60 protein-coding genes and 1 tRNA gene are annotated in these 55539 nt (G+C 39.1%); 27 read left to right on the forward strand and 34 right to left on the reverse strand.

Going from position 1 to position 55539, the window contains the following annotated elements:
• Positions 1–9 precede the first annotated feature (9 nt).
• Complete coding sequence (locus JI65_RS07080; protein WP_191014679.1) at positions 10–909, reverse strand: TP0183 family DNA metabolism protein; 900 nt, start codon at positions 907–909, stop codon at positions 10–12.
• A gap of 73 nt (positions 910–982) precedes the next feature.
• Positions 983–1447 (reverse strand): SsrA-binding protein SmpB, encoded by a 465-nt coding sequence (smpB, locus tag JI65_RS07085; RefSeq protein WP_191014680.1) that lies wholly within the window; start codon positions 1445–1447, stop codon positions 983–985.
• Positions 1448–1589: 142 nt separating this feature from the next.
• Here smpB and lepB point away from each other — a divergent pair, with 142 nt between their 5' ends.
• Positions 1590–2288, forward strand: a complete 699-nt coding sequence (gene lepB, locus JI65_RS07090) for a signal peptidase I (protein WP_191014681.1) — start codon at positions 1590–1592, stop codon at positions 2286–2288.
• A 15-nt stretch (positions 2289–2303) separates the two neighbouring features.
• Positions 2304–3518 (forward strand): radical SAM family heme chaperone HemW, encoded by a 1215-nt coding sequence (hemW, locus tag JI65_RS07095; RefSeq protein WP_191014682.1) that lies wholly within the window; start codon positions 2304–2306, stop codon positions 3516–3518.
• Here the strand turns inward: hemW and JI65_RS07100 are convergent.
• Both JI65_RS07100 and JI65_RS07105 read right to left on the reverse strand, forming a co-directional pair.
• Positions 3511–4887: a HAMP domain-containing sensor histidine kinase gene (locus JI65_RS07100; protein ID WP_191014683.1), complete on the reverse strand. Its 1377-nt coding sequence runs from the start codon at positions 4885–4887 to the stop codon at positions 3511–3513. The two genes, hemW and JI65_RS07100, sit on opposite strands and share 8 nt — an antisense overlap.
• Positions 4888–4904: 17 nt before the next feature.
• Positions 4905–5624: a response regulator transcription factor gene (locus JI65_RS07105; protein ID WP_191014684.1), complete on the reverse strand. Its 720-nt coding sequence runs from the start codon at positions 5622–5624 to the stop codon at positions 4905–4907.
• A 198-nt stretch (positions 5625–5822) separates the two neighbouring features.
• Here JI65_RS07105 and JI65_RS07110 point away from each other — a divergent pair, with 198 nt between their 5' ends.
• The 21 genes from JI65_RS07110 (at position 5823) to JI65_RS07210 (ending at position 23727) form a co-directional block, all read left to right on the forward strand.
• Entirely contained in the window at positions 5823–6020 is a 198-nt protein-coding gene (locus tag JI65_RS07110; protein ID WP_191014685.1) for a flagellar FlbD family protein, read from the forward strand.
• Between the two features lie 130 nt (positions 6021–6150).
• Positions 6151–6933, forward strand: a complete 783-nt coding sequence (locus JI65_RS07115) for a motility protein A (protein WP_191014686.1) — start codon at positions 6151–6153, stop codon at positions 6931–6933.
• A gap of 6 nt (positions 6934–6939) precedes the next feature.
• Complete coding sequence (motB, locus tag JI65_RS07120) at positions 6940–7680, forward strand: flagellar motor protein MotB (RefSeq protein ID WP_191014687.1); 741 nt, start codon at positions 6940–6942, stop codon at positions 7678–7680.
• Between the two features lie 57 nt (positions 7681–7737).
• Entirely contained in the window at positions 7738–8292 is a 555-nt protein-coding gene (locus JI65_RS07125) for a flagellar basal body-associated FliL family protein (protein ID WP_191014688.1), read from the forward strand.
• Between the two features lie 133 nt (positions 8293–8425).
• A complete protein-coding gene (gene fliM, locus JI65_RS07130; protein WP_191014689.1) occupies positions 8426–9460 on the forward strand; it encodes a flagellar motor switch protein FliM in 1035 nt (344 codons plus the stop codon).
• A complete protein-coding gene (fliN, locus tag JI65_RS07135; protein WP_191014690.1) occupies positions 9453–10619 on the forward strand; it encodes a flagellar motor switch protein FliN in 1167 nt (388 codons plus the stop codon). Before fliM ends, fliN begins: the two co-directional genes overlap by 8 nt.
• A 354-nt stretch (positions 10620–10973) precedes the next feature.
• Complete coding sequence (gene fliO / locus JI65_RS07140; RefSeq protein WP_191014691.1) at positions 10974–11489, forward strand: flagellar biosynthetic protein FliO; 516 nt, start codon at positions 10974–10976, stop codon at positions 11487–11489.
• Between the two features lie 2 nt (positions 11490–11491).
• The gene (gene fliP / locus JI65_RS07145; RefSeq protein ID WP_191014692.1) at positions 11492–12343 is read left to right on the forward strand and encodes a flagellar type III secretion system pore protein FliP; all 852 of its coding nucleotides are present in this window, start codon (positions 11492–11494) and stop codon (positions 12341–12343) included.
• Between the two features lie 36 nt (positions 12344–12379).
• A complete protein-coding gene (gene fliQ, locus JI65_RS07150) occupies positions 12380–12649 on the forward strand; it encodes a flagellar biosynthesis protein FliQ (protein WP_191014693.1) in 270 nt (89 codons plus the stop codon).
• 19 nt (positions 12650–12668) lie between these two features.
• Entirely contained in the window at positions 12669–13481 is an 813-nt protein-coding gene (gene fliR, locus JI65_RS07155; RefSeq protein ID WP_191014694.1) for a flagellar biosynthetic protein FliR, read from the forward strand.
• Positions 13478–14575 (forward strand): flagellar biosynthesis protein FlhB, encoded by a 1098-nt coding sequence (gene flhB, locus JI65_RS07160; RefSeq protein ID WP_191014695.1) that lies wholly within the window; start codon positions 13478–13480, stop codon positions 14573–14575. Before fliR ends, flhB begins: the two co-directional genes overlap by 4 nt.
• A 19-nt stretch (positions 14576–14594) precedes the next feature.
• Complete coding sequence (locus JI65_RS07165) at positions 14595–16706, forward strand: flagellar biosynthesis protein FlhA (RefSeq protein ID WP_191014696.1); 2112 nt, start codon at positions 14595–14597, stop codon at positions 16704–16706.
• Positions 16699–17931, forward strand: coding sequence for a GTPase (locus JI65_RS07170; protein WP_191014697.1), 1233 nt, complete (start codon positions 16699–16701; stop codon positions 17929–17931). The genes JI65_RS07165 and JI65_RS07170 overlap by 8 nt, the downstream gene beginning before the upstream one ends.
• A 4-nt stretch (positions 17932–17935) precedes the next feature.
• Complete coding sequence (locus JI65_RS07175; protein WP_191014698.1) at positions 17936–18781, forward strand: MinD/ParA family protein; 846 nt, start codon at positions 17936–17938, stop codon at positions 18779–18781.
• Between the two features lie 201 nt (positions 18782–18982).
• Complete coding sequence (locus tag JI65_RS07180; RefSeq protein ID WP_191014699.1) at positions 18983–19765, forward strand: hypothetical protein; 783 nt, start codon at positions 18983–18985, stop codon at positions 19763–19765.
• A gap of 15 nt (positions 19766–19780) precedes the next feature.
• Positions 19781–20578, forward strand: coding sequence for an RNA polymerase sigma factor WhiG (whiG, locus tag JI65_RS07185; protein ID WP_191014700.1), 798 nt, complete (start codon positions 19781–19783; stop codon positions 20576–20578).
• Positions 20579–20671: 93 nt separating this feature from the next.
• Positions 20672–22552: a FapA family protein gene (locus JI65_RS07190; protein ID WP_340138430.1), complete on the forward strand. Its 1881-nt coding sequence runs from the start codon at positions 20672–20674 to the stop codon at positions 22550–22552.
• Positions 22533–22862, forward strand: a complete 330-nt coding sequence (locus tag JI65_RS07195) for a hypothetical protein (RefSeq protein WP_191014702.1) — start codon at positions 22533–22535, stop codon at positions 22860–22862. Before JI65_RS07190 ends, JI65_RS07195 begins: the two co-directional genes overlap by 20 nt.
• A 17-nt stretch (positions 22863–22879) precedes the next feature.
• Positions 22880–23128, forward strand: a complete 249-nt coding sequence (locus JI65_RS07200) for a hypothetical protein (RefSeq protein WP_191014703.1) — start codon at positions 22880–22882, stop codon at positions 23126–23128.
• Entirely contained in the window at positions 23088–23570 is a 483-nt protein-coding gene (locus tag JI65_RS07205; protein WP_191014704.1) for a hypothetical protein, read from the forward strand. The genes JI65_RS07200 and JI65_RS07205 overlap by 41 nt, the downstream gene beginning before the upstream one ends.
• Positions 23571–23654: 84 nt before the next feature.
• A tRNA-Phe gene (locus tag JI65_RS07210) sits at positions 23655–23727 on the forward strand.
• A gap of 112 nt (positions 23728–23839) precedes the next feature.
• On the opposite strand, the gene JI65_RS07215 is transcribed toward JI65_RS07210, so the two are convergent.
• The 21 genes from JI65_RS07215 to JI65_RS07315 form a co-directional block, all read right to left on the reverse strand.
• Positions 23840–25495: an ABC transporter permease subunit gene (locus JI65_RS07215; protein WP_191014705.1), complete on the reverse strand. Its 1656-nt coding sequence runs from the start codon at positions 25493–25495 to the stop codon at positions 23840–23842.
• Positions 25496–25547: 52 nt separating this feature from the next.
• Positions 25548–27041, reverse strand: coding sequence for a sugar ABC transporter ATP-binding protein (locus tag JI65_RS07220; protein WP_191014706.1), 1494 nt, complete (start codon positions 27039–27041; stop codon positions 25548–25550).
• Positions 27042–27116: 75 nt separating this feature from the next.
• Positions 27117–28343 carry a substrate-binding domain-containing protein gene (locus JI65_RS07225; protein ID WP_191014707.1) on the reverse strand — a complete coding sequence of 409 codons (1227 nt, stop codon included), beginning with the start codon at positions 28341–28343 and terminating at the stop codon, positions 27117–27119.
• 143 nt (positions 28344–28486) lie between these two features.
• Positions 28487–29443, reverse strand: coding sequence for a D-2-hydroxyacid dehydrogenase (locus JI65_RS07230; protein WP_191014708.1), 957 nt, complete (start codon positions 29441–29443; stop codon positions 28487–28489).
• A gap of 112 nt (positions 29444–29555) precedes the next feature.
• Positions 29556–29765: a heavy-metal-associated domain-containing protein gene (locus tag JI65_RS07235; RefSeq protein WP_191014709.1), complete on the reverse strand. Its 210-nt coding sequence runs from the start codon at positions 29763–29765 to the stop codon at positions 29556–29558.
• 108 nt (positions 29766–29873) lie between these two features.
• Positions 29874–30938 carry a dual-specificity RNA methyltransferase RlmN gene (gene rlmN, locus JI65_RS07240; RefSeq protein ID WP_191014710.1) on the reverse strand — a complete coding sequence of 355 codons (1065 nt, stop codon included), beginning with the start codon at positions 30936–30938 and terminating at the stop codon, positions 29874–29876.
• Between the two features lie 84 nt (positions 30939–31022).
• Positions 31023–32180 carry a tetratricopeptide repeat protein gene (locus JI65_RS07245; protein ID WP_191014711.1) on the reverse strand — a complete coding sequence of 386 codons (1158 nt, stop codon included), beginning with the start codon at positions 32178–32180 and terminating at the stop codon, positions 31023–31025.
• Positions 32181–32188: 8 nt separating this feature from the next.
• Positions 32189–32530, reverse strand: coding sequence for a hypothetical protein (locus tag JI65_RS07250; RefSeq protein ID WP_242457191.1), 342 nt, complete (start codon positions 32528–32530; stop codon positions 32189–32191).
• Between the two features lie 126 nt (positions 32531–32656).
• Positions 32657–33208, reverse strand: a complete 552-nt coding sequence (rsmD, locus tag JI65_RS07255) for a 16S rRNA (guanine(966)-N(2))-methyltransferase RsmD (RefSeq protein ID WP_191014712.1) — start codon at positions 33206–33208, stop codon at positions 32657–32659.
• A 102-nt stretch (positions 33209–33310) separates the two neighbouring features.
• Positions 33311–35224 (reverse strand): ankyrin repeat domain-containing protein, encoded by a 1914-nt coding sequence (locus tag JI65_RS07260; RefSeq protein WP_191014713.1) that lies wholly within the window; start codon positions 35222–35224, stop codon positions 33311–33313.
• Positions 35225–35309: 85 nt separating this feature from the next.
• Positions 35310–37202 carry a WD40 repeat domain-containing protein gene (locus JI65_RS07265; protein WP_191014714.1) on the reverse strand — a complete coding sequence of 631 codons (1893 nt, stop codon included), beginning with the start codon at positions 37200–37202 and terminating at the stop codon, positions 35310–35312.
• Between the two features lie 97 nt (positions 37203–37299).
• Complete coding sequence (locus JI65_RS07270; RefSeq protein ID WP_191014715.1) at positions 37300–38421, reverse strand: M50 family metallopeptidase; 1122 nt, start codon at positions 38419–38421, stop codon at positions 37300–37302.
• Entirely contained in the window at positions 38418–39536 is a 1119-nt protein-coding gene (dxr, locus tag JI65_RS07275; protein WP_191014716.1) for a 1-deoxy-D-xylulose-5-phosphate reductoisomerase, read from the reverse strand. Before dxr ends, JI65_RS07270 begins: the two co-directional genes overlap by 4 nt.
• Positions 39537–39554: 18 nt before the next feature.
• A complete protein-coding gene (locus JI65_RS07280) occupies positions 39555–40415 on the reverse strand; it encodes a phosphatidate cytidylyltransferase (RefSeq protein WP_191014717.1) in 861 nt (286 codons plus the stop codon).
• 52 nt (positions 40416–40467) lie between these two features.
• A complete protein-coding gene (locus tag JI65_RS07285; protein ID WP_191014718.1) occupies positions 40468–41193 on the reverse strand; it encodes an isoprenyl transferase in 726 nt (241 codons plus the stop codon).
• Positions 41194–41204: 11 nt separating this feature from the next.
• A complete protein-coding gene (gene frr / locus JI65_RS07290; RefSeq protein ID WP_191014719.1) occupies positions 41205–41747 on the reverse strand; it encodes a ribosome recycling factor in 543 nt (180 codons plus the stop codon).
• Positions 41748–41855: 108 nt separating this feature from the next.
• A complete protein-coding gene (gene tsf / locus JI65_RS07295) occupies positions 41856–42689 on the reverse strand; it encodes a translation elongation factor Ts (RefSeq protein ID WP_191014720.1) in 834 nt (277 codons plus the stop codon).
• Positions 42690–42706: 17 nt separating this feature from the next.
• Entirely contained in the window at positions 42707–43567 is an 861-nt protein-coding gene (gene rpsB, locus JI65_RS07300) for a 30S ribosomal protein S2 (RefSeq protein WP_191014721.1), read from the reverse strand.
• A 121-nt stretch (positions 43568–43688) separates the two neighbouring features.
• Positions 43689–44267, reverse strand: coding sequence for a Maf family protein (locus JI65_RS07305; protein WP_191014722.1), 579 nt, complete (start codon positions 44265–44267; stop codon positions 43689–43691).
• Between the two features lie 94 nt (positions 44268–44361).
• A complete protein-coding gene (locus JI65_RS07310) occupies positions 44362–45093 on the reverse strand; it encodes a HEAT repeat domain-containing protein (RefSeq protein ID WP_191014723.1) in 732 nt (243 codons plus the stop codon).
• Positions 45094–45235: 142 nt separating this feature from the next.
• Positions 45236–45727, reverse strand: coding sequence for a hypothetical protein (locus JI65_RS07315; protein ID WP_191014724.1), 492 nt, complete (start codon positions 45725–45727; stop codon positions 45236–45238).
• Positions 45728–46273: 546 nt separating this feature from the next.
• Here JI65_RS07315 and coaD point away from each other — a divergent pair.
• Positions 46274–46759 (forward strand): pantetheine-phosphate adenylyltransferase, encoded by a 486-nt coding sequence (gene coaD / locus JI65_RS07320; RefSeq protein ID WP_191014725.1) that lies wholly within the window; start codon positions 46274–46276, stop codon positions 46757–46759.
• Between the two features lie 176 nt (positions 46760–46935).
• Here the strand turns inward: coaD and JI65_RS07325 are convergent, their stop codons facing one another.
• From JI65_RS07325 to JI65_RS07345, 5 genes are all read right to left on the reverse strand, one after another.
• Positions 46936–47481: a hypothetical protein gene (locus JI65_RS07325; RefSeq protein ID WP_191014726.1), complete on the reverse strand. Its 546-nt coding sequence runs from the start codon at positions 47479–47481 to the stop codon at positions 46936–46938.
• Positions 47482–47501: 20 nt separating this feature from the next.
• Positions 47502–48350: a metal ABC transporter permease gene (locus tag JI65_RS07330; protein ID WP_191014727.1), complete on the reverse strand. Its 849-nt coding sequence runs from the start codon at positions 48348–48350 to the stop codon at positions 47502–47504.
• Positions 48347–48973 carry a metal ABC transporter ATP-binding protein gene (locus JI65_RS07335; RefSeq protein WP_191014728.1) on the reverse strand — a complete coding sequence of 209 codons (627 nt, stop codon included), beginning with the start codon at positions 48971–48973 and terminating at the stop codon, positions 48347–48349. The genes JI65_RS07330 and JI65_RS07335 overlap by 4 nt, the downstream gene beginning before the upstream one ends.
• A 14-nt stretch (positions 48974–48987) precedes the next feature.
• Positions 48988–49974, reverse strand: coding sequence for a metal ABC transporter substrate-binding protein (locus JI65_RS07340; RefSeq protein WP_191014729.1), 987 nt, complete (start codon positions 49972–49974; stop codon positions 48988–48990).
• Positions 49975–50044: 70 nt separating this feature from the next.
• Positions 50045–50383: a hypothetical protein gene (locus tag JI65_RS07345; protein ID WP_191014730.1), complete on the reverse strand. Its 339-nt coding sequence runs from the start codon at positions 50381–50383 to the stop codon at positions 50045–50047.
• A gap of 297 nt (positions 50384–50680) precedes the next feature.
• On the opposite strand from JI65_RS07345, the gene flgF reads away from it, so the two are divergent.
• Together flgF and flgG are read left to right on the forward strand one after the other, a co-directional pair.
• On the forward strand, positions 50681–51475 hold the full coding sequence (gene flgF / locus JI65_RS07350; RefSeq protein WP_191014731.1) for a flagellar basal-body rod protein FlgF: 795 nt from the start codon (positions 50681–50683) through the stop codon (positions 51473–51475).
• A gap of 29 nt (positions 51476–51504) precedes the next feature.
• Positions 51505–52299 carry a flagellar basal-body rod protein FlgG gene (flgG, locus tag JI65_RS07355; RefSeq protein WP_191014732.1) on the forward strand — a complete coding sequence of 265 codons (795 nt, stop codon included), beginning with the start codon at positions 51505–51507 and terminating at the stop codon, positions 52297–52299.
• Positions 52300–52402: 103 nt separating this feature from the next.
• Here flgG and JI65_RS07360 read toward each other — a convergent pair whose 3' ends face one another.
• Genes JI65_RS07360 through JI65_RS07375 form a run of 4 tightly spaced genes read right to left on the reverse strand, consistent with a single transcriptional unit; the run spans position 52403 to position 54818 of the window.
• On the reverse strand, positions 52403–52921 hold the full coding sequence (locus JI65_RS07360) for a cyclic nucleotide-binding domain-containing protein (protein ID WP_191014733.1): 519 nt from the start codon (positions 52919–52921) through the stop codon (positions 52403–52405).
• Between the two features lie 3 nt (positions 52922–52924).
• On the reverse strand, positions 52925–54112 hold the full coding sequence (locus tag JI65_RS07365; RefSeq protein WP_191014734.1) for a TrkA-related ion transporter: 1188 nt from the start codon (positions 54110–54112) through the stop codon (positions 52925–52927).
• Between the two features lie 20 nt (positions 54113–54132).
• Positions 54133–54498 carry a VanZ family protein gene (locus tag JI65_RS07370; protein WP_191014735.1) on the reverse strand — a complete coding sequence of 122 codons (366 nt, stop codon included), beginning with the start codon at positions 54496–54498 and terminating at the stop codon, positions 54133–54135.
• 56 nt (positions 54499–54554) lie between these two features.
• Entirely contained in the window at positions 54555–54818 is a 264-nt protein-coding gene (locus JI65_RS07375) for a hypothetical protein (protein ID WP_191014736.1), read from the reverse strand.
• An 87-nt stretch (positions 54819–54905) separates the two neighbouring features.
• On the opposite strand from JI65_RS07375, the gene JI65_RS07380 reads away from it, so the two are divergent.
• Positions 54906–55457, forward strand: a complete 552-nt coding sequence (locus tag JI65_RS07380) for a rod-binding protein (RefSeq protein WP_191014737.1) — start codon at positions 54906–54908, stop codon at positions 55455–55457.
• Positions 55458–55539: the final 82 nt, after the last annotated feature.

The raw sequence follows: 55539 nt of genomic DNA on the forward strand, positions 1-55539 counted from the left end.
ATAATTTGTCTATTTTTTTGTCCACACAGAATTTCTTACGCCTTGTTCAACGCCAGAATCATTTGATGCTGACGGAATCATGGTTGTCTTTGTGCCTTCAAGCCTGTCGTGCGAAACAAGTTTGAACGACCAAACGATAGGTTTTGCCTTTGATGCGCTTTGCAACGCAGTTTCTCTTGGAAGCTCCGGAAAATATGATGCATTTGATTTTCCAATCTGTTTTATTTCAACGTCCATATAACCGTCTTTTGAAGAAGACTTTACGTTTACAAGAATGTTCATTGTTGCGCCATTCTTAAAAATTACGAAACCTTTTCCGCCTCTGAGAATGATTATTTTGTCGGTGTAAGGCTCTCCGCTCCAAGTTCCTGCAAGAGATTCTATGTCTCGACCTGAAGCCGGTGCCGAAGCTTGAACAGTATTTTCAATTTCATTTTCGCTGTCATGCAAATTTTTCAAAATATCTTCAATGTCATTTTTTGCGCTCGAAAGAATTTTATAATATGAATCATAAGTTTCATTTTTTGAGTGCGTTATTCCGTCGGCTGTGTTCACCGCGTTGAATTTGCAATTCCATACTGTAAGCCCGGTTTCTTCTGAGCGGCCTTCGTCAATCTCCGCATAAAAGGCTATAAGGTTTTTTGAGTCTCCGTTTATTGCTGGTGCCTGTGTCAAGGCTTTTGAAATGTCTGGCCGCTTGTCATTTACGGTTATGTTGTCGATGGATTTTAGCTGGGAATAAAAAATATCCTGGGCCATTTTGAGCATGTTTGCATCCGATGACTGTGAAACAACGCCATAATAGTCCACTTTTATCGGGGTTGCAAAAACACTGGCCGCCATAATGAGAATCAAGGATGTCAGACTGAGCAATTTGAATTTGAATCCTGCTCCAAAAAGTCTGGTCATAATCATTCCTGTTAGAAAACTCCCGAAACATCAAAAGGTTAAAAATGATGTTTTGAAAAGTTATCAGCTTTTTTTAAGACTGTAAACCATGTCGGAAGTCGCGTGACATTTCTCTGTCCAAGTCTCGCTGTTTTATTGTATCGCGCTTATCGAACAGTTTTTTACCTTTACACACGCCCAACGTTATTTTTACGCGTCCTTTTTTAAGGTAGAAATCCAGCGGAATCAGCGTGTATCCTTTTTCTTCAACTTTTCGCTGCAATCGTTTGATTTCATCTTTATGAAGGAGAAGTCTTTTTTTTCTGTCAGGATTATGGTTAAAAAACGAAGAAAATGCATATTCAGAAATATGAAAATTCCTCATCCAAACTTCTCCATTTTGAATTTCGGCAAAAGAATCGGCAAAGGACACATTTCCACCCTTAACAGATTTAACCTCTGTTCCCTGAAGTTCGATGCCGCATTCAATTTTATCTTCGACAAAATAATTAAATCTAGCCTTTTTATTTTGTGCGATTATTTTTACATTTTCAGACATGCTTAAAGTATACGCAGAAAAGCTGATACTGACAAGGCAAGTAATTTAGTGCAGTTCGCGATAAGTTTGTAATGCTGAATCCCTGGCATGCAATTTATTAGCCATAGACTTTTACGGTTTTGTCTGTTATTCTATTTCAATTATGGATAATAATATTTACGCGATTTCATATAAAATGAGAGTGGAGCTTTACCACAGAATTATTCTGATTATTTCAGTCGTTCTAGCGTGTTTTGTGGCGGTTTCGCTTTTTGTCAACTTTGTTGTTTCACCAGTAAAAAATAAGTCGAATTCAATGGCGCCGGATATTCCTGCCGGAAGTTCTGAATTTGTGATTCCGTTTTTACGAACTCCTGACCGCGGTGACGTGGTTTTGATTCAGACGCATGAGCCTCAGAAAAAATCGCTTCCAAAAAAAGTGATAAACGCGTTGTTCATGTTCATTACGGCACAGCATTGGTATCCTTTTGAAGAAAGTCCACGAACGGGCGTGAATCCTGTTATCCGTCGCGTAGTCGGAATGCCTGGCGACACGATTTATCTTGACCGCTATGTGGTTTACATAAAACCGCGTAATCAGGAGCATTTTCTTTCGGAATTTGAGTTTCCGGGGGCAAAGTATAATGTTTCGATTTCAGCTCCGCCTGCTGGATGGGACACGGAACTTGGCGCAAAAGCTAACACGGATAAAATTGTCCTTGGCGAAAATGAATATTATGTTCTCGGAGACAATCGCATGGAAAGTTCGGATTCAAGACTTTGGGGCGTCGTAAATCAGTCTTCTATCCGTGGAAAAGTCGTTATGCTTTATTTTCCGTTCAGTAAAATAAAGATGTTCTAGCAAAAAGTTTGTTTTATGCAGAATTCAGTTTCGCTTTATATTCATATTCCGTTTTGCAAAAAAAAATGTGATTATTGTGATTTTTACAGCATTTCACAAAAAGAAGGAATTGCAGATGATTATATTTCGGCTGTTCTTGCTGAAACCCGCTTCTATGCGAATTTTTATAAAGTTGATTGTTGGAAGACTGTTTATGTTGGGGGCGGCACGCCGAGTCTTATGTCGCCCCGTCAGCTCGAAATGCTGATTTTGGGCATAAAGAACATTGCGCCTTTTGATTCTGACTGCGAGATTACCGTTGAGATGAATCCCGAAAGCGTTTGCGAGAGTTTTATAGATTCCTGCATGAGCGTCGGTGTTAATCGACTTTCTTTAGGAATTCAGGCTCTAGATGACAAGGCTCTTTCTGCGGTTCATAGAATTTGTGATTCAAAGACCGCTCTCAGAGCCCTTGATTTACTTTCGGAAATGTGGAATGGCCGGCTTTCCGTTGATTTTATTGCAGGTTTACCGAATCACACTTATTCGTCTTTTAAAAATCAGTTTGAAAAAATATTTTTATATGAACTTATCGACCATATTTCTTTGTATACTCTGACAATCGAAGAAAATACTCCGTTGGGACATGCCGTTGAAAATTCAAAGATAAAGTTTTCCTACGAAAAAGCTGATAAAATGTGGCTCATTGGCAGAACTTTGCTCGAAAAAAAGGGTTTTAGAAATTATGAGATTTCGAATTTTGCAAAACCTGGACACGAGAGCCGTCACAATACGACTTATTGGAAACTAAAAAATTATATCGGTTGTGGTGCGGGGGCTACAGGAAGTTGGTACGGTGATTATTCCGGAAAATTGTCTTTGCGCTGGACCAATACGTTGTCCTTAAAAAAATATATCGATTTTTGGATTGGCTCTAAAAACGTTTCTGCCATGGAAGAAAAGTCTCTAGATGCAGAAAAACTTCGTTCCGTTGAAAAATTGGATTTTAAGACGCTGGAATTTGAATTTTTAATGATGGGTTTTCGGATGCTTGATGGAGTTTCGTCTCAAGATTTTAAGAGCCGTTTTAAAATGAAACTTGAAGACCGTCTCGGCGTTTCTGGCGGTGTTTTTGCCGAATGGAAAAAAAATCGGCTTGCCACTGTCAAAAAAAATGCTTCGGATACTTTGTATTCTCTGAACCGACGAGGAATTCTGCTTTTGAACAGATTCCTCGAAGAGCTTATTTAATTTCTTTTTTGAGCGGAATCGTGATTATAAAAGCTGAACCGACTCCTTCTTGGGATTTCACGTCAATCTTCCAGCCGTGATTCGTGATTATTGTTTTTACGACGGAAAGCCCGATTCCCATTCCTTCTTCCTGGCGTGAAGCCGTTGCCCTGTAAAAAAGGTCAAAAATCTTTTCAATGTCCTTTTTGGCAATGCCGATTCCAGTATCTTCAACAATTATCTTTATTTCATCATTTTCTTGATTTGCTTTTATGCGAATCGTGTCGTTTTCTTTTGAGTAACGGACCGCGTTCGTAAAAAGATTTTCAAGTACTCGGTTTACCAGAACTTTATCCAGCGGTATTTTTATGCTTGCAGGAAGATTTATTTCTGCAAAAACTTGCCGCTTAAAAAGTCCGCCCGTAGAAATCGAAGTCTGCGCAAATTCGTCAAGAATCGGTTTTAATTCCTGGCATTTTAAGTTTTGCTGCCATTCTGTTTGGTTCAGTTTTACAAAACTAATGAGCGTGTCAATCATTGATTCAAGCTGCTCTGTTTTGGAACTGATAATATTTAGTGTCTTTTTAAATTCTTCCGGATCGCTGCAAAGTCCGTCTGCCATGGCTTCCGTATAACCTTTGATTACAGCTACTGGAGTTCTGAGATCGTGGCTTATTCCCATAATGAACTTAGAGCGTCTTACGGAGTTTTCCTTGATTGTTAGTCGCATTTTGTTAAAATTTTCTGCGAGCATGGTTATTTCGTTGTTCGTCTTGGAATCTTGTTCCTGATCAATTTCAAGGTCAACTTCGCCGTTCGCAATCCTTTTTGTGTTTTCTTCGAGAAGCACTATGGATCTTGAAATGGTCATTGACATATGAATGATGATTGTTATACAGAAGGCCTCGAACGCCACCATAAAAATGACTACGTAATAAATCATTTTCTCGAACGGATCTTTTTTTTCGTGGTCTTGTTCTCGTCGCACGCGAGTTATTACGGAAATCGATTTGTCCGTATCTTCCAAAGAAGGGGATACGTATTGATAGAAGTAATCTTTTCCGGTCTCCTTCATGTAATCAAATAACTCAGATTCTTCAATATGTTTTACGTCACGGAATTCCGGGATGTTTGAAAAAATGATGTTTGTGTGATTTTCCACAAGGATAAACTGCGCGTGCGGAGGAAAAAAATGCATGACATCATCGAGTATCTTTGTGTCGCGTTCCGAAATCGGTAGCTTTGAAATGGCGCGTGCTTGTTTGTAGCCTTTTATAATATAGCGATTGGGCGCTGTCATGTAGTGAACGATTAAAATTGAGAGAAGGCAGAAAATCGGAACTGCTATAACTCCCAATAAAAAAAGTTTGAATTGAGTCCTGATTTTCATGCCATTCCCTCTGAGATTTATGATTGTTTGCTTTTAGATTCTTTGATTAAGTCTTTTTCAAATTTGTAGCCCATTCCAAATTCCGTTTTGATGTATTTTGGATTAGACGGGTCTTCTTCAAGCTTTTTTCTGAGTCGCTGAACGTATACTGCAACAGCTGTTATATCACCAAATTTTGAATTCCAGATTTCACTGTAAATTTTTTCAGGGCTTAGAGTTTCGCCCGCGTGTTTTACTACGTACTCAAGAACTTTGTATTCTTTTGTTGAAAGCGGGATTTTTTCAGATTCTTTTTTTAAAACGCAACTGTTCAGCAAGAGTTTGTACGGACCGAATGCTATAAAATCTTCTGCTGCAGCCGAAATCTCGGAATTTCGTCGTAAGTTTGCATTTACTTTAGCAACGAGAACTCTTGGAGAGAATGGCTTCGTAACGAATTCGTCGGCACCGTTTCCGAGACCCATTATAATGTCCTCATCAGCATCTCGTGCCGAAACTATAATTACTGGTACAGTCTGTGAATATTCGTTTCTGAATTTTTTGAGGAATTCAAAACCGCTCATTCCAGGAAGATTTAAGTCCAGAATAACTAAGTCTGGAGTTCCGTCCGCAAGAGTTTCCAAGGCTTCCTCTGCGCTTCCTGTTTTTACGATTTCTTTTCCATCTTTTTGAAGGTACATTGAGACTAACTCGGACATCTCCGGTACGTCTTCGATAACTAAAATTTTTGCACTCATAAAAAACCTCTATTTAAAGCTATAGAAGGATTATAAAAAACGCAATAAATTTTTATAAATCTAATAAAAAGTTATGAAAATTGAGCCGATAAGATAAAGAGGATTTTACATTTTGAAAAGGAAACTGAAAATTCTATTTCAAAATGGGGAGAAAACTTAGTTATTGACTAGATAACGAATAGAGAGGAAAATATAAGAATGATTTCAGTTACAAGGCTGGATGGAAAAAAGTATTGGATTAATCCGCACATGATTGAAAGCATGGAGGAAACTCCTGATCTTACTATATCTTTGCTGTCTGGAAGGAAAGTTGTTATCAAGGATTCTTCCGATGATGTAATAGAAAAAATCATATCTTACAGAAAAAAAATTGGAATTTCAAAGCAGGAACTGTAATTTTTCTGATTTATAGCCGAATTATTGAAAGTCGGATAAATACAGTAAGATTATACTTGCGTTTTGTCATTTAAATTTTATATTATTGGAACAGTAAAAATAAAAATATTCTGAAAAAGGAGTTTGTTAAATGGATATAGCGTCAATAATCGGTTATGTCGGTGGTGCGGCAATGATCGTCATGTCGGTAATGACATCTGGTGGTACGTTGGGTGGAATTATCGATATTCCGTCTGCTGCGATGACTATTGGTGGTTCTATTTTTGCTTTGTTTATCGTTGCGCCTTTGGGTGACATGTTAAACTTCTTTAAGGTTTACGGAAGAATCTTCAAGACATTCGAATACGGTGAAAAAACTCTTATTCAGAATATGGTTAACTTAAGTGAAAAAGCTCGTCGAGAAGGTATCCTTGCTTTGGAAGAGGGGCTTGATGACCTGGACAACAAGTTTATGAAGGAAGGCCTTCGAATGGTTGTCGACGGTACTGACGGAAATGTAATTCGAACGATTATGGAAAACGAGATGAGTCAGTGTGAGGCTCGTCACATGAAGATGATAAATATCGTCAACCAGTGGGCAGGTTTCGGTCCTGGTTTTGGTATGATGGGTACTGTAGTAGGTTTGATTGGTATGTTGAACAACTTGGAAGATAAAAGTTCCCTCGGTCCTAACATGGCGGTCGCGTTGATTACTACATTGTATGGTTCTATGTTGGCCAACTGGCTCGTAGGACCTGTTGCTCAGAAACTTTTGGGACAGAACTCGCAGGAAATGGCTGTGCAGGAAATGTGTATCGAAGGTGTTCTCTCGATTCAGGCTGGTGATAACCCACGAATCCTTGCTATGAAGCTCCTTACATACATTGACCCTGTAACTCGTAAAGTTATTGAAGCAGATGTTTTGAAGGATTAATAAATAATGGCAAAAAAAGAAAAAAAAGAGCCGGATAAACCGTCAACCGCCTGGCAAGGTACTTATGGTGATATGATTACTTTGATGCTCTGCTTCTTCGTAATGCTTTATGACCCTAATGAGGTTGACACGGCGGCTTTGTCACAGATTCAAGCCTCAATTTCAATTCAAGCGGAATCAATTGAGTCACCGACAACTAGCGGTGGCCAGTCTATGGCTGTTGGTCGTCTTGCTGATTTAGGAAATAATGTAACGAGTATGCCTTCTGTTGATAAGGGACGTTCTCTTGGACAGGTAAAAAAGAAGGCTGTAAGTCTCTTTGCGCCAGAAATCAATTCTGCAAAAATCACGATTTCAAGTGACGAGCGTGGACTTGTTATTTCTCTTGCATCTGAACTCTTGTTCAACGAGGGAAGTGCGGATTTGAATATTGATGAAACTAGAGATATTCTCGTTAAATTGTCGAATTTTTTTCAAGATTCCGAGCTAAAAAACCGAAGATTTAGAATAGAGGGACATACCGACAGTACACCTGTTTCAGGCGATGTTTTTCCATCAAATTGGGAGTTGTCTGCGACTCGTGCAGCAAATGTTCTTCATTATCTTGCGGATTTTGGGGTTGATGAAAATTCTTTCTCAATTGCCGGATATGCGGATACACGACCGATGTTTTCTAACAAAACAAAGGAAGGTCAGGCTTATAACCGTCGAGTAGATATTGTTATTCTCGATGAGGGACATTTTTAATTGTCCTTACTTATAGCTTGATGACGTTGGTAAAAAAAACTGATAAGGAGAAAAAGCATGGCTGCTGAAGATGAGGATTTGATGGGAGATGACGCTGGTGCAGATGCAGCGGCGAATGGTTCTAAGGGTGGAAAGGGATTGGCAATTGCAGGTCTCTTAAAATGGATTGCTCTTGGAATTGGTGCGGTTATCCTTATTGTTACAGTCGTAGTTGTTACGACATTGATTATGAATAATAATAAAAGTGGCAATCAGGGACAGCAGATTTTAAGCGAAGAATATACTGTAAGTCGTGAGGTTCTCGATTGGTATACTTCATTGGGAGCAATTCAGACAAAAACTGATGAAGCCAATCCTGCAACTGTAACAGTTGAAGTTGTTTTCGGATACAAAAAAGATGATAAAGCAACATCAACTGAAATTACGCAGCGAAATGTTGAGTTGAAGGATTTTTTGCGCCGATACTTTACAGAGAAGACTGCTGATGAACTTACGCCTCGTAACGAGGATAAATTGAAGATTGAAATTCGAAATTCGATTAACGATAATATTCTTAGCAGTTCAAAAATAAAAGACGTTCGTTTCTTGAAACTTGATGTAATCAAATTCTAGTTAATTTGGTGTAATTGAGGCAAAACGATTTTCGTAATGCCCGAAGACAGAATCTTGTTTTTGGGCATACGGTTTATTTAATTAACGTTTATTTAATAAGCGTTTATTTGGAAAAAAAGGTGGATTAAGAGACATGAACGAGGTTCTGTCACAGGATGAAATTGACCAGTTGATGCAGGCGATGAACGCCGGTGATTCCGAGGTCGATGAATTTAAACCAGTTAATGACTCGCGAAAGATAAAAATCTATGACTTTAAACGTCCGGATAAGTTCTCAAAGGAACAAATTCGAACGGTTCAGATCATGCATGAGACTTTTGCCCGTCTTACTACAACAAGTCTTTCTGCCCAGCTGCGTTCTCTTGTTCATGTACATGTTGCATCTGTTGATCAGTTGACTTATGAGGAATTCATACGATCGATTCCGACACCTACAACTCTCGCTGTAATCAACATGGATCCATTGAAGGGTAATGCGGTTCTGGAAATTGACCCTGCAATTACTTTTAGTATTATTGACCGATTGTTTGGTGGTACGGGTGCCGGTGCTAAAGTCAGCCGTGATTTGACTGATATTGAGCAATCCGTAATGGAAGGCATCATCGTTCGAATCTTGGCGAATATGCGCGAAGCTTGGACTCAGGTAATTGACTTGCGTCCTCGTCTTGGTCAGATTGAGACTAATCCTCAGTTTGCACAGATTGTACCTCCAACCGAGATGGTTGTCCTCGTAACTTTGGAGACAAAGGTTGGTGAGGAAGAGGGAATGCTTAACTTCTGTATTCCTTACCTTACGATTGAGCCGATTATCTCAAAGCTTTCTTCACAGTTCTGGTTCAGTTCTGTTCGAAGAAGTTCTACAACGCAGTATCTTGGAACGTTGAAAGAAAAACTTTCTGATGTGGATATGGACGTTGTTGCTGAAATTGGAACAATTGATATTCCAATCCGTGATGTTCTTTCTTTGCGGGCTGGTGATATTGTTAGACTCTCAAATACTAGGGTAGGTGATCCGTTAACTCTTAGTGTTGGGAATAAAAAGAAATTTTATTGTCAGCCAGGTATTGTCGGAAAAAAGATGGCGGTGCAGGTTATTGGCAAAATAGAACAGAGTGAAGCAGACAATTTTGAAGAGTTGTCCGTAGAAGGAGATGAATCTTATGAGTGATGGCACAATATCACAAGACGAAATTGACGCTTTGTTGTCAGGAGTTGACATGGGAGGACTTTCTTCTGGCGGTTCTTCCGGCGTTTCTATAGATACAGCTACCCTTGAGAAATTTTCAGGCGGGCTAAAAGATAAATTAACAGCTAACATCAACACGATGACTGGAGCAACTTTTGAAGCTGGTGCCCCTACTGTTGAAGTTTCTGAAAGAGATCAGTTGTTGGCAAAACTTCCGGAGATGGTTGTTTGTGCTGCTGCTGACTTTACTGCTGGCTTGAATGGCGAGCATATCTTCCTTCTTTCTCCTGAATTTGCTCAGAAAGTTGCAAGTCTTGTTAATAAGGAAGAAAATGCAGAATTGGACGATATGTCTCTTTCTGTTGTTGGTGAGCTTATTAATACGCTTTCTGGCTCGGAAGTTACTGATTTAAGTTCCGGCGGAAAATTGCCTGGTCTTACTACAAATCCTGCTGAGGCTCAGCATGTGCCTAAGGCGATGGTAAGAATTCCTCAGGGATCATTTGCTTTGTTTACTTATCCATTCACACTTGATGGAACTGCTTACACTTTGTGGGAGGCTGTTTCTTCTGATGTTGCGAACGGAATGGCTACTGCTCTCGGTGGTGGTGTTCAGCCTGCTGCTGCAAGTGGTACTGGTGCTTTGAATGCTAACGATATGGCGGCTATGGCAAATCTTGCTGGTGGGCAGCCTCAAATGAATAACATGGGTGGTATGGCAATGGGTGGTATGCAACAACCTATGAACCCACAGATGATGGGTGGTATGCCTATGGGCGGAATGCCTATGGGACAGATGGGAATGGGTATGGGAATGAATATTCCTAATGTTCAGAATGTCCAGTATCCAAATCTTCAGGGAGGCCCGACAGCTTCGGAGCAAGAGAATATCGGTCTTATCATGGACGTATACATGGAGATGACCGTAGAGCTCGGACGTACTAAGAAGCAGATTAAGGAAATCCTTGGAATGGGCGAAGGTACTATCATCGAGCTTGATAAGCTTGCCGGTGAGCCAGTGGATATTCTTGTAAATCATAAGCCTATTGCAAAGGGAGAGGTTGTAGTTATTGATGAAAACTTCGGTGTTCGTGTAACTGAAATCCTTTCTCCAATGGAGCGTGTAAACGAACTTCACTAATCCTAGTTGATTTTTAGGTTGGCTTGCATTTTTTGAGGGGATAATAATGCTTGTGCACTAAAAATCATTCAAAAGCCATTCGTCCGTTTGGAGGAGTGGCTTTTTTTTGTAAAAACGGTAGATTTTTAATAAAAGTTTAAAAACTTTGCAAAAATCAGTTTGATAAAACTTTTTTAATTGATATTATCTTAGTATCAAGAATTATTGGGTGGAATGATGTTAAAAAAGTTATTTAAAACTTCTATTTTATTATTCATATTTTTTTCTTTTCCTGTGTTTGCGCAGGGAAATCAGCAGACAGAAAATCAAAATTCTGAAAATCAGACAGAACTAACGGATGATTCCCAAAACAAAATGGAGTCTCCAGCTGATTTTTCAATGGCAGACAGTTTTGACGCTCAAAAAAAATCTACTGGTAAAGATTGGTCTACTGTAAAAGCGTTGGTAGGACTGGTTTTTGTTCTTTTGGTTGTGATTGGTTTAATATACGCTTTTTCTTATTTTGTAAAACGTTCGATAAAACATTCTGATACGGATGACCCGTTTTTGCGGCAAGTTTCAAAAATCACTTTGAGCCCAGGAAAATCTGTTCAAATTGTTACTGTGTTGAATCATGCATATTTAATCGGTGTTTCTGATAATTCAATCAATTTGATTGGTGAAATTGATGACAAGGAATTGGTTGATTCAATGAACTTATATGCGGATAAAAATAATAATGAGAAAAAACCGCGAACTTTTGCAGATGTGCTTGATATTTTCATGCCGCATGGTCCTCGTTCCGGGGACGTGTACGGTTCTAGCTCACGAAATGCAGCCGACATTTTAAAAAGACAGCGTGAACGTTTTAACGGTGAAAATGGGGAGTAGTTATGAAAAAAATATTCAATGATTTCATTCTAAAAGTTTTTCCGAAGATTTTTTTTATAGCTTTTATTTCTGTGGCATGTCTTTTGCCGGCGACTTCTCAAAGTTCAAATTTTCCGTCTGGTTCAACTCAGGGGACGACCGAGATGGATAAAGGGAACGTTCGCTCACCTTCGATTCCAAACATTGATATAAGCATTACGCAACCGCAAACTGGAAATCAAATGGCGTTTTCGGTTCAGCTTTTGCTTTTGTTGACCGTTCTTACGCTTGCTCCAAGTATTTTGATTTTGACGACTTGTTTCTTGCGTTTTTCAATCGTACTTGATTTTATAAAAAGAGCTCTTTCATTGCAGCAAGTTCCGCCGACAGCGGTACTGAACGGAATCGCACTCTTTATGACGATTTTTGTTATGTGGCCAGTGTTTCAGAATGTGTATTCAAATTCTATAAAACCGCTTTCCGACGGGCAGATTTCTATTGAGCAGGCTTACACTAAGGCCGAGGCCCCGCTTAAGGTGTTCATGTACAAGCAGATGGCTGGTGACAAAAGTTATATTGCGACTTTTATGAATATGGCTAAGTTGCCCCGACCGAATACTCTCGATGATGTTCCGATGTATGTAGTTATTCCTGCATACATTTTGCATGAACTTACGGTTGCATTTAAAATAGGCGTGTTTCTTTATATTCCGTTCATTGTAATCGATATGGTTGTTGCCAGCATTTTGATGAGTATGGGTATGATGATGCTTCCGCCTGTCCAAATCTCTATGCCGTTCAAGCTTATGCTTTTTGTTCTTGTTGATGGCTGGGGACTTCTTACGACACAGTTGTTCAGTTCTGTGGTTCACTAGAAATCAAAATATTGCTGTAAAAAAAGGAGATTAAAAATGGATATTGGTCAGATTGTAGGCTTGATGCGTGACGGCGTTTGGCATGTTTTTATTCTTTGTGCGCCAATTTTGGGTGCTGCGCTGATTATTGGTCTTATCGTCGCTATTTTTCAGGCGACAACTTCGATTCAGGAGCAGACTCTTACTTTTTTACCAAAAATGCTCGTGATTCTTGCTGCGATTGCTTTGCTTGGAAACTGGATGTTTGCCGTTATGAGGGATTATGCGGTGAATCTTTTTAATATGATTCCAAGTCTTGCTCAATAACGTTTAGTGGATTTTCTTTGTGATAAATCAGATTGTAGGTAATGCGCCAATTTATTTTCTCGTTGCAGTAAGATGTTTTGCCATGATTATGACGCTTCCATTCTTTTCGATTAGGACTGTTCCTAGAATTGCAAAGGTTGCGCTGGCTGGTTACATGGCATTTATTATCTTTCCGCATGTTGATTTTTCTGCATACATGAAGTATGTGAGTTCCGATGGCTCTTTTACTGTTGAGTATATTCTTCTTTTGATTGGGGAAGGTCTTATTGGTGTGCTATTTGGATTTTATGTGTCGATTATTTTTGGTGCGTTCAGTACAGCTGGTCAGTTTTTTGCTTTTCAGATGGGATTTTCTGCATCTGAGGTTTATGATGCGTTGAGTCAGGTTGAGAATCCTCTTATGGGGCAGTATTTCAATTTGATTGCGATGTTGATTTTTTTGCAGAATCATTGGGCACAAATCTTGTTCACAAAGGCACTTGTTGCAGGATTTGATTCTCTTAACGCGATTTCGTTCATTCAGAATCAAGAAATGATTGTAAAGTTCTTGCTTTCTGGATTGACAAAACTTTTTGCAAGTGCGTTTGTAATTGCTCTTCCTATTATGGGAACTCTCCTTTTAATTTCTGTTGCGATGGGAATTCTTTCAAAGGCAGCTCCGCAAATGAATTTGATGTCGGAAGGATTCCCGATAATGATTCTTACGACTTTCTTTGTTATTACTGCCATTATGCCTCAGTTGTGCGAGTTTTTTATACATTCGTTTGCAAACGGTTTTAAGGCTCTCGAAATTATTTTAGGGAAAATTGCCCTTGCGAAGGGGGGCGTATGAGTTTTGAACAGATTGACTTGCAGTGGTTCGCTGCCGAGGATGAAGGGCGTACCGAAGAGCCTAGTGATTATAAATTAAAAAAAGCCCGTGATGAAGGCCGGTTGGCAAAAAGTCAGGAACTTTGTGCGGCGGTTGTTCTTTTGTTTACAGTCGTAACTCTTGTTATTCTTGCGCCGCAGATTTTTAGGACGCTTGCCGACGTTATGGTTTTCTTTTTTACGCGGTGTACTGAGAACGATTTGTTTCAAAAAAGATTTTTTGGAATCTTCCTTATGCTTCTTGCCAAGCTTGTTCTTCCGATTGCTGGCGTTGGAATTCTTGCAGGCGTAGTTTCGAATATTGCCCAGAACCGTGGTTTTCTTTTTACGACAAAGCCGATTGAACCTCAGTTTTCAAAAATTATTCCGAAGTTTGGTCAATACTTGAAAAAGACAATTTTTTCTTTTGAAGGTGTTTTTAATATCATAAAATCGCTCGTAAAAGTTTTTTTTGTCGGAGTAATCGCTTTTATCATCATTTATTCAAATTTGCCTATAATTCTTCAATTTATAAATGCCGCTGACGTTTTAAATGCTGTTGGAAAAATCGCAAGCACGGCGGCTCTGATTCTTGTTTCCAGTGCGGTGTTGTTTTTGATAATTTCGATTCCGGATTATTTCGTTCAGAAAAAGCAGTTTATTGAAAGTATGAAAATGACGAAACAGGAAGTGAAGCAGGAATATAAAGAGATGGAAGGTGATCCTGAGGTGAAGTCTCATCTTGAGCAGGCTCAGAGGCAGCTTTTGCAGCGGAATATACCTAAGCAGGTAGCAAAAAGTGATGTTGTTATTGCAAACCCTACGCATTTTGCAGTTGCGCTTTTGTATGACCCAAAACTTGCTGATGCCCCTCAGATTATGGCTAAAGGTGCGGATGCGATTGCGCAAAGAATTAAAGCGATTGCTCGCGAAAACGATGTCCCAATTATAGAAAATAAACCTTTGGCTCGTGCACTCTATGCAGAAACCGAAGTGGGTGATATAATACCTAGTGAATATATTAGTGCTATTGTCACGATTTATACACAAATAGATTATCTAAATAAGAAAAAGTAGCTGGTTTGGGTGGAATTGAATGGCTAACCGTTTTGGTAATGTTTTAAAGAATGTTCAGAATCATGCAGTGGCAGTTCTTGCTATTGCTGTCGTGTTGATGTTGCTTGTTCCAGTATCTGGTAAGATATTGGATGTTTTGATGATATGCAATGTGGCTTTTTCCCTTATTGTTCTTCTTTTGGTTTTGTACACCCCGAAAGCCTCTGATTTTTCTTCATTCCCTCGTGTAATTCTTTTTGGAACGATATTTGGTTTGGCACTGAACGTTTGTTCCACCAGATTCATTCTTGGAAACGGATACGTCGGTTTTGACAGTTTTTCTGGTGACATGATAAAAAGTTTTGCCAGCATTGTTGCTGGAAGCGATACCATAATCGGTATGGTAATCTTCGTAATCCTGATTATCATTCAAGTTATCGTAATCACAAAAGGAGCTACGCGTGTTTCTGAGGTTGCAGCCAGATTCGCATTGGATTCTATGAATCCTAAGATGTTTGCTGTTGATGCTGAAGTTAATTCTGGCGCGATAACTGATGAAGAGGCCCGCGAAAAAAAAGCTGCAATTCAGCGCGAAAGCGATTTTTATTCAGCAATGGACGGTTCTTCAAAATTTGTAAGCGGAAACGTTAAGGCTGGAATTTTTATTACGATAATAAATCTTGTTGCAGGCATGATTATTGCTATTCTTCGGCATGATATGGATCCTGGGGCTGCGTTTGAAACGTACACAAAATTGACGATTGGAGACGGTCTTTTGAGTCAGTTGCCGTCTTTATTGCTTTCTTTTGCGACTGGTGTTCTTGTTACTGGAAGTAATTCGACTGAAGTTCTTGGCGAGCAGATTAAAAAACAGTTTACGATCAGTGGTTATGTTTACATGATTGCTGGTGGTGTTCTTGTTTTGATGAGTATTCTCTTCCACGGTTCTATAGGGCTTGTTGCGCTCCTGATTGGAATCGGTGCGTTCAGCCTTTATTTTGGGTATAAAATGTTGCAGAAGCAGGAAAATTCTTTCAAAGAAAAACTTGCTTTAGAGCAGGCTGAGAAAAATAAAAATCAGACAGGCGCTAATCCTGATGATGTAAGTCCTGTTGTTCCGCTTGATGCTCTTTCTCTTGAGCTTGGTTATGCTCTTATACCTCTTGTTGATAAAGAAAAGGGTGCTGAACTTCTTGAACGGGTTTCGCGAATCCGTCGTGAGGAAGCTCTTGATTTGGGCTTGGTTGTTCCAAAAATCCGAATTATTGATAATATGACGCTTGATCCTAATGAATATTGTTTCAAAATTCGTGGAATCGAGGCTGGTCGAAGTAAAATTAAGCCAGGTTACTACATGTGTATGAATACAGGTAGCGTAACGGAGGAATTGAATGGCGAACAGACTTTCGATCCTGCTTTCGGAGTTCCTGCAATTTGGGTTAGCGAAGACCATCGTGGCGATGCTGAGCGTGCAGGTTATGCGGTTGTTGATCCTCCGACGATTATTGCAACTCATTTAACTGAAATTATAAAATCACATGCTGCGGAAATTCTTGGTCGTCAGGAAGTTTCGGCTATCATCAATAAGATTAAGGAAACTAATCCTGTTGTTGTTGATGAAGTGCTTACGACTTACAAATACACTTATGGTGAAATCGAGAAAGTTCTTCAGGGATTGCTTAAAGAGCAAGTTTCGATTCGAAATATTGTTACGATTCTTGAGACTCTTGCAAATTATGGAATGTATCCTCATAACCCTTGGGTTCTTATCGAAAAAGTTCGAGAGGCTCTTGGTCTCCAAATTTGTCTGCAATATGTTGATGCTGATAAAAAACTCAGTGTCATTCAGTTGTCCCAGTCTGCTTCCGAAAAAATCTTGCAGCATAGCGTAAATCCTAACGACGGAGGGCAGCCTTTCGTTGCCTTTGATCCTGTTGACGGCAGGCGCTGGATTGATGCCGTGAGTTCTTCAATTGCAGCTGTTAGGGAGCGAAATTACCTTCCTATTATTCTGTGTGCTTCGGAAGTTAGGTATCTAGTTCATTCTTCTATTGACAGAGAAATGCCTGGTACGGCTGTTATTTCTATAAACGAAGTTATGGCGGCAGGTCATAATATTAATCTTGAAATATTGGGAGAAATAAATGTATAGCGATAGTGTGAACCCAATCCCAATGCCTCGAAATCAAAATGGAATCAGAACTCTCATTGGAAAGTCGGAGGAAGATTGTAGAAATCAGCTTTTTGAAAAATACGGCAATAGTTACGATATACTTAGTCGTCGCCCGATTTTGAAAGGCGGTTTTTTGGGATTTATGCAGAAAGAATACTATGAGGTTTCTTACGTTGTAAATCCAAAACCAATGACTTCGGATGAGTCGTTCGAAAAAAATAAAGAAGAAATCTTAAAGAAAGTTGCGATGTCTGTCTCTAGCACATCTCAGATTGCAAGTTTGAATAAGCAGATTGATGATTTGAAGAAAACGCTTAGTTCAAAACTTGAAGCAATTGAGGCTGCAACTTCTGCTACAGATAAGCATCCTTCGATTCAGAAAATTGAGACGCTTTTGCGCCAAAATGAATTTTCTTTGTCATTCATAAATAATATAACGAGCAGAATGCGGAATGAGTTTGCTTATGAGGAACTTGAGAATTTTGATTTGGTCGAACAAAAGGTGGTAGACTGGATTGGAGAGTCTATAAAAATTTTCCCGCAGGTTCGGAGAAAACTGCCTCATGTTATTGTTCTTGTTGGAACGACTGGCGTTGGTAAGACTACTACGATTGCAAAAATGGCCGGAAAAATCGTAAAAGAAGCCATGAAAAATGAGGAAAAATTGCAAGTTCGCATGATTACGATAGATAATACTCGTGTGGCCGCTGAGGAGCAGTTGCGTCGATTCGGTGATATTATGGGGCTTCCTGTTGATAAAGCTAAAGATGCGAAAGATGTAAAACAGATTTTTGATACTTACAAAGATAATTTGGATGTATTGTTTATCGATACTCCTGGATTCAGTCCTAAGGATTTTGAGAATATTGCTAAAATGCGGGCAATTCTTGATATTCCAGGGTTGCATCCTGATGTTTATCTTGCAGTTGATGCGACAAGAAAGGCTAATGATATACTTGCAACGATGCAGAATTACGCTACGTTCAATTTTGAATCTGTGATTTTGACAAAATGGGACGAGACTAGCGTTTACGGTAATGTTTTAAGTGTTTTGTCGGAGCAAAATAAGCCGATTTCTTACATAACTGATGGTCAGAAGGTTCCGACTAACATCGAACGAGCATCAGTGGTTAAATTTCTAACTCATCTGTATGACTTTAAAATTGATCGAGTGCATATAGAAGATACTTTCCCGGAGGAATAATAATATGGATGATCAAGCTCAAGAACTTCGAGAGATGATGTCTGGTAGTCATAAAACTAGAATTATCGCGATAACAAGTGGTAAAGGTGGTGTAGGTAAAACAAATCTTGCCGTAAATATGGCTATTGCCTATGCCCAGCAGGGAAAAAAAGTTATTCTTATTGATGGCGATTTGGGAATGGCAAATGTCAATGTATTGCTCAATGTTGTTCCTCAGTGGAATCTCATGCAAGTTATAAATAAGCAAAAATCTATGCAAGAGATTGTTACGGATACTGAGTTTGGTATAAAATTTATTGCTGGTGCCAATGGATTTTCTAAAATTGCAAACCTTTCAAAAGATGAACTTGACTATTTTGCAAAGCAATTTGCTTTGTTAGGAAATGCTGATATTATTCTTATTGATACAGGTGCGGGCATTGCGAACAACGTTCTTCAATTTGTTGCTGCAGCTGATGAAGTTTGTGTTGTTACGACTCCTGAGCCAACGGCAATTACTGATGCATACGGAATTATAAAAATTATCACGACCGAGCTTGTTGATCGTGAGACTAATATCAAGTTGCTTGTTAATCGTGTTCACTCTGCTGACGAGGGAAAGCGAATTTCTGAACGAATTATTAATATCGTTGCTCAATTCTTGAATTATAAGGTTGAATATATCGGATTTGTTTATGATGATCCTGTGGTTCAGGCCTCGGTTATACGTCAAAAACCTTTTATGATTGTAAATCCGACATCAAAACCTGCTCAGTGTGTAAAGCATATTGTTGGGCGGATTGAGAAAACTGACTCTGGTAGTACAGAGGGAGTTTCAAATTTTTTAAAGAAATTTTTACGAAAAAAATAAGATTCGGGTATATCTTTCGCTTGAAATGTTGTTGTAAAAAAATGCCAGAATCTTGTAAGTCCTTAAAGGAACACGATTTAACGTATTAACTTTTTAAGGTTGCTTCAAAAAAACAAAAAAATTAGAAGTTTTCTATATAATACAAAAAACTTGACCGAATGTTTTTTTTGCCTTAATCTGTTAATAGGGAGGAGTTAAAAAATGATAAACCCGAAATACATTTGCATCTTTGCCGGAGTCGGGTTTTTTGTCTCTTTTATTATAGGCTTGCTTTCTGGTAACGGTTTTTTACATCCGCTCTTAATCGCTTTGATTTTTGCAATCGTTTTTGCTTTGTTATCCTTGGGAATCCAAATAGTTTATAATAAATTTTTGACTATAGGTGACTCGTATACAGGCAATGTTGGCGGTGATATGAAAACACCGTCTGTTGGTAGTGTTGTAAATATAACAGTTGATGATGATAATTTGCCTGATGAAGAGCAGGCTCCGAAGTTTTATGTTGAGAATAATAGACCGGGGCTTGGCGCCGAAGACCTAACTTCAGAAGCTGTTGATGCTCGTAATAAGCCTAAAAAATTAGAAACCCCGAAAGTTGTTACTGATGTTTCTGAATCGATTTCTGATGTTCCTGTTTCTGAGCCTGTTCAAAATCCATCTCAAATACATGACTCGTCAGGTTTTACTCCGATGAGCGTGACGGATTTGTCAAAGTCAGAAAATGGCGGTGTGGCTGAAGCTGCAACCGTCGCAAGTAATACAAATAATGGAAATGCGAGAGTTGCCACTGGTAGTGCTTCTGACTCGTTAGATGATTTGCCGGATATCGGTGATTTTTCTCCTGGTGCGGTCAAATCGACTTCTGATGTAATTTCGGATGCTTCATTTTCTCCGTCTTCTACTTCCTCTTCATCTAGTGGAAAAGAGCAGAATTCTGAGTTGATGGCACAAGCCATTCGTACCATATTAGCAAACGACAATTAAAAAAAGGTGTGATAGATGGATATTGCTAAGTCGCAAATTATTAACGATGAAATTGAAGATGCACTTTGGAAGGATTTCGAAAAATCGAAATCCCCTGTCCTGCGTGATAAAATAATTCGTAAATATATGCCTCTTGTAAAATATGTGGCAGGAAAGGTTTCTGTAGGGCTTCCTGCTAGCATGGAATTTGATGATTTGGTAGGTTTTGGGCAATTTGGTCTTTTGGATGCTATCAATAAGTATGATTTAAATAAGAAGGTAAAATTTAAGACTTACGCAGTTACTCGAATCCGCGGTGCAATTTTTGATGAGATGCGGCAGTTGGATTGGGTTCCTCGTTCTGTTCGTCAAAAATCACGTGAAATTGAAGATACAATCAGTGAGCTTGAGGCAAAATTGGCACGTCCTGCTACAGATGCTGAAATTGCAAAGGAGATGAATCTTACTGAGGAAGAGTATCAGCATACGGTTATGAAAATTAGCGGAACTAGCGTCCTGTCATTGAATGATGTTTGGTATTCTGGTGATGACAGTGATCATGTTTCCATTGGTGATAGTATAGAGTCTCCTTCAAGCCTTAATCCAGATGTTCAGGTCGAGAAGGAGGAAATAAAAAAAGTTATAATGCAGGCGATAAATGAGCTCCCTGAAAAGGAGAAAATGGTTATTGTCTTGTATTATCATGAAGATTTGACTTTTAAAGAAATTGGACAGGTTTTAGCTGTTTCTGAATCGAGAATTTCTCAACTTCATTCAAATGCTAACTTGCATTTGCGCGCTAAATTGACGAATTTTAGAAAGGGTATTTTTTAGGCTATGGTAACATTAGAATCTATTCGAAAAGATATGTCCGAACTCTTAAAGACTGATAGTGAAATCCGATGTGTTGAAGTTTGTGCTGATACATTGGATGAGGCTCTTTCGGATGCTGCTGTTCAGTTTGATACAAAAGTTTCTAATCTTGAATATGAAGTGGTTGAAAAGGGGTTTGAAGGAATTATGGGGCTTGCCAAACGGCCTTGGACTTTAAAAGTTTATCAGAACCCTGATACTATTATAAAATCCGTCAAGAAAAAGGGCGGGGATATGTTTGGCGACGAAGAAAATATGGTTGATGATAAACCTGTATCAAAAGATGGTGTTTATTATATTCGTCATTTTGATTCGGATATCGCATTGAAAGTTGTGCTTCCTATTGGTGAAGGTTCGCCAGTTTCTCTTGGAAATGTCCTCAATGATTTGAAACGTCCTGATACTTCAAGTTTTGATGAAGAGTTGATTAAAAAACTCATTATTTCTGGAACGAATGGTGAATACGAGATTATTGGCAGATATACGCATATACCTTCTGCTGATGCGATTTTCGTTGTTGATATTGCAAAAGATGAAATGAATGCTACTGCGACTATAACTCCGCCATCTGCTGGTGGTGCTGATATTACACCTGAGCAGATTAAGGCAGCTTTGAAGTCTCAGGGGGTTGTTGCAGGAATCTCAAATGAGAAAATTCAGGCGTTAGTAGATTCTCCAATTTATAATGCGCCTGTTGTTGTTGCTGAGGCAAATCAACCTGTTGATGGCCGAGATGCTTACATTGCTTATAATTTTGAGACAGATCTTTCAAAGATTCGGGCAAAGGAAGCTGCTAACGGTCAGGTTGATTTTAAGGAACTTAACTTAATTCAAAACGTTGTTGAAGGGCAACCTCTCGCGCAAAAAATTCTTGCAGAACGTGGAAAAGCTGGAAAAACTCTCTTTGGTCGTTATTTGGAAGCAAAAAACGGAAAGGATATCAGTTTGCCGTTGGGTAAAAACGTAAAAGTTGATAAAGACGGTTGCACGATTCTTGCTGCTATGAACGGTCAGGTTTTGCTCGTAAATGATAAAATCACAGTTGAGCCTATCATTGAATACGATGGTATTAATATTAAGACTGGAAATGTAACTTTCCTTGGTACAGTAATTGTAAAAGGAAATGTTGAAGACGGATTTAATATTAAAGCTAGCGGAAATATTGAAGTTAGTGGTACCGTTGGAAAAAGTAAACTTGAATCTGATGGTGATATTATTGTTTCTCAGGGTGTTATTGGCCGTGATGAGGGTGAAATTACTTGTGGTGGAACTCTTTGGGCTAAATTTATTCAGAATACAACTGTAAACGCTGGTGAAAATATTATTGTAACAGATTCTATTATGAACAGTAATGTTTCTGCCCAGAAAAAAATTATTCTTCAAGGTAAGCGTGCGCAGATTACTGGTGGGCATTTGTTTGCTACGGAAACAATTGCTGCCAAGAATATCGGTTCGGATGGTGGTGGTACTGAAACTGTACTCGCAGTCGGTTTTGATCCTAAGGCTAAACATCGGCTTGAAGAATTGCAAGAGATGCAAGGTAACAATGTTAAGCTGCTTGATGATTTGGAACTTAATATTGCAACTCTTGAAAATATGAAGAAAATTCGTAAATCACTGCCAAAAGAAAAAGAAGCAAATCTTGAGCACTTGATTCAGCAGAAAAATGAGTTGACGGAAAAGAGTATTGAATACAATGAAGAAATTACAAAAATTCAGGCTCATTTGCGTGAACTTAAAAACGTTGGCAAAGTCTATGCATCAGGAACAGTTTATGCGGGCGTAAAAATTTATGTCCGTGATGAAAAAGAGGAAGTGCGTTCTGATACAAAGAGCGTAACTTTTTATTATGAAGAAGGATTTGTTCGTCGTGGTAAGTATGAACAGCCTTCAATGGATGATGTAAAAGGTCCAGATGGCTATAGCTCCAATTGATTTGCAAACAATGTATTCTCAGATGAATAATGTCGCTAAAACTGTTGCTCATCAACAGCAAGGGGCGCAATTGACTCAGCAGCTTGAGGAAGCGAAAGTTATTCAGCAAAATTTGGAGAAATCGACTGTTGTAAAAAAAGCAGCTGATAATGAGGCAAAAACTTTATCCGTAGATACTAATACTAATCCTAAAAATAGCTATCAAAATCCTCGAAAAAAGAATGGTAAGAATAATGAGGGAGAAGAGAAGCCTAAACAGGATGAATATAGGGAGTCCTATTTAGGTCAGCATATTGATATTACAAGCTGATTATCAATGGTTTTATTATGGTTGCTTTTTTTATTGTAACAATTTTTATAGTCAATATTTCCCTTTGGGTTGTGCTCATTGTAAAATTTAAGCGGCTTTTTTCTACAGATGACATTATTTCTTCTACGCGGGCAGAATTGACTAAGATGCTTGCGGATGTAAATCGAAATACTGATCGAGATTTAATGTTGATGGAAGATAAAATAAAGGAGCTGAAGGCTGTAATTGCTGAAGCTGACCGGCATTTGTCGGTTGCAAAAAAATGAACTTGAGCGTCAGCAACAGGCTGCTGCTTTTGAACAGCGTTTGGTTTCTGGTCGGCCTAATAATTTTGCGATGGGGGAGAACGGTTTTGAGGAAAAGGCTTTTAGGACCTATGAACAAGCAGGAGATGCTTTAGCTGCTGCAAGAACATCGCCATATGATGGTGGTAGGAAAAATCTTAATAGGCCTAATATTATTTCTTCGCCGACAGGAACCACTTTTTCTGTAGAGTCAAAAACTTCCCAATCAGTTGTTAATAGCACTGATGGAAGTATATTGGGGGGGCCTAGAGTTCGTTATGCTGAAAAACCGATTGTTCCTAAAAAATCTTTCGCTGATTCCGTAAAGGATTTGTACCAAAAAGGAAATTCTGTTGAAGAGATTGCTATGATATTGGGGACGTCTACAACTGAAGTTCAGTTTGTAATAGATATGAATTTTTAGATAAAAATTCTGAAAAAGTTGATAAAATTGTCTTTTTTTCTATTGACTTTTTTTTTATGAGTCCGATATAGTATTAATCACTTCGCCGCTGTAGCTCAGTTGGTAGAGCAATGGACTGAAAATCCATGTGTCGTTGGTCCGATTCCAACCGGTGGCAAAAGCCAAGGTGTTAAACCTTGGCTTTTTTTATTTTTGCTTAAAATAAAATTTGGAGATAGACATAAAAAAAGGCCAGACTTGTATAAGTCCGGCCTTTTTGTTAAGAGTTTTTATCTTACTTTCGTTTCAAGTATTTTACGTCTATCCAATGCAACAGCAGCAATGATGATAAGACCTTTGAATACGAACTGTAAGTTTGTATCAATGTGAAGGAATGTGAGACAATATGTAAGGCTAGTGAAGATGATTACACCGATTGCCGCACCACCAATTTTACCGATACCACCATTGAATGAAATGCCACCTACGACACATGCTGCGATAGCATCCATTTCGTATCCCTGACCTGTACCAGCACTTGCGTTTGCTCGGAATGCTTCCAAGAATGCTCCGCAACCGTAGAAAATACCTGCCATAATAAATACGCCCATTGTTACCCAGAAAACGCTGATACCACTTACGCTTGCAGCTTCTGCGTTGCCACCGACTGCATACATGTTTTTTCCGAAAATTGTTTTATTCCAAATGAACCATGCAACAATAATCGCGATGATTGCAGGAATAATGAGCTTAGGGAATGTTATGAGTTCTCCGTTTATAACTCCTAATACCCAACGGCCTCCAATCATATCCTTTACGCCAGAGTCAATAGAACCTACAGGTGTTCCTGTTGTTCCAAAGAAGAGAAGTCCGTAAATAATGAGCTGTGAAGCTAGTGTTGAAATGAACGGGTGCATCTTCAATTTTGCTGTAAAAACGCCTGCAAATGCACAGAAGAATGTACAGAAGAAAACTGAAAGGAAAAGTGCCAAAGCCAAACGTGCGCCCATTGGCATTGCTGTAAAATTCCAAGGACCCATATTGAAGAATTTTACGATGTTCGTACCTGGATGAAGAATTAGACCTGTGATTACAGAACCCATTGCAACCATGCGGCCAACGCTCAAATCTGTACCTGCGAGCAAAATCAATCCTGCTACACCGAGTGCGTAGAACATACGAGTTGATGACTGCTCAAGAATCGTAAAGATATTTGGCAATGTAAGGAGGTTTCCTGCATTGATTAAAGGTGCGATGATGATACAAACAATGAAGAATACGAGGATAGCAAGATACAATCCGTTATCAAGGAGAAATTTAGAGAATTTGAAGTTGTTGACATAATTTTTGCAACCTAACTGAAAATCCTCAACAAAATTACTCTTTTCATTGCGCAATGTTCTGTTAATCTGTACATGGTCTGTAAATGCTTGTTTCTTCGCATCTTTACAACGCTCAATAAGTGTTTGCGTCTGATTTTTTGCGTCGAAAAGGGCTGATTTTAATTCGTATTGAGCAGTTTGCTTATCTGCTGGTGTCGTCGCTTTATTGATTCGTTCCTGACCAGTAGCTTTTATCTCTTCTACTTTTTTTGCATATTCGGCTTTGAAATTTGCAATTTTCTCGTTTTCTATTTTATCTACATTTGCAATATAATCTTTTGAGATTTGATTTGCGTATGCTAAGCCTTCTTTTGTAAGTCTTTTATCTTCTGTTGCATTTTTTCTTGCGATTTCTTGTGCTGTTTTAATTTGCTCTTTGTAATCTGCGATTAAGCGTTCTTTCTCAGAAGTTTCAATCATCGGATTGCGTTTTGTTGCGGTTATCGCTTGGTGCAAATCTATAACCTTATTTACACCTAATTCTCGAATCTCTCGCAGGTTATTTAAATATCCCTGCAATTTCTCGTCATCGTACAGAGATTCTAGTTTCTTGTTTTCTGCCATAAATTCCTCCATTTTATGGGACATTTGTTTGCAAGCAAAAAGTGTGTGCTGATTACAGATATTTGTCAGAAAGTCTGAGTAATGCTTCCTGATCGGTATCTTTTGTGTTTACGATGCCTGCAAGTCTGTGGTTTGACATGACCGCAATTCTGTTTGTAATGCCTAAAATTTCAGGCATTTCACTAGAAACAACGATAATTGTTTTTCCAGCTTTTGCCATTTGGATAATCAGCTGATAAATTTCGTACTTTGCACCAACGTCGATACCTCGTGTAGGCTCATCAAGCAAGAAAATATCTGGTTCTCGCTCAATCCATTTTCCGATAATGACTTTCTGCTGATTTCCACCACTCAATGAACTGATAAGTTCATCTGCGGAAACACATTTTGTGTGCATTTTTTTAATCTCTCGGTTAGCTGCATCTCTCATTTTCTTATTTGAGAGCAAGCCGAAAGATTTATATTGTTGGAGATTTGTAATACATGTGTTGAATTCAATTGAAGCCTTACCGAACATACCGTCCAGCTTTCGTTCCTCTGTTACGAGGGCGAAGTTATAATCCATAGCTTCTTTCGGAGTTCGGAAACGGAGTTTTTTTCCATTGAGAATGATTTCTCCGGTTGCAATAGTCCTGATTCCGAAAATTGATTCAAGAAGTTCACTGCGGCCTGCACCTACAAGTCCGTATAAACCAAAAATTTCTCCTTTCTTTACGGTGAAAGAAATATCTTCAAGATGTGGCTCATATTTTGTAGAGAGGTTTCTGATTTCAAGATAGTCATCGCCAGGTTTGTTGTCAACGTCTGGGAATCGTTTGTCAAGCGAACGGCCTACCATCGCTGAAATCAACTCATCCATCTGTGAATTTTTTGTTTCTTTCTGGTAAACCATGTTACCATCGCGCAAAACGGCAACTTCGTCGCAAATTTGGAAAATCTCATCCATTTTGTGAGAAATATATACGAAAGATACACCTTTTTCACGCAAACTTCTTACGATTGAAAAAAGTTTATTGATTTCTGGTTCTGTTAAAGAAGATGTTGGTTCGTCCAAAACAATAATTTTGGCATTGTAAGAAACGGCTTTTGCGATTTCTACCATCTGTCGCTGAGAAACAGACATTTTGCGCATAATTGTATTTGGGTTTACACGCATATTAAGGGTAGCAAAAAGCTTGCTACTTTCTCGGAACATCTTGTTTTCATCGATAATTCCTAGTTTTTTTGGGTAACGGCCCAAAAACAAATTATCCTTAACTGTGCGGTCCAAGCATTGATTCAATTCCTGGTGAACCATTGCTACGCCGTTTTCGAGGGCTTCCTTTGGATTTTTAAAATCTACTGGTTTTCCATCAAGAAAAATTTGTCCTTCATCTTTTGCATAAATTCCGAACAAACATTTCATCATTGTAGATTTTCCAGCTCCGTTCTCTCCCATAAGACCGAGAACATTACCTTTTTTGATTGTTAAATTGATTCCGTTCAGAACTTTATTCTTTGCAAAAGATTTGGAAAGATTTTTAATTTCGAGTAGGTATTGATTCATATATAGACATCCTTCATTAAAAAATGGCCTGTAAAAATCAAAGTTTCTACAGGCCTTCTAATTCAAATTGTTGAATTAGTATTTAAGTTTGTCTGTATAATCACTTCCAGAATTTGTTTTTACCATGTTGATTGCATAAGCATCAAAACTATTCAAGTTTGTGAATTTGTCGAGACAAGAAGCTTCATTCTGTCCGTCACCCTGAACAACTGTAAGATCGAGGTTCAAGAGTGGTGCATAGTACTGCAATGCTGGGAGATATGAAGATGAGAGGAAGTTATCTGCTGAGTTATAAATAGTGAGAATAACTTTTTTTGGAGTTGCATTTGTCTGTGTAACACCTGCATCTCTGTTTCCTGCTGTGTACTGCTGCCAGTTGTTTCCGTTTACAGCAGCGTTCTTAGCGAGTACTGCTTTCTGATCTGCAACGTATTCAACTTCTGCAGAAATCTTGTTTCCATACTGATCTGGTTCAGAAATACCTTTTGTGTAAACATCAGCTCCTGTAAGTCCGTCGAGAAGATTGCGGATTACCTGAAGAGTTGCTGTCGCCTGAGCGTCTGTATTCTGTGAAACTGTTCCTGTGAGTTTTCCAGCACCAATAGCTTCGATTGCATCTGCGTTTGCATCATAACCGAAAATCGGTACTCCCTCAGGATAGTTAGAAGCCTGGAGACATCCCATAGCCATACCATCGTTGTTAGAAACAACCATATCCAATTCGTTTGGATATTTTGTAGCCCAGTTGCTCATTGCATCTGTAGCTGCATTTGCATTCCATGTTGAACCATCAGTTCCTGTCATGAACTTACCTTCAAGCTCTACAACTTTGAGCTCTGTTCCACCTACGTTAACAGAACCCTCTTTTGTGTTGCCTGAATCATAAGAACCATTCCAAGTTCCAAGGGCTTCACGAATACCTTTTGTACGAGCCTGTGAGTCGTTGTGACCTGCATCACCCATACAAAGAACATAACCAAGGACTCCGTCACCGTTACGATCGATTTTTGTTGCATCCTGCTCTGCGAGCCAGTCAACGATAAGTTGTCCCTGAACAGCTCCACCACCTACTGAATCGAAACCTACATAGTAAGTTTTATCGTTCCAGTTCATTGAGTTCATATCAATCGCACCTGTAGTTGGATCAGATGGCTGGCGATTGAAGAATACAAGTGGCTTGCCCTTGTTGCCTGCTGCTGCAACTGAAGCTGCTCCAGAAGAACTGTTGTCCTTTCCTTTGCAACCCATAAATCCAGCTGCGATCATTGCAAGGGCTGAAGCTGTTAATAAAGCTTTTTTCATAAAAGACCTCCTTTTTTATAAACAAAAGCACTTTATAAAATCATACGACACAAATTTCTAATCGTCAAACTTTTTATTAAAAAAAGAAACTATATAAAAATTAGTATATTTTAAGACGTATTTAAAATATGTTTTATTTAATTTTAAATATTCACTTGATTCTTGACCGTTCCGCTTAAAAAAGACTTTATATTTTCTACGGCAATATTCATAAGCCGTTCCCTTGTTTCTTTTGGTGCCCATGCCAAATGTGGTGTTATGATGCAGTTTGGAGCTTTGTAGAGAGGGGAGGTTACGCTCATTGGTTCTTCCGTAATTACATCAGTCGCATATCCTGCAAGCTTTTTTTCTTCAAGAGCCTTACGTACTGCATTTTCATCGGCAATTCCGCCTCTTGCGGTATTTATTATTATTGCTCCTGTTTTCATCATCGAAATTGTTTTTTCATTAATCAGTTTTTCTGTCTCGGCTGTTAACGGTACATGAAAAGTTAAAAAATCTGATTTAGAAAACAATTCTTCTTGAGTTACAGTTTGTTCTTCGCCTGAGAAAGATTTTTGTGAATGTTTGTGCACAAGGACATTCATTCCGAACGCATGTGCGATTTTGGCAACTTTTTGACCAATATTTCCAAATCCATAAATTCCGAGAGTCTTTCCGTAGAGTTCTGTTAGCGGGGAAAGCCAATAACAAAAATCAGGATTTTTAATCCAGTCTCCGTTGTGGACGGAATCAGAATGTTTTTGAACTTGATTTGTAAAATTCATTATAAATGCAAAAACATGTTGTGCGACTGCATCTGTGCTGTATGCAGGAATATTTGTAACCACAATTCCATGTTTTGTTGCGGCTTTTGTGTCGATTACATTGTAACCTGTCGCAAGAACTCCGATATATCTGAGATTTTTGCATTTTTCCATTATTTCGTTTGTAATCGGAACTTTATTCAATAGAATGATTTTTGAATTTCCGATTCGTTCAATGATTTTTTCGGTCGGCGTTCTGTCGTAGAGCGTAAATTCATCAGCAAGACTTTTTATTGGCTCCCATGACAAATCACCAGGATTTAAGGCGTGTCCGTCAAGAACTGTAATTTTCATTTATTCCCCCTTGTCTAAACGTAAAACAAAGATTAAAAAAGCCATTCACCTTAATTCGTGTGGGAAATTAAGGTGAATGGCTTTTGTCTGGAAATTTGTTTTAGCCGAGAAATTAGCCTAAAACTGTAACACCTACAGAAGAAATTGCTGAGTTTATTGAATCCTCGACTCCGCCTACAGACTCATCAAAATCAACCAATACCTGGGATTTATCTGGGTTTGCATTGCAACTCTTTACTCCTGCAACTGCTGAAACAGCAGCATTAACTTTTGCAGCCACATCTGGATCGAACATTCCGTCAACGTATATTTTTTTTTCCATAAGTACGATCTCCATGAAATATATATATATAATTATAAAGTTAAAGATTCGGAATTTCAATATATTCTTTTAATTTCTAAAAAAAGAGTTTAGCTCCATTCATAAAAATTACTGATAATTCACATTTTGGAGTTTTTTTCCGTTTCCTTGTGAATCAAGCAGAGTCTTGCCCAGCTGTCCGCAAGCACCACCGATTTCGCGCCCGCGTCTTGTACGCAATGTTACGTTTATTCCAGCCTGTTCAATTTTCTGCAAGAATGAATGACATTCCGCTGTCGTTGGCTCAGAAAATGGCAACCCTGCAACAGGATTCCATGGAATCAAATTGATATGAACATCGAGTCCGCGTGCAAAATTTATCATATTCCTTGCACTTTCTTCGGTCGTGTTTTTATTGTGGAGTAGTGCGGCTTCAAGGGTCACGCGTTTGCCCGTCTTTTTTGCAAAATAATCGATGGCTTTTCGCAAATCTTCCAACGGATTTGTCCGTCCGATAGGCATCAATTGTTCTCTAAAATCCTTGTCCGCGGTAGTCAATGAAACTGCAAGCCTAATGTTCGGCCCGTTATCTGCCAAATCATAGATTCCTTTAATTACGCCGGAAGTTGATAAAGTTATTCTTCTTCCAGAAAGCGCCCGGCCTTCTTTGTCTGTAAGAATTGAAATTGCTTTTCTGACGTTTTCAAGGTTAATCATTGGTTCACCCATTCCCATAAAAACGATATTGTCCAATGGTCCTGCGTGTTTTTCGAGATACAAAAATTGTTCGACGATTTCTCCGGCTTCAAGATTTCTTGCAAGTCCCAAGTGACCTGTTTGACAGAACGCACAGTTCATGGCACAACCAACCTGGCAAGAAACACAGGCGGTTTTTCGGTCTTCTTTGTCTGTCAAAAGTACTGTTTCGACGGCAAGCCCGTCTTTTAGTGTAATTTGAAGTTTTATGGTCCCGTCAGAATCCCTTAGAACTTTCGTAACTGATGAAGAACGTAAAATGGCTTTTTGCTTTAATTCTTCACGAATGGCCATGCTCAAGTTCGTCATTTCATCAAAAGATTCTGCACCTTTTCCAATCCACTGAAAAATCTGTTTTCCACGAAAAGCGGGGCTTAATCCCAACGTCTCTGTTATTTCTGTTGAGTTAAGCCCTGTTAAAGAAATTTTATCACTCATATTCTAAATTACTATATAATAGATAAACTAAAATAATATTAAGGTGCTCGTAAAAATTAATTTTTGTGGGCAAAATCCTTAATTTTATCTTCTGTTGTTTTCTATTTTGTCAAGCATGTCAATGATTGCCTGGCTTCTAAGACCTTGCTTAGAGTATGAGCGCAACAACTCAATTGCTTTATCACGCTGATTTATTTTTAGGTAGCAGTCTGCCAAATCGATGAACAAGCGGTAGTTCTTTGGGTCATTGTGGAGAAGGCTTGTAAGACGGTCGATTGCTTCATCATATTTGCCTTCGCCTTTACAGATAAGTGCCAAACCGAGAGCCGCATAAATATCAAAATCAATGTCCATCGCCTTGTTGTAATATTCGGCAGCGGTTTTGTAGTCTCCTGTATTTCGGTAAGCGTCTCCTGCACGCGTGAGGATGACTTTGTTTTTTGGATCCATTTCGAGAATCTTGTTCCAGTATTCGACTGATCTAAATTGCTGGTTCATTCCACGGTAACAGTCTGCAAGCCCAAAAAGCGCATAGAAATTATTCGGGTCAAGCTGCAAAGCTCTTTCGAAGTAATAAACACCTTTGTCGAAAGTCTTTAATTTTCTGTGACAGTTTCCGATTGATGTTAGAACTCGAATATCGACAGATGACTCGTTGAGTTCAAGCATTTTTGTCCAATAATAAAGAGCATCCTTGAATTCTTTAAAATCGTAATGAAGATGACCAAGACCGATAAGCGCATAGGCGTTTTCGTTTTCCATATCCAAAACTTTTAAGTAAAGCTCTTTTGATTTTTTGAAATCACGAATTTTTCTGTATGCGTCAGCAACTCTTGTCAAAACCGTAATGTTACGATCATCATGAATCAAATACTGCTCCCAAATGTCGATGGCCTTGTGGTATTGATTCATAGCTTTGTAGCAGTCTGCAAGACCGAATAGAGCGTAGTTGTTTCCTGGATGGAAAGTCAGACATTTTGAATAATAAGAAACTGCCTCGTGAAAATGATTCTGTTTTCGTTCACTGTCTCCGAGTCCTACAAGTGCATAATTATTGTTGTCTTCGATTGTAAGAATTTTTCCAAATGCAGCTTTTGCTTCTTCAACAAGATTTTCTTTTAATAACTGATACCCTTGTTTTGAGAGTTCTGAGATTTCACTGGCTATCTTGTTATCTTCAGCTACAATTTCTGAAACTGGTTGAATCGGTAATTCCATTTCGCTGATAAGCTCGTCACTCATTTTTTACCTCACTTTATTATTAAAGAAATTAATTTTGAAAGTTTATCATAAACTCTTTCTGCTTTTACTTTGTCTCTTGCCAAAACATAATATTTTAAAGCTTTTAAACTTTGATTTCGCTTCATATAAACGTCACCAATCCTTGAAAGTCCGTCTGAATATCCTGTCGTAACGAAAATTCGACAAGCTTCATCAATCTTGCCCTGATTAAAAAGAACGTTTCCCTTTCGGTTGAGCAAAGCTTTTTGCTCTGAGGATAAATTGGTAAGAGGTTTTTCCGTGACTTTTATAAAGCCGTTCGGAATGTCGTGCGAGGACAAAGTTTTTTTTAATTCTTCTATATCTTCCAATTTTATTCCTTATTTTTTAACTAAGATAATGCTATCAGATTTTTGTGAAATGTCAAGGTAATTTTTAGATTTCTAAAAACTCAAAACTGAATCTTTATTGTAGAGAAAAATAACTGGTTTATGAAGTTAGTTTTCTCCCGCATTTTTGTAAAAATGTACGATTGAACGTCCGTAAACTCTTTTATCGGCAATTTCAAGTTTGTCAATTGTGTCTGGCAACATGTCCTCTTCTGGAAAATGAATCATTACGCGTCCATTCGGATTCAACAATCCGCGCTCTGAAATTGTTTTTACCAAATCCAGACGGTATTTGTACGGGAACGGCGGGTCCAAAAAAATGTAGTCAAACTTATTTTTGCAACGTTTTAAGAAAAGTTCTACAGCCATAAAATGGCACCCGATTTTTACGTTTAGTTCTTTTTCGGTTACAGAAACGTTCTCGAGAACTGTTTTTACCTTAACCTTGTCTTTTTCGCAAAGTTCTACATTTGAAGAACCTCTGGAAACGGCTTCAATGGCGATTGTACCGCTACCAGAAAATAAGTCTAGCCATGATTTTCCTGTCAAATCTCCGAGAATTGCGAAAACTGATTCCCTCATTCTGTCCATTGCAGGGCGAATTACTCCGTCTGGACATTTTATTACGCGGCCTTTTAATTTTCCGCCTGTAATTCTCATAGAAATCTCCTGTTAAAACATTTGTTGGCTCCAAAAACTTTTCTGGAACCTTCATATATATAGAATAAATTTAAAAATCTGAATCAAAGTTACAATTCAAAATTATTTTTTTTGATTTAGCGACCAATAAATTTCGTCATGCGGAATTTTTATATTTTCTTTTGCATAATCAAATGCATTGCGTCCAGACGAATCTTTTATGGTTATGGACGCACTTTTTGACAAAAGCCAACTGATTGTTTTTGTATGTCTGTTCCAAGCTGCCGCATACATCAAAGCTGTGCGACCTTCGAATGGAATGTCAACGGAGCCGAGCTTTTTGTAAAATTCTTCAAGAACCGCTTCTGAAACTTCTTGCGAAATCGCAAAGATGAATGAATTGCGGACTTCTCTGTTTGTTCGCTCATATTTTTCGAGAAGCAAAGAAACGATTTTTGGATTCTGCAAATAACCGGCGGCTAGCGTTAATGCTGAAATTCCATATTTGTTTTTTATGTAAAAGTCAGCGTTATTTTTTAATAGCAGTTCCGTAACTTTATAATCGTTTTGGTAACGAGCCGCATACATGAGAGCAGACCAGCCGTCGTCATCAAGTGCGTTTATGTTTGCACCGTTTTTTAAAATATTTTCGATTGCAGGAATGTCGCCTTCGAGCACAGCCTTCATAAGAGCTGTTTTCCCGTTCGTAAGTTTTTCAGTTTTTTGTTCCTGTACGGCATCGTCCGCAAGAAGAGTTTGCTTGAAATCGTCATTTTTGGGGGTGGATTGCTTAGTTTCTGCAATCGCTTTTTCGTCTGCTCTCGAAAAGAGATATTCGTCTTTATAAATCGGGAGGATAGGTTTTACATGCTCATATTTTTTTGTGTACGAGTTGTCTTGATAATTTGAAATTGAGCGAATTTCGCCTTGCCTTAAGTCGTCATCGATTTTTGCATATTTTTCTTCAATGGACGGTTCTGAAAGTGTTTTTTCTGATTCTGTCTTAGTCTGCTCGTTTTCTGACGAAGGTGTTAAAACTGAAAAATCAACTTTTTCATCTGAAAGTTGATTTTTGTTTTGTATTTCGTTGTTTGCAGTCTGAATTTCAGAAGTTTTTGGTGCGCTTTCTTCGAGTTTTGTTTTGCTTTCCGATGGCGCACCATCGTTTTTATTAAGCTCTGCAAGTTGAATCGTCTCTTTTTCGCCAAGACTATTTTCTTCTTGCTTTTCGGCCGCGTTTATCGTGTCTTCAGTTTTATTGTTTTGCGCAATGGACTCTGCTTCCGTTGCAAGTATGCTTTGCGTTGTGTTTTTGGTATTTTTTTCGTCATAATCAGATTCTTCTGGCTCTGTTTCTAAAGCAGAACTTGCTTCTGTAGGCGAATCTTCTTCAGCCGTAGGTTCTTCCTGCTTATTCGTTTCTGAAGTTTTTTCTTCCACGGAATTTTCCTCGGTAGAAATAGTTTTTGCATCAGATTCTTCGGCTTGATTTTCCGCCGGAATATTTTCTTCTGATTGAGTTTCTTCTATTTTATTTGGATTTTCCGCATATTTTTCAAGAAGTTTTATTACTTCGGTTGAATTTTTATTTTTTTCCGCATAATCGAATGAGTTTTTCCCATTCGAATCTTTTTGAAGAATCTTGTTTTTCTTCATTTTTGCGAGCAAGGAATTGGTTTTTATTATTTTTTCGATTACGTCAATGTTGCTTTCGTATTGGCAGGCATACATCAGCGGGGTTATGCCATTTTTCATCTTTGTTTTAGTGGAAATACCCGCATTTAAAAGTAATTCAATTATATTTAGGTTTCGATTTGCTTTTAGCGCTGCATGAAGAAGCGTTTCTTGCTCATCTCCGCGAGTGAACTGGGCCATGAACTCATTTGTGCGGAATGCTTTTTTGATTTCTTTTTCAGTTCCTGTTTCGACAATCTTAAAAGCGTTGTATATATTTTCTGCCGCAAAAATCGGAGCGAAAAAAACGCCTGCCAAAAGCAGAATGGTGAGGATATTTTTTAAATGAAAGTCTTTCTTCATAAAAATCATCAGAGTTAAGCACCCCATTTATTACAAAAAGACTGTCGAGCAGCAAAATTGTTGGACAGTCTTTTTGTGTTAAAAACTAGAATGTGAAAAGTTCATCGTCCTGTGTCACATACCAATTCGAAATGATTCTATTTGAAGCAAAGTCATACCAGCTTACAGAACCATCTTTGTTGACCAAAATAAGTTTGTCTCCGCTTTTTGACAGTTTTTCTGGATTTCCAGAGCCCCGTTGCAGAACCTGCTCTTCAACGCTATCCTTTTCGAGATTGTATGCTTTTAAGGAAGTTTTTCCTAGATTTGTGTACACGTATGGCCATGAAGCAAATGTGAACGAATCATACTCCTCTGTGTTTACAGTGTGGAATGTTCTAGTTTTCTTTGTTTTTGTATCGTACGCAAAGAAACTTGTGGTTGCTTCTTCATTTTCTGTATCGGATTTTGTTACGATTCCGAATATTTCTGAAGGCTTTCTTTCTAAGTCGTAACTCAAAGCCGAAACAAGATTTCCTGAAACACTATTTACAGGAACTTTTTCGTTTGATTTGAGGTTCAGGTACAAAAATGGAACTTTTGGTGTTGTTCCACGCGTTTTCGCTATGTATAAATTATTTTCTGACAAAAGTTCTGCATCGTAAAGACTTCCGTTTGAATATACAAGAGTTTTCTTTTTTGAATTCAAATTAAATCTGTATATTTTTGAACTGTCTTCAAGCGCGATAAGATATTCATCAGTGAGTTTGAGACTTTGCAATGGACCTGCGACAGGGTAGAGAGAAGTCTGCTTGCCTGTTTCTGGGTTAAATAAAACAGCTGCCTTTTTCTTGTTTTTTGCCCACAAAATAAGGTTTGTTTTATATGGAATAATATCTGTATAGCCGTCATTTGCTGAGATTTTTTTAGTTTTGTTGTCTGTGTACGAAGTTTCCAAAATTGAATCGTTTGTAAGCAAATAGCAAGTTTCCCCGATGTTTGCAACTGCAAGAATCTTTTTGTATTCATTGTCAGTGGCAGCAAATACAGTCTCGTTAGTAGTGCCATCGGCACAATTAAGTTCGTAAACGTTTCCGTTTGAGGTTCCGATATAAATCATATTTCCTAAAAGAGTTGCGCACGTAATGCTCTCTTTTGAGGCAAGTCCAGTTATGTTTTTTACAAGAACTGGACTTTTGAGTGTCTTTTTTTCTGGATCAGCTTCAATTTTGTAAAGGCGGTAGCCAAGTTTTGCTTCATTTGTGATGTAATACAAAGCGCTGCTTCGTACTGCTCCAATCAAAATTGGTTTTGAAACAGCGTAACTTCCTAGTAGTGTGAGGTTGTTCGGATTTTTTGATTTTTCATCTGGCGTTGCCATGTGAATTCTGAGCATATCGCCGTTTTTGCCTGTTGTTACGCCGGCCAAGTAGTTTGCGTTGTCAAAAAAACAGACTTGTGACTGAATCAAATCTGTGCGAAGTTTTTTAATGCGTTTTCCGGTTTTCAAATTGCTGTAGGTAAGATAACCTTTGTTTTCATCGTTTGGAGTGTAAAACGCAATGCTTTTTTCTGAAGATGCAGTATAAACGAAGTCAATTGCACCTGTGCTGTTTATAAGCACATCCGAAATTTCACCTGTTGCTGTATTTATGAATTTTGTGTCGCTTCCTCTAGTTCCGCAAATCAAGTAAGTTCCTTGGGCGGAAAAAGCCATTGTTGTAACTTCATCACTCAATCGAATTGTATATTTTTTAGTGAGATTTTCCCAATCCAAAATACTTATATGGTAATTTGTAAGGTTGTCGGATTCGTAAATTGCGATTTCAGTACCTGTTGGATTTCTTGCAAGCAGTTTGACTGGAAAAGATGCGAACTGAAAATGTTCTCCTTCCAGCCCAGAAAATTCATTTTTGTCCCATCTGATTACAACTCCGTCTTGGTCAACTGAAAGAATTGATTTATCTTTTGTTTTGTAATTGTTTAATGCTACTATCATTTCCACAGACGAATCATGCTTTTGTGCAGAAATATGAGATTGTGCACAAATCGGAATTGAAAGAAAGAATGATGCAACTAATACTGAAAACACTTTTTTACTTGGATGCATTAAAAACCCCCACAAAATAATTTATGTCGCTGTATAATGCAATCGAAAACAGCAACAAAATAAAAAATATGCCAATACTTTGTATTATAGCACGACTTTTGGAAGAAATCTTAATTTTAAATATAGCTTCGAGAAAAGAAATAAGGACAAGCCAACCGTCCAAAATCGGAATTGGGAGAAGATTCATGATGAATAAGGAAAGGCTTATTAGTGCAAGCAATTGCAAAATTGAGGAAATGCCAGTTCTGAAATTCTCGCTGAACCCAGCTCTGCTTGTTGAGCCAAGCATTGTCGTGATTCTTGCAGGTCCGCCGACGGTTTCGGTGATTTTTACACCCTTAAATAATGTGGCGAATCCTTTAAAAGTAAGAGCGATTGTTTCTTCCGTTTGTTTCGCCGCCTGAACCACTGCTCCAAAAAATCCGTATCGTTTTGCTTCTCGTAAGATTCTTGAAGACGGGTTGTTCTCAACACCCAAAAATCCAGCTCCTGAGTCTTTGTCCATTCCGGAGTGAACGGTGAAAGTTAGTGCTTGCTCGTTCCGATTTACGAGAATCGTCAAGTCTTCGTTTCCTCGTGGCAATATAGCAGCTCTTAAATCGGCAAAATCTTCTATAATAATGTCATTTACTTTTGTAATTTTATCACCGCTTAAAAGTCCTGCTTTTGCGGCTGGCGAATCTGCCAAGTATTCGGGAATCAAAATCTTGTTGTCAGCGGCATAATAAGTGTAGCCGAGCATTGCGACAACCATGTATGCAAAAAAAGCAAAGACAAGGTTTGCAAAAGGACCTGCCAATCCTATAAGTCCTCTGTAAATTGGTTTTGTCCCGTAAAGCGAATCTGAATCAAGAATGACATTTTCTTCTTCTGCATCCTTTTCGCCTTTCATTGCGCAGTAACCACCAACCGGGAAAAGTGAAATCCTCCAGTCCGTACCGCGAAATTCTTTATGGAGCAGTATCGGCCCCATTCCGATTGAAAATGCCTCAACTACAACACCAGCCTTTTTTGCCATAAAAAAATGACCTAGTTCGTGCAGAAAGACAATCACGTTTAGGAGTATAAGCCCATAAATCACGGTGAGAATTGTATTTAAAACTATCATTTTGGTAAAAAACTTCTTGCGTAATCGCGGGCAAGGCTGTCAGTCTCAAAGATATCCTTTAAGTCATAAATTTCTTTTGACCAATCCTTTTCGAGAACCGAGCTGACTGTTTCTGGAATTTGCGTAAATCCAATTTTTCCATCGATAAATGACTGGACGGCAATTTCATTTGCGGCATTGAACGCGATAGGGTAGCAGTTATCGTTTCTTGCAGCGTCGTAAGCGAGTTTTAGCATCGGAAAATCATCCGTTCGAGGTTTTTCAAATGTCAAAGTTCGCTTGCACTCGTTGTTTGTAAAAAGACTGTCGGTTAAATCGAACGGCCGCATAGAATTGCGGTTTATTTTTGGCCAGTCTAAAGCCTGCAAAATAGGATGTTTCATGTCAGGTTCGCTGAACTGCCCGTAAACAATTCCGTCTTTTGTGCGGACTAGCGAATGAATTATGCTTTGGGGATGTACGACAACTTTTATTTGGTCTGCTGAAAGATTAAAAAGTCGTTTTGCCTCGATTACTTCAAGCCCCTTGTTTCCGAGCGTTGCTGAATCTATCGTGATTTTTACGCCCATGTTCCAGGTTGGATGTTTTAATGCATCTGCCACGGTCACGGTTTTTAGTTTTTCTGAATTAAATGTTCTGAAAGGACCGCCGCTCGCAGTGATTATCACGCTGTCAATATTTTCTTTACCGCATTGCTTTATCAAGGTAAAAATTGCGGAATGCTCTGAATCAACTGGAAGAATCCTGCAATTATGTTTTTCTGCCAATTTAAAAATCAGAGGCCCGGCCATTACGACCGACTCTTTGTTTGCGAGGGCCAAATCAATTCCGCTTTCTAGAGCTAATATTGTAGGCATGAGTCCGGCACTGCCTGCGATTCCGTTTACGATTATATCTGGTTTAGTATTGTCGATAAGTTTTTTTATACCGTCAGAGCCATCTTCCGAGGTAAGGAAAAATGGAGCATGGAATTCTGCTGACAATTTTTCAAGTGCTTCTTTTTTTGAATTTGCAGTCAACCCACAAACGCTAAAACGTTCGTTTTCGGAACGTATGATATCAAGCGTGCTTGTTCCAATTGAACCTGTACAACCGAGAACTAATACTTTCTTCATATTCTAAATTATAATTTATTATTTTGCCGTGAACAATAACGTATATGATAAATAGTAAATAGGGGCTGCAAATACGATTGAATCCAATGAATCTAGCATTCCGCCACGTCCTGGAATAAGATGCCCGCTGTCTTTAACACCACTTGACCGCTTAAAAACAGATTCTACCAAATCTCCGATTATAGCTCCCAAAGCGGTTAGCAAGCCTAAAATGACAACTTTTATAATTCCAGACGGAGCGTTTTCACCAAAAATAGAATTGTCGAGCCAAACAAAATGTGCGAAAACTCCGATTGCTACAGAACCTACGAAGCCTCCGCAGAACCCCGCAATACTTTTATTAGGACTTGCTTTTATAAATCCCTTGTTGTTTTTTCCAAAAAGATTTCCGAAAAGCCAAGCCAAAGAGTCGCAGAAAAAAACCATCAAAAGATAAACTGCAAGAATCATTCTTGAGTTTTCAATTATTGTCATTCTTCCAATGAATGCGGTAAAAAATCCGCAATAAAGAATTGTGAATGCAGAAGTAAGAATATTGCTGTTGGAATTTGAAAATTCGGTTGATGTTATGACCTCCCAAGCGAGGCAGACCATAATTGCCCCCATGAAAACGTAATTCATTAATGCTTCATGAAGACCAAAAATTGCATATAACGATGTCATAAGCGTCGTTAAGACTGTCATTGAAATAACTAGGACTTTTGGCTGCAATTTAAATTGCTTACTCAGCATATTGTGCATTTCGTTTGCGGCGAGGGCAGAAACCAAAATAAGCACAATATGAAGTGGAAGATGATTGTATACATTTATGAAGACAAGCCCGACAAATAATGGGACTCCTATTATAAATGTAAAAAGTCTAGGAAGAACCTTGTTCATATTTTTGTATGCTCCTTTGGTTGCAACGGTGTATTATTTTTATAGAAGATTTTTATGAATTTTGTTCTGGCACAGCACCAAAACGTCTTGTTCTGTGCTGAAAATCTTCTATATCTTTGTAAAATTCTTTTTCATCATAATCAGGCCAAAGAGTATCGGAAAAAATGAACTCTGAATAAGCACATTGCCAAAGCATAAAATTACTGAGACGTTTTTCACCGCCAGTACGAATCAACAAATCTACGTCTGGAATATTTGGAATATCCAAAGACTTAGAAATGGTCTCTTCTGTTATATCCTCTGATTTTGTGCCAGAACTGATTAGTTTTTTTACGCCGCGCACAATTTCGTCACGGCTACCATAATTAATGGCAAGAATACAAGTTGTACCTGTAAAATTTTCGGTATCTTTTTTGGCATTTATTATTTCTTTTTGAACATCTTCAGGAAGTCCTGCGAGATTTCCGATATGGTCAATTTTTATGCCATGTTTAATGTAAAAATCAAATTCTGCCCGTAGGTGGCTTCGTATCAAATTCATAAGATAGCCAACTTCTTCTTGGGCTCGTTTCCAATTTTCAGTCGAGAAAGTGTAGAGTGTAATATATTTTATTCCAAGCTCCGCTGCGGCAGCAACAATTTTCTTTGCTGAAGTCAAACCTTGCTTATGTCCCGCTGTTCTTGGAAGCATTCTTTTCTTTGCCCAGCGACCGTTTCCGTCCATAATAATTCCGATATGTTCTGGAAGTCCCTGAGCAATCAATTCGTCTTTTGTCATCTATAAATGTTCTAAGCGAGAATCTCTTTTTCTTTTGCGTCACAAACAGACTGAATGTCAGCAACAAATTTGTCTGTAAGTTTCTGAAGATCATCAGTTTCTTTTTTCAACTGATCCTCTGTAATCTCGCCAGCTTTCTGCTGTTTTTTCAAATCGTCATTTCCGTCGCGACGAACGTTACGGATCGTAGTTTTGTAATTTTCTGCAATACCTTTAGCCTGTTTTACAAGCTCTTTTCGTCGGTCAGCAGTGAGAGCAGGAATCTGAATTCGGATAACTTTTCCATCGTTTGATGGGTTTAATCCTAAGTCAGCAACCTGAATAGCTTTCTCAATTTCAGAGATAAGTGATTTGTCGAATGGAGAGATAACAACAGTGCGGGCTTCTGGAATAGAGATTGTCGCAACCTGATTCAAAGGTGATTTGTCTCCATAATAATCAACACGAACTTTATCAAAAATTGATGCAGACGCACGACCTGTACGGATTGTGTTCATTTCATTTTTGAAGCCTTCAAGGGTTTTTTCCATCTTTGATTTTGCGTCGAAAGCCATAATTTTCTCCTTTTATTTACAGTTTTTAAACAGTAATAAATTAAAAGGGCTGTCTGCAAGAAAGAATCTCAGGAGATTCTGTTCAGACAGCCCCGTTTTTAAGCGATGTTACTTACCAAGCACGAAAAGAATAACTTTCGCGAATGAAAGTTTTGCACCAACAGTCTTTGAAAGTTCTTCGAGTTTTTTCTCTACAGAAACTTTCTCATCATTGATGAATTTCTGGTCAACGAAACAAATCTCATCGAGGAGTTTTGTAACTTTTCCCTGAAGAATACCGTCTTTAACGTTCTGTGGTTTAGATTCCATTTTTGGATCAGCTGCCATCTGAGAAGCGAAGATTTCTCTCTGCTCGTCGATGAAAGACTGTGGAACTTCTTCTTTTCGAACGTATGAAGGTGTGTAAGCTGCAAGGTGGAGACAACATTCATTAGCAAATGCCTTTACTTCATCCTTGTCTGAGCCTTCGATTACAACAACTGAACCAATCTTGTTGTTGAAGTGAACATATGTTGCTGCAGCTGCATTAGCTGGAACTTCAATAAATTCTGCACGGCGAACAGACATGTTCTCGCGGAATTTGATTGCAATTTCATCGATGAGAGCTTTGTGCTCGTCTGTTGCACCAGATTTTCCTGCAGCCATTGTGATTTCTGCTGCTTTCTCTGCAACAGCGCCGAAGTCTGCATTGTTAGAAACAAAGTCTGTTTCACAAGTAACTTCAACAATTGCGATTTTATTGCCGTCTCTTTTTGCAACGATGCGTCCCTCGGCTGTAGCGCGGTCAGAACGTTTTGCCATTGCAGCAAGACCTTTCTCTTTCAAAATTTTCTCAGCTTCTGCCATGTTTCCATCAGCCTGCTGGAGTGCTTTTTTACAATCAAGCATTCCGGCACCTGTAGACTCACGCAAAGCTTTTACGTCAGCAGCTGTAAATGCCATTATAAATCCCCTGAAAATTATTTGTTGAATTTCTCTGCCAAATCTTCGTCATCGTCTTCGTCAGATTCGATGTCTTCTTCTTTGACTTCTGTAGGTGTATAGTTGCTGTAGTCAACGATTTCTTCATCATCTTTCTTTGTAGAAGCATCTGTAACAACATCGTCGTCGTTAAGGCTTTCGATGATTTTCAATCCCTGTTCGTTGTCTGCTTCGATAACTGCGTTAGCAATGATTGAAGTGAAGAGGCTGATAGCACGAATAGCATCATCGTTTCCTGGGATAGGGTAGTCGATTCCCTCTGGGTTACAGTTTGTATCAACAACTGCTACTACAGGGATTCCCATTCTGTGAGCTTCTGCTACTGCAATCTGCTCTTTGTGTGTATCGATAATGAAGATAACTCCTGGAAGCTCTTTCATTTCTTTGATGCCACCGAGGTTCTTCTCAAGTTTAGCTTTTTCTTTCTGGAATTCAGATACTTCTTTCTTTGTAAGATTGTCAAAAGTACCGTCTACTTCCATCTTCTCGATTTTCTTAAGTCTCTGGAGTGATTTTTTGATTGTAGTGAAGTTTGTAAGCATACCACCGAGCCAGCGGTTGTTTACATAATACATTCCACAGCGCTCAGCTTCTTTAGCGATAGCCTGCTGTGCCTGTTTTTTTGTTCCTACGAACAATACAGATTTTCCAGAAGAAACAATCTTGCGAACTGCTTCATAGCTGTCTTTAATAGCAGCGATTGTTTTCTGCAAGTCAATGATATGGATTCCATTGCGCTCTGCGAAGATATACTTCTTCATGCGTGGATCCCAACGTTTTACCTGGTGACCAAAGTGTACACCAGACTCAAGCAAACTTTTCATGGTTACAACTGCCATGAGTTTCTCCTTCACCGGAAAATAAAATTATTTTCCACCGTTCTCTAGTTCTCGTAATCCTGCCAAATAGACTAGGATTCGGAAGATATGCAGAATTCCTAAAGGATTCTGACAAGATTCATCATACAAATGAGTAACCTTGTTCTGTTAAAATATCATATATTTCAAACATAGGCAAGCCGACAACGGTATCAAAATTCCCGATAATTCTCTTTATTAGGGCAGAGCCTTTTTCCTGAATCTTGTAGCCTCCTGCAGCATCCTGCCATTCGTTTGTCGAAAGGTACCATTCAATGTCGCTTTCACTGAGCTTTTTGAATTCAACTTCCGTCCTGCAACTTCTTTGGATTATTTTTTTTGTGCTTGCGTTGGCAACGGCTATTCCTGTGATTACGCTTTGTGTTCGTCCGCTGAATTCTTTTAAGAATGTTCTAGCTTCCTGAATGTCTTTTGGTTTGCCGTAAAATTTATTTTCCAACACGATTGCCGTATCCGCTCCTATAACGAATCTTTCTGAAAAATCATAATTTTGAAGAATTGAGTGAACTTTTCTTGATGCAAGAATTTCCGGGACTTTTTCAAGATCTTTTTCTGTGAATGTCTCGTCGCAAAGCGGTTTTTTTACGTCAAATGGAATTTCAAAAAGATTCAGAAGTTGCCTGCGTCGCGGGGATGAAGAGGCGAGTATTATTTTTTCCATAATTTATAATTTGGTATTGAATAAAAAAAGGGATTGCAATTTGTGGTCACAATCCCTTTTAACATTAACAAACTGGATGTCTTGAATGTCTTAATTATTTTGCATCAGAAGTTGATTTTTTTGAATTGTTGCTTCCGCCTGATGACTGCAAAGTCTTTAAGAGTGCAAGAGCACGCTGTCTTACAGGTGTTACGTAGTGGTAATCTGTAGCAATTTTTCCAAGTTCCTGAATCATTGGCTGTTTGTTTTCAACTGTATCGGTAAGTTTCTCGTAAGCGATGATAACTTCCAAAGCCATGCTGCTTGTTGGGTTAAGAACTCGGTTTCTCTTGTTTGCCCAAGCGATTGTGTCTGTTACGTCATCACCATTGTTCATTCCGATGTTTCCCAATGAACGAATTGCAGCTGTCATAACCATTGGTTCGTTGTCTGCAAGAGCGATTTTCATAAGGCTCTGTTTTGCTTCTTCAGACTTTACTTGACCGAGAAGATCACAGGCTTTTGCACGGATATCAGGATAGTTGTTCATGATACGACCGTTTGTTCTTTCCTGTGTTGTAATTCCTTCGCCAGCAAGGTGGTCAAGAGCTGCCATCATGTCTGGTGTTACGTTTCCGCTGTTAACTGCATCTTCAAGGTACTGAAGAGCAACCAGTTTATTGTCACGCTCATCAGAATTTGACAATTCTGTGATTACGACATCCTGAACGCTGCTCAAATAAGTATCTTCTACTGTAGTTTCCTGCTTGTCTGCATTCTGTGCTGTTGCACCGAATGCAATGAAGAATGCACAGAGCGAGCCTGCAACAAATTTTAAAGGTTTCATTTATAATCCTCCTGGATAATCTCGGCTATGCACCGAATTACTTAAAATTATAAAAGATAATCTGCTAAAAAGCAACAAAAAGGATATTTTGCACTGTAAAAAATAAATCCTTTTTTAAGTTCTCCATATTGCGAGTCATAAGTTATGCAAAAATGGAGATTTTGCTCATTTTTTTTAATTTGTCAATCGGCGGAAGGTGCAGTTTCCATATTCCGTCAATTTTATTGAAGTAATAGTAGATTATGTCTGTGTTATCCTGAACTTGAACGGCTTTTATGTAGGAATCCGAAATGTAGCGGATTTCCGTCACTTCGCGTCCGCTCCTTGAAGGGATAAAAACGTACTTGAAATAGTCTTCGAGCGTCCTTAGCTGCAATCCCTTTATCGGAAGCCTTTTCTGGGCTTTTTTCAGGTTTACGCCCTGAGACCAGTATTGTGTTGAAGATGAGTCAACGTATTGAAGCCAAGTTTTGAAGTCCTTGTCTGCCATGACTTTTGCCAGGTCGTCTATGACTGCAAGAACGTTTGTCTTGTCTTTTTTAAAGTCGTCTTTTGAGACCTGAACGTCGCCGACCGAGCGTGCGTATTCATCTTCTTCGTTTTTTTCGTCGCTGGCAGGTGGTTCTTCCTGCACTTTAGGTTCTTCTTTAGGCTTTTCAGGCTCGGCTTTTTCTTTTTTTGCTCTTCGGCCTTCTTTTCTTCCTTTGCGGGAGCTTCTTCTTTTGGCTCTTGTTCCTTTGGAGGTTCAGGCTTGCTTTCTTCGGCAGGTTTTTCCTCTTTTGGTTTAGGCTCTTCTTTAGGAGGCTCTTCTTTCGGAGGTTCTTTTTCTGGTTCAGTTACTGGTGGAGTTTCTTCTTGTTGAGGAGATTCTTCTTGTTCTTCTGGCTGCGGAGTTTCTTCCTTAGAAGGCTCTTCTTTTTGCTTGACTTCCTCTGCAGGAAGTTCTTCTACGTGAGCTGTAGGCGCTGGCTCTTCTTGTACGCTTTGATTTTGTTCCTTGCCGATATTTTGCTGATTGTTGTTTTCGGTTTGAAAATTGGAATTTTCGCCGTCGTCAGTTTTTTTCGCGCATGAAAAAATCAGTAGTGAAGAGGCGAGTAAAAAACAGGTTTTTTAAGTTTCATAGTTTAGATATTATCTTACTTGCGAAGTTCCGTCAAATCTGATAATTTCGACAATTATGGTAGAAGCTATTTTTCCGGGCTCGTTTGATCCGCTTACAAACGGCCATTTGAACATAATTGAGCGGGCCGCTAAGATTTTTGACACTGTTGATGTTGTTATTGCAGTAAATCCTAAGAAAAATTCTTTTTTTACTGTTGAAGAAAGAATTGATTTTATAAAAAAACTCACCGCAGGCTATGAGAATGTTTTTGTTCACACTTGGGATAAGTTGATTGTTGATTATGCAAAGCAGAATGGCAAAAAAGTTATTGTTCGCGGAATCAGGAATCATGTGGATTATGATTATGAATTTGAGCTTTCGATAATGAATCACAGGCTTGCGCCAGATGTTGAGACGATTTTTCTTCCGACGGAGCAGAAATTTTCTATTGTAAAATCGAGTGCGATAAAAGAGCTTGCTTCGTTTGGCGGTGATATTTCGGGGATGGTTCCGGAAATCGTAAAGGACGCCTTGCTTGCGAAGCTGAAAGTTAACCGCTAACGAAAGCGAGCGCACAGAGTTGGCTTAGCCCGCTATGGAAGGGCGGCGGAGCCGTCCCGAAGGGATGAAGCCGAATGGCGGAACCCTGTAACAGCGGTTGCCGAAAGTGAATTGAAGCGCTGTCCGTTTGCGTTTTTGCGAATGCAAGTGGATTCGCTCCAATTCGCTTGGAATTTTTAAATCTGTTTTACTTCCGTGCAGTCTAGGTAGAAATAGTCGAAGGTGAATTTGTCGGTGTAGGCAAAGCGGCCGATGACTTCGATTTCGCTTCCGTCGGCTGGGTATTCACTTCCGGGCGGAAGGATGAACTCGAATCCTGCCTGGCAACATGCCGTGGCGTCGTACTGGATTACCGAGTGCAGCGTGGTTTTTGCCATTTCGTTGTAGTTTGAAAATACTTGCCCCTGAAATTTTACGGTTTTTCCGAGGTAATTTGGGCTTTCGAGAATCATGTTGAAACTTTGCGCGAAAATCATGGTCTGGCTCATTTTTGTAAAATCTACATCGACGGCGTTTTTGTTTTTTTCTTCTGCGACTTCTGAGGATTCTTTTAAGAAGTCGGTTTCTGGGCTAAGAGTTTGTTCCGATTCTGAAAAATCGGCTTCTGGAATGTCAATCTCGTTTGCCGTTGCGATTTCTTCTTGCTTTTCCTGCTTTTTTGTGCAGCTTGCGAATAAAAAAATCGTCGCTAGGGCAAGGAGCGGTTTTTGGATTTTTTTCATGTTCCCACCTTTCATTTTCTTTAATTTAAGTTAAAAATTGCTCCGAATGCAAAACTTAACCCGAATACAATTACATCTACCGCAACAATTGTGGCTCCGACCGGTGTTCCGAAGAGAATCGAAATTATGATTCCGAGGAGTGATGTTAGAACTGAAATTATTGCTGAGATTATCGTAACTTTTTTAAAGTTTTTCGCAAGTCTCATTGCCGACAGTGCCGGAAAAATTACCAGCGCGGAAATTAAAAGTGAGCCAACAAGTTTCATTGCGAGTACGATTATCACTGCGATAAGGCTGGCAATCAGAAAATTAAGTGCGGTTACTTTTACTCCGCATGTTCGTGAAAAATCTTCGTCGAATGTTATTGCGAAAATTTTGTTGTAAAAAATTATGAATGCCGAAACTACGACCACGGAGAGAATTGCCGAAAAAATCACTTCTGTCGTGGTGAGCGTTAAAATCGCTGTTGAGCCGAACAGGGTGGTGCAAACGTCTCCCGAAACGTTTGATGTTTGCGGAAAAATGTTCATTATTAGGTAGCCGAACGCCAGCGAGGCGATTGAAATCATTGCGATTGCGGCGTCGCCCTTGATTTTTACTTTTTTTTCGGTGCACAAAAGGAGTATTGCGCTCAAGAGCGTTACAGGAAGAATTATAATCATTTTGTCGGTAAAACCCGCAACGGTTGCGACTGCCATTGCCCCGAACGCCACGTGCGAAAGTCCGTCGCCGATGAACGAGAATCGCCTTAATACGAGCGTTACGCCAAGCAAAGACGAGCAGAGCGCTATTAGCGTTCCTGCAATGAGTGCGTAGCGCACGAAGGGAAATGTGAAATATAGCGAAAGCTTTTCGAATGCTTCTATCATTTGTTTTCTCCTAGCCTTACGATTTTGTTTGAGTATTTTTTTGCTGCGACCAAATCGTGGGTTATCATCAATATTGAAACGCCTTTTTCGTTAAGATTTTTGATTTCGTCGTAAAATTCTTTGCTTGATTCTGCGTCAAGTGCCGCCACAGGCTCGTCGAGCACGAGAAGGTTTTCTGTTGCGCAGAGCGCGCGGGCAAGGAGAACTCTTTGCTGCTGTCCGCCAGAAAGTTCCTTAAAACTTTGTTTTGCGAACGAATCCATTTTGAGGATTGCGAGTTTTTCGAGTGCGAGATATTTTTCTTTTTTTGAGTAAAACGGACGCAGCCCCATTTTTCCCTGAAATCCCGAAAGCACGATTTCGAGCACGCTTGCTGGAAAGTCTTTTTGAACGTCGGTGCGTTGCGGAAGATATCCTGTTTCTTTTTTTTGATATTCGTCTGTCCAAACGATTTCTCCGCTCACAGGAGGAATCAGCGAGAGTATTGTTCGGAGGAGCGTTGATTTTCCGCTTCCGTTTTCGCCGACTATGCAAACGTAGTCGCCGTGTTCTACCGTAAAATTAATGCCGCTGGCAACGGGCTTGCCATTGTAGCCGACTGATAAATCCTTGCAAATTAACATGTTGAACGTTCCTTTTAGTTTAGGGCTGTTTTTAAGACTTCTAGATTTTTTTTCATTATCACTAGATAAGTTATGCCTTCTTCGAGCTCTTTTTTAGTGATTGACTGCATTGAGTCAAGTGTGAGTATTTTCTGATTTTTTGATTTCGTGTTGGATTTTATTGATTCTGCAATTTTCTTGTCCGAATTTTCGAGCGTGAGAATTGATTTGAGTGAAAGTTCATCGATTTTTAAGGCAAGCTTTATAATTGTCTCAAAACTTGCTTCGCTTTCTGCCGAACAACCTGAAAATGCCGCAAAATAGTCAATTCCGTAATCCTTCATCAGATACATGAACGGAAATCTGTCGCCGAACAGGACTGCGTGATTTTTTGAGGTCCCACAAAGCTGTGCGTATTCGTTGTCAAGTTCGCAAAGTTTTTTTGAGTACGATTCAAGATTTTTTTCGTAAGTTTCTTTGTTGTTCGGGTCAAGCTCGCAAATCTTTTTTGCAATAATTTTGCAGAGAAAGTCTGCGTTTTTGAGCGAAAGCCAAATGTGCTCGTCGAATTCTTTTTCTTCGGTGCAAGATTCTTCCTCGCCCTCAAAATTCTCTTCTTCTTTTGCGAGTGCGCCGAGGGAAGAAAGCAAATTGAGTTGATTCTGATTTTTGTTCACGCTGTTTTTTATGGCGTCTTTTGCCCAGTCATCGCTTTCTCCGCCGGCAAAAATAAATAAATCTGCCTCGGAAACTTTTGCAAGTTCCTCAACGCCAGGCTGAAAACTGTGCGGGTCTGAGCCTTTTGTCATTAAAAAATCAACTTTTATTCCGTTCGAGTCACCGATTATGTTTTTTGTCCAATCGTAGAACGGAAAAGCTGTTGTGACGATTTTTAGTTCTTTTGAATTTTGTGATTCCAGTTTTTTTTGATTGCAAGAAATGCAAAAAATGATTGAAAAAATACTGATTGCCACAAAAACGCTTGCGAAAATCGCATTGATTTTTTTAAATTCATTTTTCATAAAATATCTCCGCAAAATGAATGAATTAGAGAACGAGGTATTTTGGTGATTTTTATTTTATAGAAGAAAATTATGAAAAATTCAGGACGTTATTTTGCTTTTTAATGTGACGGGTTGTTTTTTTTGTAAAGTTTATGAGCGCAAAAATTGCCGGAACTAATGTCCAAATCTCGGCAAGAATTGTTTTTGCCAAAAATCCTGCGTCGGTTTTGATGTTTTCTGATTGGTGTGCCAGAATTACGGCTTCAATAAGCAAACAGACAGCGCATTTGTTAGAGTCGTGTCCTTCGCTCGTGAATTTGTGCTGGCTTTCGAATGAATTTAAGATTAATGAAAAAAGAAAAGAGAAAATCAGGATTGAAAGCAAAAAAATCTTCGTTGATTTTTGTAATGATTTCAAACCGCCCAAAATTCCCCTCCTGTAAAAACTAAAAATCTTATAGCACTATAAAAATATAATGTCAAGTTTACGGCAGAAATTCCGCACAGGTTCGAAATGACGGTTAATGGTTATTCGGTGTACTAGTGAAGCACAACTTTTCAATGAAAACTTGTGGGAAACATGCAGGACTGACTTGTTGCTTTAAGTTTGCTTGCAACGTTCCTTTTTTTTGCAGAAAATTCAACGAATTTTCATTCTTCAAACTAAGTTTTCAGACCTTTGTGCCGATAAAATTTATATCCGTTCTTTTTTTAGGGGGCATAAATGGTTCGAGGATGGTATATCGGTTCAAGCGGAATGAATGCACAGCAGAACCGTCTCGATACAGTTGCAAATAACCTTGCCAACGTTGATACCGCTGGTTACAAGGCTGACACTATTATAAGCAAGTCTTTTCCGGAACTCCTTTTGAGAAGGGGCAACGATGACGGTCGTTACACAGGCGATTTTGGCTCTGCGGATAATGCGCCGATTGTTGGAAAGCTTGGTCTTGGTGTTGAGACGAATGAGAATTTTACTGACTTCAGTCAGGGTTCTTTCCGAATTACTGATGAATCTACGGATTTTGCTCTCGGCGGAAAAGGATTTTTTGCCGTGCAGACTCCAGACGGGGAACGATACACTCGTAATGGAAACTTCCATCTCGGAAAAGAAGGAATCCTTGAGACAAAAGATGGATATCCTGTTCTCGGAGAAAATGGAATAATCCGTTTGAGCGACAAAAAATTCTCTGTAAATGAGGATGGTGTTGTTCTTACAAAAGATGACGAGATTGTTGACCGCATGAAGGTTGTTCGCTTTGACAACGAACGGTATCTCCGAAAGATGGGAAATTCCCTTTGGTCATCTAATAATATTTCGGGCGAGGCTTACATTGCAGAAGGTAATGAACGCCCAAGAATGATGCAGGGCTACATGGAAACAAGCAACGTAAATGTAGTTAACGAAATGGTAAAAATGATTGAAGTTAACCGGGCATATGAGGCGAGCCAAAAAACCGTCCAGAGCGAGGATTCTATGATGAGCACGCTTTGGAATAAAGTTGCGTTGAGCCGCTAGTTTTAACCGATTTTTACGAGGAGATATAAATGGTACGAAGTCTTTGGACAGCAGCAACAGGTATGAACGGTCAGCAGGCAAACCTTGATGCTATTTCTAATAACCTTTCTAACGTCAATACAACAGGATTCAAACAGCAGCGCGCTGAATTTGAGGATTTGATGTATCAGACTGTAAAACTTGCGGGTACTCCTGCAACGGAAGATACAGTTACGCCTGTAGGAATAGAGCAGGGAGCTGGTGCTAAAGTTGCCGCTACTCAGAGAATCTTTACTCAGGGCTCTCTCCAGAACACTGGTGTTGACACGGATATTGCCGTTGTTGGTGACGGATTTTTCCGCGTTCAGCAGTATGACGGAAGCTACGCTTACACACGTGACGGTACATTCAAAATCGATATGAACGGACAGCTCGTAAATTCGAATGGTCTTCGCGTAATGCCAGAAGTCATTATGCCAGAAGGATTTGATATTCACACTTTGGCGATTAGCGATGACGGCCGTGTTTCTGTAAAGATTTTTGGTCAGGATGATCCGATTGACGTTGCTCAGCTTGAATTGTACAGATTTCCGAACAATGCAGGTCTTGAGGCTGCTGGAGACAATCTTTACAAAGTTACGAATGCTTCTGGTCCTGCAATTGCCGGTCGTCCAGGTTTCGAGGGATTTGGTGTGACAAAGCATAAATTCGTTGAGATGTCGAACGTTTCTGTTGTAAACGAAATGGTTCAGATGATTGTTGCTCAAAGAGCTTATGAGTTTAATTCAAAGGCAATTCAGACTTCTGACTCAATGCTTTCGACTGCCGTAAACCTTAAACGATAACCGATAAACGATAGTTTTTAGCAATAAAACAAGAAAGGCTGCCTAACCGATGTTTTGGTGAAAGGCAGCCTTTTTTATTCGAATTTTATTTTTTTTGGATTTTTTAGCGGTGGTCTTCGATTTCGGAGAAAAGTGCCTCGTACAAAGTTGCCATGTCAATATTCACGCGTTTTATGGAGTCGCTCATGCGGCGGGCGAGACACAAAAGCACCCTGTAACCGAGGACAGGTTCTTTTTCACACAATTCAAGGAATTTCTTTCCAGAAATTTTTAATGTTTTGCAATCAGTAACGGCCTTTACAGTTGCTGACCTGGTGTCTTTTCCGATTAATGCGGTTTCGCCAAAGAAAATGTTCATGTCGGAAGAAAGGTTTGCGAGGGCAATCGGGTCGCCGGATGGAGTGTTCCTAAAAATCTGCACTTTGCCGTCGGTGAGAATGTAGAACGAATCTCCCGAATCTCCCTCTTTTATGATTATATCGCCAGTCTTAAATTCGGTGGAAGAAAGTGCGTCGTAAACTTCTTTTAAAATTCTTTTGTCATCGCTGCTGTCAATCTTGAATTTGTTAAAAAGCTCCAGTTTCAGCATTTTTGGAAAAAAATCTTCAAAATCTGTTTTCATATTTTAGTCCTCTTTTTTGCCTTTTACGAAAATAGCTTTTGTGTGTGGCTGTATTATATAATCCGAAGGGGGCGTCAGAAGCGGTTCGTTGCTTTTTAATGTCTTTACCTTTTTTAGATTGTCAACGATTTTTCTCACGTCAGGATTCTTTTGAGCTTCGCGAACAGCGTCTTTTCGCCGCATGTAGAAATTTCCAGTGTTCAGCAGGAGTCCGATTAAAACAGCTCGCGTAACAGAAATTGGTGCAAGGCTCTTTACATAATCCTTGTAGGTTTTTCCGATGAACGATGGCGGAATGTCTTCGATAATAATTCCAGAAACTGCGTCGTAGCCAATAAGCTCCCGGATTACGTTCGAATATCCCATTCCGCTCGATGCCGTGGCAAGAAGACTGTTCTCGTAATCGCTCGTAAGGATTACTTCGTCGCAGTGTGCCATGTTCAAATGGTTTTCGAATTTTGAGTCGCAAAGTTCTGCAGCAACGTAAAGCTTTGGGTTCAGATTTTTCATCGTAAGGACCGCGAGTACTGTTTTTGAGTCCGTTTCGAGTGTTGAATATTTTGCGGTTTTGTCTGAAATAACGAGCGCGCGGTCGGCAGATTTGATTAAAGCGCGTTCGAGGGTTTCTTCATCCGAAAAATCTCCTGAAACGTATTTGGTTTCTTTGAATTTTGGCTGTGCTCTTAATTGCTCAATCTGCTCAGATTCCGCTTCGTTTACGAGAATCAGTTGGTCTGGCGTAATGTCTGGGTTAGAGGCAAGAACGCTCTCAAGGATTTTGTCAAATCCAGGTCTCCATCCGCAAAGTAAAAAGTGTCCGGTCATATTCTTCAATTTTTTTAATCCCCTGTCTTTTTTCATTTGCGCTTCCATAAAAACGGAAGCGATTTTTCCGGTAATCGTGCTAAAAAGCATTATTCCAGAAATCAAAATAATGAAGCTGCAAAGCCTTCCCATCGGCGTTACGACACAAATGTCGTAATAACCTGCCACGAATGCGATTATGAAGTTCCAAAAACTGTCGGCCATCGTGTTCATCGTAATGCCTGCTTCGTATTTGTACGTCAGCTGAATCATAAGGAGCATCAGGCATATAAAAACGATGCTTGCGTAAGTGAGCGGATTTTTTAAAATCTTCAAAACCAGTTTTTTGATTTGTTTTATTCTATTCTTGTTTCTGTTCCGTTTCATAAAAATCCATAAGTCCTATTTTAACTTCCAGAATAGTCATTTTGTCTTTTCAAAAAATGTTTTCTCACTGAAAGAATTCCGAAAATTACAAAGATGTAAAAAAAGGCCCCTAATACACCTCCAAAACTGTCGGCCATCCAGTCAAAAATAGATGCCGTGCGACCAGGAACGAGCGATTGGTGAATCTCGTCGATTATTCCGTAAGCACTTGTAATCAAAGCGGGGAGTGCGAACTGCCTTTTCGCTTTGATGTTGCAGGCGAACGAAACCCAAAATGAAAGCCCTGCGTAGCAAATTAGATGAACGACTTTGTCTGCGTTCCAAAAATCAGGCATGGATTCGATTTTTTCTTGGCTCGAAAGGTACCAGCTTGTAGAAAAAATCATGAGAGATGGAATCCATTTAAGTTAGTTTTTTATTTTTTTTGTGAATGTGGGATTTTTCATTTTGCCCTTTTTGAACTGGATTCTTTTATTGCGTTTTTGTTTGTTTCACGGCGTTTTCTTGCTGTGTCAATCATTTCTTCAAAATGTTCTTCCATGTGTGACAGAGACGGTTGTTCGGGACAGCGGTAAAAATCTTCGTTCACATAAGTCATATTTCCGCTTACGTCCATTAAAAAACCTGAGCCGAGAAGTTCTAGTGCATGTTCTTTGTTGCATATTGGGCAATACGCAATCTTCATCTTTAACTTTTTTGCCATCATCTTACATTATATACGAAAATTTAATTTCTTCAAATTTAATTGAAATTCCTGACAATCGTGCCGAAATTTAAGTTAACTGAGGTTTTTATGAACGAAATAAATTCAATTGGCGGGTTCAGCTCGATTACAAACGGCGAAAGTGCATATCAGTCTGCAAAAATTTCTTCGGAAAAAGGCAAATTTGATGCTTTGCTCTCTGAAATGAACTCTGCTGCAACAGAAAAATCTTCTGTCGGAAAAAATATTTCTTCTAGTCAGGTTGCCCGCGAAGGACGCTTGAATGGTGACTGGACTTCTGGATTTAGCGGTGCGTTCACGTCTGAGGCTGACAAAAAGGCGCTTCCTGTCGGTGCCGCAGCGAATCAGGCAAATCCTCACGTTCAGCCAAAAACTATTGACCGAACTTCAAAATTGTACGAAAAATCTTTGGAATTTGAGTCTTACGTCGTAAAAATGATGCTCAGCCAGATGCGAAAAACTGTCATAAAGGCTGACGGAGAAAGCAATTACGCAAAAAAAATGTACGAAGACATGCTTTATGATGAATATGCCACGATGATGACGAAAAATGCTGGCTTCGGACTTGCGGATCAGGTTTATCTTCAGCTTAGCCAGAATCAGCAGAACTTAAATTCTTAAAATCCTGAAAATATACTATTTTTAAAAAAAGGCTTTTTGAGCGAATAAAATCCTACAAAAAGCCTTTTTTTTTGCCAAAATG

Origin of the sequence: Treponema zioleckii, assembly GCF_014737315.1 — a bacterium.
Lineage (GTDB): Bacteria > Spirochaetota > Spirochaetia > Treponematales > Treponemataceae > Treponema_D > Treponema_D zioleckii.

Bases quoted from the DNA above. Each gene is read 5' to 3' on its own strand.
- JI65_RS07080 (WP_191014679.1), bottom strand. From the start codon at position 909: ATGACCAGACTTTTTGGAGCAGGATTCAAATTCAAATTGCTCAGTCTG.
- smpB (WP_191014680.1), bottom strand. From the start codon at position 1,447: ATGTCTGAAAATGTAAAAATAATCGCACAAAATAAAAAGGCTAGATTT.
- lepB (WP_191014681.1), top strand. From the start codon at position 1,590: ATGGATAATAATATTTACGCGATTTCATATAAAATGAGAGTGGAGCTT.
- hemW (WP_191014682.1), top strand. From the start codon at position 2,304: ATGCAGAATTCAGTTTCGCTTTATATTCATATTCCGTTTTGCAAAAAA.
- JI65_RS07100 (WP_191014683.1), bottom strand. From the start codon at position 4,887: ATGAAAATCAGGACTCAATTCAAACTTTTTTTATTGGGAGTTATAGCA.
- JI65_RS07105 (WP_191014684.1), bottom strand. From the start codon at position 5,624: ATGAGTGCAAAAATTTTAGTTATCGAAGACGTACCGGAGATGTCCGAG.
- JI65_RS07110 (WP_191014685.1), top strand. From the start codon at position 5,823: ATGATTTCAGTTACAAGGCTGGATGGAAAAAAGTATTGGATTAATCCG.
- JI65_RS07115 (WP_191014686.1), top strand. From the start codon at position 6,151: ATGGATATAGCGTCAATAATCGGTTATGTCGGTGGTGCGGCAATGATC.
- motB (WP_191014687.1), top strand. From the start codon at position 6,940: ATGGCAAAAAAAGAAAAAAAAGAGCCGGATAAACCGTCAACCGCCTGG.
- JI65_RS07125 (WP_191014688.1), top strand. From the start codon at position 7,738: ATGGCTGCTGAAGATGAGGATTTGATGGGAGATGACGCTGGTGCAGAT.
- fliM (WP_191014689.1), top strand. From the start codon at position 8,426: ATGAACGAGGTTCTGTCACAGGATGAAATTGACCAGTTGATGCAGGCG.
- fliN (WP_191014690.1), top strand. From the start codon at position 9,453: ATGAGTGATGGCACAATATCACAAGACGAAATTGACGCTTTGTTGTCA.
- fliO (WP_191014691.1), top strand. From the start codon at position 10,974: ATGGAGTCTCCAGCTGATTTTTCAATGGCAGACAGTTTTGACGCTCAA.
- fliP (WP_191014692.1), top strand. From the start codon at position 11,492: ATGAAAAAAATATTCAATGATTTCATTCTAAAAGTTTTTCCGAAGATT.
- fliQ (WP_191014693.1), top strand. From the start codon at position 12,380: ATGGATATTGGTCAGATTGTAGGCTTGATGCGTGACGGCGTTTGGCAT.
- flhB (WP_191014695.1), top strand. From the start codon at position 13,478: ATGAGTTTTGAACAGATTGACTTGCAGTGGTTCGCTGCCGAGGATGAA.
- JI65_RS07165 (WP_191014696.1), top strand. From the start codon at position 14,595: ATGGCTAACCGTTTTGGTAATGTTTTAAAGAATGTTCAGAATCATGCA.
- JI65_RS07170 (WP_191014697.1), top strand. From the start codon at position 16,699: ATGTATAGCGATAGTGTGAACCCAATCCCAATGCCTCGAAATCAAAAT.
- JI65_RS07175 (WP_191014698.1), top strand. From the start codon at position 17,936: ATGGATGATCAAGCTCAAGAACTTCGAGAGATGATGTCTGGTAGTCAT.
- JI65_RS07180 (WP_191014699.1), top strand. From the start codon at position 18,983: ATGATAAACCCGAAATACATTTGCATCTTTGCCGGAGTCGGGTTTTTT.
- whiG (WP_191014700.1), top strand. From the start codon at position 19,781: ATGGATATTGCTAAGTCGCAAATTATTAACGATGAAATTGAAGATGCA.
- JI65_RS07195 (WP_191014702.1), top strand. From the start codon at position 22,533: ATGGCTATAGCTCCAATTGATTTGCAAACAATGTATTCTCAGATGAAT.
- JI65_RS07200 (WP_191014703.1), top strand. From the start codon at position 22,880: ATGGTTGCTTTTTTTATTGTAACAATTTTTATAGTCAATATTTCCCTT.
- JI65_RS07215 (WP_191014705.1), bottom strand. From the start codon at position 25,495: ATGGCAGAAAACAAGAAACTAGAATCTCTGTACGATGACGAGAAATTG.
- JI65_RS07220 (WP_191014706.1), bottom strand. From the start codon at position 27,041: ATGAATCAATACCTACTCGAAATTAAAAATCTTTCCAAATCTTTTGCA.
- JI65_RS07225 (WP_191014707.1), bottom strand. From the start codon at position 28,343: ATGAAAAAAGCTTTATTAACAGCTTCAGCCCTTGCAATGATCGCAGCT.
- JI65_RS07230 (WP_191014708.1), bottom strand. From the start codon at position 29,443: ATGAAAATTACAGTTCTTGACGGACACGCCTTAAATCCTGGTGATTTG.
- JI65_RS07235 (WP_191014709.1), bottom strand. From the start codon at position 29,765: ATGGAAAAAAAAATATACGTTGACGGAATGTTCGATCCAGATGTGGCT.
- rlmN (WP_191014710.1), bottom strand. From the start codon at position 30,938: ATGAGTGATAAAATTTCTTTAACAGGGCTTAACTCAACAGAAATAACA.
- JI65_RS07245 (WP_191014711.1), bottom strand. From the start codon at position 32,180: ATGAGTGACGAGCTTATCAGCGAAATGGAATTACCGATTCAACCAGTT.
- rsmD (WP_191014712.1), bottom strand. From the start codon at position 33,208: ATGAGAATTACAGGCGGAAAATTAAAAGGCCGCGTAATAAAATGTCCA.
- JI65_RS07260 (WP_191014713.1), bottom strand. From the start codon at position 35,224: ATGAAGAAAGACTTTCATTTAAAAAATATCCTCACCATTCTGCTTTTG.
- JI65_RS07265 (WP_191014714.1), bottom strand. From the start codon at position 37,202: ATGATAGTAGCATTAAACAATTACAAAACAAAAGATAAATCAATTCTT.
- JI65_RS07270 (WP_191014715.1), bottom strand. From the start codon at position 38,421: ATGATAGTTTTAAATACAATTCTCACCGTGATTTATGGGCTTATACTC.
- dxr (WP_191014716.1), bottom strand. From the start codon at position 39,536: ATGAAGAAAGTATTAGTTCTCGGTTGTACAGGTTCAATTGGAACAAGC.
- JI65_RS07280 (WP_191014717.1), bottom strand. From the start codon at position 40,415: ATGAACAAGGTTCTTCCTAGACTTTTTACATTTATAATAGGAGTCCCA.
- JI65_RS07285 (WP_191014718.1), bottom strand. From the start codon at position 41,193: ATGACAAAAGACGAATTGATTGCTCAGGGACTTCCAGAACATATCGGA.
- frr (WP_191014719.1), bottom strand. From the start codon at position 41,747: ATGGCTTTCGACGCAAAATCAAAGATGGAAAAAACCCTTGAAGGCTTC.
- tsf (WP_191014720.1), bottom strand. From the start codon at position 42,689: ATGGCATTTACAGCTGCTGACGTAAAAGCTTTGCGTGAGTCTACAGGT.
- rpsB (WP_191014721.1), bottom strand. From the start codon at position 43,567: ATGGCAGTTGTAACCATGAAAAGTTTGCTTGAGTCTGGTGTACACTTT.
- JI65_RS07305 (WP_191014722.1), bottom strand. From the start codon at position 44,267: ATGGAAAAAATAATACTCGCCTCTTCATCCCCGCGACGCAGGCAACTT.
- JI65_RS07310 (WP_191014723.1), bottom strand. From the start codon at position 45,093: ATGAAACCTTTAAAATTTGTTGCAGGCTCGCTCTGTGCATTCTTCATT.
- coaD (WP_191014725.1), top strand. From the start codon at position 46,274: ATGGTAGAAGCTATTTTTCCGGGCTCGTTTGATCCGCTTACAAACGGC.
- JI65_RS07325 (WP_191014726.1), bottom strand. From the start codon at position 47,481: ATGAAAAAAATCCAAAAACCGCTCCTTGCCCTAGCGACGATTTTTTTA.
- JI65_RS07330 (WP_191014727.1), bottom strand. From the start codon at position 48,350: ATGATAGAAGCATTCGAAAAGCTTTCGCTATATTTCACATTTCCCTTC.
- JI65_RS07335 (WP_191014728.1), bottom strand. From the start codon at position 48,973: ATGTTAATTTGCAAGGATTTATCAGTCGGCTACAATGGCAAGCCCGTT.
- JI65_RS07340 (WP_191014729.1), bottom strand. From the start codon at position 49,974: ATGAAAAATGAATTTAAAAAAATCAATGCGATTTTCGCAAGCGTTTTT.
- flgF (WP_191014731.1), top strand. From the start codon at position 50,681: ATGGTTCGAGGATGGTATATCGGTTCAAGCGGAATGAATGCACAGCAG.
- flgG (WP_191014732.1), top strand. From the start codon at position 51,505: ATGGTACGAAGTCTTTGGACAGCAGCAACAGGTATGAACGGTCAGCAG.
- JI65_RS07360 (WP_191014733.1), bottom strand. From the start codon at position 52,921: ATGAAAACAGATTTTGAAGATTTTTTTCCAAAAATGCTGAAACTGGAG.
- JI65_RS07365 (WP_191014734.1), bottom strand. From the start codon at position 54,112: ATGAAACGGAACAGAAACAAGAATAGAATAAAACAAATCAAAAAACTG.
- JI65_RS07370 (WP_191014735.1), bottom strand. From the start codon at position 54,498: ATGATTTTTTCTACAAGCTGGTACCTTTCGAGCCAAGAAAAAATCGAA.
- JI65_RS07375 (WP_191014736.1), bottom strand. From the start codon at position 54,818: ATGATGGCAAAAAAGTTAAAGATGAAGATTGCGTATTGCCCAATATGC.
- JI65_RS07380 (WP_191014737.1), top strand. From the start codon at position 54,906: ATGAACGAAATAAATTCAATTGGCGGGTTCAGCTCGATTACAAACGGC.